The organism is Roseburia sp. AF42-8, from assembly GCF_003435965.1.
GTDB classification, from domain to species: domain Bacteria; phylum Bacillota; class Clostridia; order Lachnospirales; family Lachnospiraceae; genus Roseburia_C; species Roseburia_C amylophila.
The window spans coordinates 1-57,671 of the sequence record NZ_QTVB01000010.1 but is presented as its reverse complement, the minus strand read 5'-3'; the positions used below and the strand labels follow the sequence as shown (position 1 = coordinate 57,671).

At 41.8% G+C, this 57,671-nt stretch carries 56 protein-coding genes and 2 pseudogenes (1 of these 58 running past the window's edge); 56 read left to right on the top strand and 2 right to left on the bottom strand.

Annotation, left to right across the window (positions count from 1 at the left end):
* The 43 genes from DW059_RS06290 to DW059_RS06080 all read left to right on the top strand — a co-directional run.
* Window positions 1–401: the 3' portion of a hypothetical protein gene (locus DW059_RS06290; protein ID WP_117698204.1), read on the top strand. 124 nt of this gene lie to the left of the window's left edge; 401 of the gene's 525 nt are visible here — the last part of the coding sequence; its start codon lies off the left edge, out of view; the stop codon is at window positions 399–401.
* Window positions 398–1,177 (top strand): hypothetical protein, encoded by a 780-nt coding sequence (locus DW059_RS06285; protein WP_117698203.1) that lies wholly within the window; start codon window positions 398–400, stop codon window positions 1,175–1,177. The genes DW059_RS06290 and DW059_RS06285 overlap by 4 nt, the downstream gene beginning before the upstream one ends.
* A gap of 13 nt (window positions 1,178–1,190) precedes the next feature.
* A complete protein-coding gene (locus DW059_RS06280; protein WP_117698202.1) occupies window positions 1,191–1,949 on the top strand; it encodes a hypothetical protein in 759 nt (252 codons plus the stop codon).
* 3 nt (window positions 1,950–1,952) lie between these two features.
* Window positions 1,953–3,050, top strand: coding sequence for a MucBP domain-containing protein (locus tag DW059_RS06275; RefSeq protein WP_199534315.1), 1,098 nt, complete (start codon window positions 1,953–1,955; stop codon window positions 3,048–3,050).
* A 1-nt stretch (window position 3,051) separates the two neighbouring features.
* The gene (locus DW059_RS06270) at window positions 3,052–3,528 is read left to right on the top strand and encodes a signal peptidase I (protein ID WP_242986144.1); all 477 of its coding nucleotides are present in this window, start codon (window positions 3,052–3,054) and stop codon (window positions 3,526–3,528) included.
* A 10-nt stretch (window positions 3,529–3,538) separates the two neighbouring features.
* Window positions 3,539–4,510 (top strand): transglutaminase-like domain-containing protein, encoded by a 972-nt coding sequence (locus DW059_RS06265; protein WP_242986142.1) that lies wholly within the window; start codon window positions 3,539–3,541, stop codon window positions 4,508–4,510.
* Between the two features lie 15 nt (window positions 4,511–4,525).
* On the top strand, window positions 4,526–5,578 hold the full coding sequence (locus tag DW059_RS06260; RefSeq protein WP_117698200.1) for a type II secretion system F family protein: 1,053 nt from the start codon (window positions 4,526–4,528) through the stop codon (window positions 5,576–5,578).
* Window positions 5,579–5,718: 140 nt separating this feature from the next.
* On the top strand, window positions 5,719–5,937 hold the full coding sequence (locus tag DW059_RS06255; protein ID WP_117698199.1) for a hypothetical protein: 219 nt from the start codon (window positions 5,719–5,721) through the stop codon (window positions 5,935–5,937).
* Between the two features lie 17 nt (window positions 5,938–5,954).
* The gene (locus tag DW059_RS06250; RefSeq protein WP_158552059.1) at window positions 5,955–6,443 is read left to right on the top strand and encodes a DUF4860 domain-containing protein; all 489 of its coding nucleotides are present in this window, start codon (window positions 5,955–5,957) and stop codon (window positions 6,441–6,443) included.
* A gap of 10 nt (window positions 6,444–6,453) precedes the next feature.
* The gene (locus tag DW059_RS06245; RefSeq protein WP_117698197.1) at window positions 6,454–6,909 is read left to right on the top strand and encodes a hypothetical protein; all 456 of its coding nucleotides are present in this window, start codon (window positions 6,454–6,456) and stop codon (window positions 6,907–6,909) included.
* On the top strand, window positions 6,902–7,393 hold the full coding sequence (locus tag DW059_RS06240; RefSeq protein ID WP_117698196.1) for a hypothetical protein: 492 nt from the start codon (window positions 6,902–6,904) through the stop codon (window positions 7,391–7,393). The genes DW059_RS06245 and DW059_RS06240 overlap by 8 nt, the downstream gene beginning before the upstream one ends.
* 19 nt (window positions 7,394–7,412) lie before the next feature.
* Entirely contained in the window at window positions 7,413–8,468 is a 1,056-nt protein-coding gene (locus DW059_RS06235; protein ID WP_022242452.1) for a type IV pilus twitching motility protein PilT, read from the top strand.
* 115 nt (window positions 8,469–8,583) lie between these two features.
* Window positions 8,584–8,937 (top strand): 50S ribosomal protein L19, encoded by a 354-nt coding sequence (gene rplS / locus DW059_RS06230; protein ID WP_022242453.1) that lies wholly within the window; start codon window positions 8,584–8,586, stop codon window positions 8,935–8,937.
* Window positions 8,938–9,162: 225 nt separating this feature from the next.
* A complete protein-coding gene (lepB, locus tag DW059_RS06225; protein WP_197420859.1) occupies window positions 9,163–9,750 on the top strand; it encodes a signal peptidase I in 588 nt (195 codons plus the stop codon).
* Window positions 9,751–9,780: 30 nt separating this feature from the next.
* Window positions 9,781–10,632 (top strand): ribosome biogenesis GTPase YlqF, encoded by an 852-nt coding sequence (gene ylqF, locus DW059_RS06220; RefSeq protein WP_022242455.1) that lies wholly within the window; start codon window positions 9,781–9,783, stop codon window positions 10,630–10,632.
* 47 nt (window positions 10,633–10,679) lie between these two features.
* A complete protein-coding gene (gene lepB / locus DW059_RS06215) occupies window positions 10,680–11,243 on the top strand; it encodes a signal peptidase I (RefSeq protein WP_022242456.1) in 564 nt (187 codons plus the stop codon).
* A gap of 35 nt (window positions 11,244–11,278) precedes the next feature.
* Window positions 11,279–12,049 carry a ribonuclease HII gene (locus DW059_RS06210; protein ID WP_117698194.1) on the top strand — a complete coding sequence of 257 codons (771 nt, stop codon included), beginning with the start codon at window positions 11,279–11,281 and terminating at the stop codon, window positions 12,047–12,049.
* A 145-nt stretch (window positions 12,050–12,194) separates the two neighbouring features.
* Entirely contained in the window at window positions 12,195–13,799 is a 1,605-nt protein-coding gene (gene fliK, locus DW059_RS06205) for a flagellar hook-length control protein FliK (RefSeq protein WP_117698193.1), read from the top strand.
* 3 nt (window positions 13,800–13,802) lie between these two features.
* Window positions 13,803–14,147 (top strand): EscU/YscU/HrcU family type III secretion system export apparatus switch protein, encoded by a 345-nt coding sequence (locus DW059_RS06200; RefSeq protein WP_117698192.1) that lies wholly within the window; start codon window positions 13,803–13,805, stop codon window positions 14,145–14,147.
* Between the two features lie 68 nt (window positions 14,148–14,215).
* Window positions 14,216–14,575: a YraN family protein gene (locus tag DW059_RS06195; protein WP_022242460.1), complete on the top strand. Its 360-nt coding sequence runs from the start codon at window positions 14,216–14,218 to the stop codon at window positions 14,573–14,575.
* 114 nt (window positions 14,576–14,689) lie between these two features.
* A complete protein-coding gene (gene pgeF, locus DW059_RS06190; protein ID WP_117698191.1) occupies window positions 14,690–15,550 on the top strand; it encodes a peptidoglycan editing factor PgeF in 861 nt (286 codons plus the stop codon).
* Window positions 15,551–15,635: 85 nt separating this feature from the next.
* Entirely contained in the window at window positions 15,636–16,217 is a 582-nt protein-coding gene (locus tag DW059_RS16730; protein ID WP_117698190.1) for a methyl-accepting chemotaxis protein, read from the top strand.
* 251 nt (window positions 16,218–16,468) lie between these two features.
* Window positions 16,469–16,855: a GntR family transcriptional regulator gene (locus tag DW059_RS06180; RefSeq protein ID WP_117698189.1), complete on the top strand. Its 387-nt coding sequence runs from the start codon at window positions 16,469–16,471 to the stop codon at window positions 16,853–16,855.
* Window positions 16,839–17,738 (top strand): ABC transporter ATP-binding protein, encoded by a 900-nt coding sequence (locus DW059_RS06175; protein ID WP_117698188.1) that lies wholly within the window; start codon window positions 16,839–16,841, stop codon window positions 17,736–17,738. The genes DW059_RS06180 and DW059_RS06175 overlap by 17 nt, the downstream gene beginning before the upstream one ends.
* On the top strand, window positions 17,713–19,626 hold the full coding sequence (locus DW059_RS06170; protein WP_117698187.1) for an ABC transporter permease: 1,914 nt from the start codon (window positions 17,713–17,715) through the stop codon (window positions 19,624–19,626). The genes DW059_RS06175 and DW059_RS06170 overlap by 26 nt, the downstream gene beginning before the upstream one ends.
* Window positions 19,627–19,715: 89 nt before the next feature.
* Window positions 19,716–21,044 (top strand): DUF512 domain-containing protein, encoded by a 1,329-nt coding sequence (locus DW059_RS06165; RefSeq protein ID WP_022242466.1) that lies wholly within the window; start codon window positions 19,716–19,718, stop codon window positions 21,042–21,044.
* Window positions 21,037–22,359: a ribosome biogenesis GTPase Der gene (gene der, locus DW059_RS06160; protein WP_117698186.1), complete on the top strand. Its 1,323-nt coding sequence runs from the start codon at window positions 21,037–21,039 to the stop codon at window positions 22,357–22,359. Before DW059_RS06165 ends, der begins: the two co-directional genes overlap by 8 nt.
* Before the next feature lie 4 nt (window positions 22,360–22,363).
* Window positions 22,364–23,020 (top strand): glycerol-3-phosphate 1-O-acyltransferase PlsY, encoded by a 657-nt coding sequence (gene plsY, locus DW059_RS06155; protein WP_022242468.1) that lies wholly within the window; start codon window positions 22,364–22,366, stop codon window positions 23,018–23,020.
* A 15-nt stretch (window positions 23,021–23,035) separates the two neighbouring features.
* Window positions 23,036–24,046, top strand: a complete 1,011-nt coding sequence (locus DW059_RS06150; RefSeq protein ID WP_022242469.1) for an NAD(P)H-dependent glycerol-3-phosphate dehydrogenase — start codon at window positions 23,036–23,038, stop codon at window positions 24,044–24,046.
* Window positions 24,047–24,068: 22 nt separating this feature from the next.
* On the top strand, window positions 24,069–24,503 hold the full coding sequence (locus tag DW059_RS06145; RefSeq protein WP_117698185.1) for a dUTP diphosphatase: 435 nt from the start codon (window positions 24,069–24,071) through the stop codon (window positions 24,501–24,503).
* Between the two features lie 24 nt (window positions 24,504–24,527).
* The gene (locus DW059_RS06140; protein WP_022242471.1) at window positions 24,528–25,169 is read left to right on the top strand and encodes a phosphoribosyltransferase; all 642 of its coding nucleotides are present in this window, start codon (window positions 24,528–24,530) and stop codon (window positions 25,167–25,169) included.
* Between the two features lie 229 nt (window positions 25,170–25,398).
* Window positions 25,399–26,511 carry an ABC transporter ATP-binding protein gene (locus DW059_RS06135; RefSeq protein ID WP_117698184.1) on the top strand — a complete coding sequence of 371 codons (1,113 nt, stop codon included), beginning with the start codon at window positions 25,399–25,401 and terminating at the stop codon, window positions 26,509–26,511.
* 238 nt (window positions 26,512–26,749) lie between these two features.
* Window positions 26,750–27,820 (top strand): PucR family transcriptional regulator, encoded by a 1,071-nt coding sequence (locus DW059_RS06130; protein WP_117698183.1) that lies wholly within the window; start codon window positions 26,750–26,752, stop codon window positions 27,818–27,820.
* 306 nt (window positions 27,821–28,126) lie between these two features.
* Entirely contained in the window at window positions 28,127–32,701 is a 4,575-nt protein-coding gene (locus DW059_RS06125; protein WP_242986141.1) for an alpha-amylase family glycosyl hydrolase, read from the top strand.
* 254 nt (window positions 32,702–32,955) lie between these two features.
* On the top strand, window positions 32,956–34,134 hold the full coding sequence (gene nifS, locus DW059_RS06120) for a cysteine desulfurase NifS (protein WP_117698182.1): 1,179 nt from the start codon (window positions 32,956–32,958) through the stop codon (window positions 34,132–34,134).
* A 24-nt stretch (window positions 34,135–34,158) separates the two neighbouring features.
* On the top strand, window positions 34,159–34,596 hold the full coding sequence (nifU, locus tag DW059_RS06115; protein ID WP_022242477.1) for a Fe-S cluster assembly scaffold protein NifU: 438 nt from the start codon (window positions 34,159–34,161) through the stop codon (window positions 34,594–34,596).
* Window positions 34,597–34,674: 78 nt separating this feature from the next.
* Window positions 34,675–35,109: an RrF2 family transcriptional regulator gene (locus tag DW059_RS06110; protein ID WP_117698181.1), complete on the top strand. Its 435-nt coding sequence runs from the start codon at window positions 34,675–34,677 to the stop codon at window positions 35,107–35,109.
* A 154-nt stretch (window positions 35,110–35,263) separates the two neighbouring features.
* Entirely contained in the window at window positions 35,264–36,196 is a 933-nt protein-coding gene (gene cysK, locus DW059_RS06105; RefSeq protein ID WP_117698180.1) for a cysteine synthase A, read from the top strand.
* Window positions 36,197–36,270: 74 nt separating this feature from the next.
* Window positions 36,271–37,578, top strand: a complete 1,308-nt coding sequence (locus DW059_RS06100) for an O-acetylhomoserine aminocarboxypropyltransferase/cysteine synthase family protein (RefSeq protein WP_022242480.1) — start codon at window positions 36,271–36,273, stop codon at window positions 37,576–37,578.
* Window positions 37,579–37,658: 80 nt separating this feature from the next.
* On the top strand, window positions 37,659–38,489 hold the full coding sequence (gene pdaA, locus DW059_RS06095) for a delta-lactam-biosynthetic de-N-acetylase (RefSeq protein WP_117698179.1): 831 nt from the start codon (window positions 37,659–37,661) through the stop codon (window positions 38,487–38,489).
* 83 nt (window positions 38,490–38,572) lie between these two features.
* A complete protein-coding gene (locus tag DW059_RS06090) occupies window positions 38,573–38,938 on the top strand; it encodes a CidA/LrgA family protein (RefSeq protein WP_117698178.1) in 366 nt (121 codons plus the stop codon).
* On the top strand, window positions 38,931–39,623 hold the full coding sequence (locus tag DW059_RS06085) for an LrgB family protein (RefSeq protein WP_117698177.1): 693 nt from the start codon (window positions 38,931–38,933) through the stop codon (window positions 39,621–39,623). Before DW059_RS06090 ends, DW059_RS06085 begins: the two co-directional genes overlap by 8 nt.
* 46 nt (window positions 39,624–39,669) lie before the next feature.
* Window positions 39,670–40,326: a FadR/GntR family transcriptional regulator gene (locus DW059_RS06080; protein ID WP_117698176.1), complete on the top strand. Its 657-nt coding sequence runs from the start codon at window positions 39,670–39,672 to the stop codon at window positions 40,324–40,326.
* A gap of 175 nt (window positions 40,327–40,501) precedes the next feature.
* Here DW059_RS06080 and DW059_RS06075 read toward each other — a convergent pair whose 3' ends face one another.
* Both DW059_RS06075 and DW059_RS06070 read right to left on the bottom strand, forming a co-directional pair.
* Window positions 40,502–41,008 (bottom strand): flavin reductase, encoded by a 507-nt coding sequence (locus DW059_RS06075; protein ID WP_117698175.1) that lies wholly within the window; start codon window positions 41,006–41,008, stop codon window positions 40,502–40,504.
* A 111-nt stretch (window positions 41,009–41,119) separates the two neighbouring features.
* The gene (locus DW059_RS06070) at window positions 41,120–42,382 is read right to left on the bottom strand and encodes a peptidoglycan-binding protein (protein WP_117698174.1); all 1,263 of its coding nucleotides are present in this window, start codon (window positions 42,380–42,382) and stop codon (window positions 41,120–41,122) included.
* 89 nt (window positions 42,383–42,471) lie between these two features.
* Between DW059_RS06070 and truA the strand changes: the two genes are divergently transcribed.
* From truA to DW059_RS06005, 13 genes and pseudogenes are all read left to right on the top strand, one after another.
* Window positions 42,472–43,212, top strand: coding sequence for a tRNA pseudouridine(38-40) synthase TruA (truA, locus tag DW059_RS06065; protein ID WP_117698173.1), 741 nt, complete (start codon window positions 42,472–42,474; stop codon window positions 43,210–43,212).
* 19 nt (window positions 43,213–43,231) lie between these two features.
* Window positions 43,232–44,992, top strand: coding sequence for a single-stranded-DNA-specific exonuclease RecJ (recJ, locus tag DW059_RS06060; RefSeq protein WP_117698172.1), 1,761 nt, complete (start codon window positions 43,232–43,234; stop codon window positions 44,990–44,992).
* Between the two features lie 165 nt (window positions 44,993–45,157).
* Window positions 45,158–46,096, top strand: a complete 939-nt coding sequence (locus DW059_RS06055; RefSeq protein ID WP_117698171.1) for an alpha/beta fold hydrolase — start codon at window positions 45,158–45,160, stop codon at window positions 46,094–46,096.
* Between the two features lie 14 nt (window positions 46,097–46,110).
* A complete protein-coding gene (locus DW059_RS06050; protein ID WP_117698170.1) occupies window positions 46,111–47,193 on the top strand; it encodes a DUF1002 domain-containing protein in 1,083 nt (360 codons plus the stop codon).
* A 478-nt stretch (window positions 47,194–47,671) separates the two neighbouring features.
* A complete protein-coding gene (locus DW059_RS06045) occupies window positions 47,672–49,594 on the top strand; it encodes a DNA gyrase/topoisomerase IV subunit B (RefSeq protein WP_117698169.1) in 1,923 nt (640 codons plus the stop codon).
* Between the two features lie 95 nt (window positions 49,595–49,689).
* On the top strand, window positions 49,690–51,927 hold the full coding sequence (locus tag DW059_RS06040; protein WP_117698168.1) for a DNA gyrase/topoisomerase IV subunit A: 2,238 nt from the start codon (window positions 49,690–49,692) through the stop codon (window positions 51,925–51,927).
* Window position 51,928: 1 nt separating this feature from the next.
* Complete coding sequence (locus DW059_RS06035) at window positions 51,929–53,251, top strand: bifunctional folylpolyglutamate synthase/dihydrofolate synthase (protein ID WP_117698167.1); 1,323 nt, start codon at window positions 51,929–51,931, stop codon at window positions 53,249–53,251.
* Window positions 53,241–53,794 (top strand): annotated as a pseudogene (gene folE / locus DW059_RS06030) (GTP cyclohydrolase I FolE). Before DW059_RS06035 ends, folE begins: the two are co-directional and overlap by 11 nt.
* Window positions 53,795–53,807: 13 nt before the next feature.
* Complete coding sequence (locus tag DW059_RS06025) at window positions 53,808–54,314, top strand: HD domain-containing protein (protein ID WP_117698166.1); 507 nt, start codon at window positions 53,808–53,810, stop codon at window positions 54,312–54,314.
* 66 nt (window positions 54,315–54,380) lie between these two features.
* Window positions 54,381–55,199: a dihydropteroate synthase gene (gene folP, locus DW059_RS06020; protein ID WP_117698165.1), complete on the top strand. Its 819-nt coding sequence runs from the start codon at window positions 54,381–54,383 to the stop codon at window positions 55,197–55,199.
* Window positions 55,192–56,655, top strand: a complete 1,464-nt coding sequence (gene folK / locus DW059_RS17100) for a 2-amino-4-hydroxy-6-hydroxymethyldihydropteridine diphosphokinase (RefSeq protein WP_330408301.1) — start codon at window positions 55,192–55,194, stop codon at window positions 56,653–56,655. Before folP ends, folK begins: the two co-directional genes overlap by 8 nt.
* Entirely contained in the window at window positions 56,642–57,385 is a 744-nt protein-coding gene (locus tag DW059_RS06010; protein ID WP_158552057.1) for a CPBP family intramembrane glutamic endopeptidase, read from the top strand. Before folK ends, DW059_RS06010 begins: the two co-directional genes overlap by 14 nt.
* Window positions 57,313–57,671, top strand: a pseudogene (locus tag DW059_RS06005) (hypothetical protein); the annotation flags it as partial. The gene DW059_RS06010 and the pseudogene DW059_RS06005, both read left to right, overlap by 73 nt.

Sequence of the window (57,671 nt, the reverse complement as noted above, 5' to 3'; positions counted from 1 at the left end):
CGATTACACTTGGTAATGAAACTACAATAGAAGAAAAAGTTGAAAATATGGAGAAGCATATCGTACTTACAAATACAGGAGAAAGTGATTGCTTTGTCAGAGTAAAGGTATTCGCAGGAAGTCAGATTACATTAACTATGTCCGGCTTGTCATGGAATCAGGGCGAAGATGGCTATTGGTATTATAGTGATATTGTTCCGGTAAGTGGCAATACAGAAGAACTTTTAGCCAAAATAGCAATACCGGAGGAATATAAAGAGAGTTTTAATGTAGTGGTCGTTCAGGAGTGTACACCGGTTCTCTATGAAGAGGATGGAACACCATATGCAGACTGGAACCGGATTGCAGATACCAGGACAGATATAGGAACTGCAGATGCAAGGGAGGCTGGTGAAGAATGAGCCGATTGAAAAAAGTAATGAAGGGAAGAAAAGGAACCTTTTTATTATTGGGTGCAGCAGTACTTCTTCTGGCAGGAAGTGCGGTTGGAAGTGCGAGAGCAGCACTTACTTACTATAGTGAGAATTATACTGCACAGATGGAAATGTATGATATCGGAGTGACTCTGGTGGAAGAATCTGTCAAGGGTTCTAAGAATATCAGCAGCCGTGATTATGCAGGAAGTGATGATGCCTGGAAGCAAAATCAGGGAGCACTTCTTACAGATATGCTGGATGAGACCGATGGAAAGCTGGTAGCCGGAAGAAATTATAAGGAAGCACTTTCCGTAAAAAACAGTGGCAATATTGACGAATATGTCCGTGTGAGAATTTATAAGAGCTGGAAGAATGAGGATGGAAGCAAGGAAACAACACTTGCTCCGAGTTTGATTGAATTAAACCTGACCCAGAATGGCTGGATTGTGGATGAAAATGCATCTACGGAGGAGAGAACTGTTCTTTACTGGCCATCGGTATTGAAGGTGGGTGAGAGTACACCGGCATTTTCTGATACTTTAAAGATTGATAATTCCATTACGTCAAAGGTAACGGAGCATACAACGGAGGAAAATGGACTTAAGACCACTACTACAACATTTAATTATAATGGGGTTTCCTTTCATGTAGAGGCAGAAGTGGATGCCGTACAGACACACAATGCGCAGGATGCGATTAAGAGTGCCTGGGGAGTTGATGTTTCTGTTGATTCCAATGGAAATCTGACATTACTGCAGTAAGGAGGAGACTGAGATGAAGAGAAAATGGATTGGTATCATGGCAGCTCTGGCTCTGGTTGCAGCAGCCTCTGTTCAGGTACAGGCAGAAGAGTTTTCCGGCGGTGATGACTGGAACGTAACGTTTGATGGAGAAAAATTAAACAGCACATTTAAAAATGCAGATATTGATGATGCGATATATCAGCTTCAGCCGGGAGATACGGTAAATATCAGACTGGAGTTAAAGAATACCTATGATGGGGATACGCAGTGGTATATGACAAATCAGGTATTACAGAGCCTTGAGGATTCACAGAGTGTGGCTTCCGGAGGAGCGTATTCGTACATACTTTCTTTTACGGCTCCGGATGGAAGTAACCGTATTTTATACAGCAGTGAAAATGTAGGTGGAGATACGGTAGGAGAAAGTGGTGAAGGTCTTCACCAGGCAACCAATGCAATGAAAGATTATTTCTATCTGGATGAGCTTGCGAAAGGTGAAAAAGCAGAGATTGCACTAACCGTAAAGCTGGAAGGTGAGACACAGGGAAATACCTATCAGGATACCCTGGCAAAATTGCAGATGAATTTTGCGGTAGAATTATTATCCAGTGGTTCAACACCATTGTCGAATCATGTCGTTATTAAAACGGGTGACAATAATCAGGTGCTTCTTTTTTCGGCACTTGCTCTGGCGGCAGGACTTGTTTTAGTCGTCCTTTTTGTTGTGAGAGTGAAGAGGACACGAAAAGAAGATGAGGCAGCTGAAAATCGGTTGGAAAAGGAGGAGTAAGGGATGAAGAATAAAATAAAAGAAAGAATGGAACGTATTCTTCGCGGAAGTATTTTATTTACAACATTACTTACACTGGCATTTCCGGTACAGGCATGGGCAAAAGTTGGTGGAAATGAAACAGAATATACCTATATAGTAACGTTATGCTCTGGAAATCAGGGATATTTTTCAGATACGAATGGAATTACAGTAGACAATCATATAACAGGTTCTTCTTATCAGATTGAAAAGGAAAGCCAGGGAGAAAAAATAAAAATCAGTGGACTGAAATATGGTGACCGGGTTATGGTTCGGGCACAGTCCTGTATTCAGCTAAAGGAAGATGGAAAATATTATATTGGTGGAATCCGGGAGAGCGGAAGGGATAATAATACTGTTGGAAAATCTGCCTTTGTGGTAGAATCTGATCAGGAGTATGTAGCAGCATATGCAATTGCGGGAAATATGGTAGCATATACTGTGAATTATCAGGATGCCAATGGAAATGCACTTTCAGACAGTGAGACCTTCTATGGTGCAGTGGGTGACCAGCCGGTGGTGGCGTTTAAATATTTTGAAAATTATCGTCCGCAGGCATATAATCTGACGAAAACCTTAAACAGCAATGAAGCGGAAAACATTTTTACGTTTGTATACACGGCGGATACACAGAGTGCGGCAAACAGTGCAAATGCCGGAAATGATGCAAATGCGGCAAACAATGCAAATGCAGCAAATAATGCGAATGCAGCAAACAATGCGAATGCAGCAAACAATGCAAATGCAGCAAACAATGCGAATGCAGCAGATGATGCCAATGCGGATAATAATCAAGGGGCAGATAGAAATGTAAATATTCCGGATGAAGAGACTCCGCAGGAACTGGTAAATCTTGATGATGAGGAAACTCCGTTAGCAGATATGCAGCAAAAGGATGAGAAGACCAAAAGACCGGCAGGAAATATGCCATTGCTGATTGGTGTAGCATCAGCGGCAGTTGCAGGACTTGTGGCTCTTACTGCTTTTGCATTACGAAGAAAGAAAATGAATGTCAGAGCAGAGGCATTAACGAATGGGAAAAACAAAAAGAAAAAAGAGGACAATAGCCAGAATCTGTAGTATGATAGGAGTATCTCTTCTGATATTGGTGATTCTGATTTGCATACCATTGACATTACCAAGGCTTACAGGGTTTGATATTTATACAGTTGTAACCGGAAGCATGGAACCGGCGATTCCGGTAGGAAGTCTTATTTATGTCAGGGAAGAAGCACCGGCAGAACTTATGGAAGGTGAAGTTGTGGCATATCGGAGCGATACAGATGCGGGAATTATCATTACCCATCGTGTGGTGAAGAATCAGGTGGTGTCCGGTCAGCTGATTACCAAAGGAGATGCAAATGAAGCGGAGGATATTTCCCCGGTTTCCTATGCACAGGTAATTGGAAAAGTAACCCTGACCATTCCGGTATTAGGAGGGATATTTGCAGCTATGGTAACCTTTTACGGTAAAATTGTAATCGTCTCAGTTGTATTACTGGCGGCAATTTTATTATATATAGGTACAGATAGCAGGAATATACAGGAAAAGGAATAGGTGTGTTGTCATGCAGAGGCAGAAGAGCCGGCACAGTAAGAAATATTACCTGATAGTATGGATGGCCGCAGGGCTATTGCTGATGAGCTGTGCATTGGGAGGCTGCGGCGGAGAGAAGAATTCTCCGGAACAAAGCAGCAATGATACCGCAAAGGGAAATCGTGATGCGACAGCAGAAGTATTACATCCGGAGGCTTCCGGGGAAGTGGCTTATGGGACAGATCAGATTGCCATTGATGCATCGCATGCATCCGATGGTTATGTGATGCTTAATTATACCGGAACCAATGAAAAAGTGAAATTCCAGATAGAGACACCGGAAGGGGAAGCATATACCTATCTGGTGACAAAGAATGGAACGTATATTGTATATCCACTGACACAGGGAAGCGGTACTTACCAGTTGACCTTATATGAAGCTGCATCAGTAGAAGAAAATTTGTATGCAACAGCATTTACCCAGAGTATTGATGTTACCATTACGGATGAATTTGTCCCATTTCTGGCACCTAACTGCTATGTGGATTTTGATGAGAATTCCAAGGCGGTAAAGAAAGGGGAAGAACTGGCAGCAGGCTGCGGCAGTGACCTTGATGTAGTAACCAACATTTATCATTATGTAATTGAAAATATTACATATGATGAAGAAAAAGCAGAGAATGTTGCATATGGATATGTGCCGGATGTAGATGAAACACTTTCGTCCGGAAAAGGAATCTGTTTTGATTATGCAGCATTGATGGCAGCGATGCTTCGTTCGCAGAGAATTCCAACCAAACTTCAGGTAGGATATGCGGGTGAGGCTTATCATGCGTGGATCAGCTGTTATGTGGATGAGATAGGCTGGGTAGATAATATAATATCTTTTGATGGAAAGGACTGGTCTCTTATGGATCCGACCCTGGCAGCCAATAATGATGATGATACCGTAAAAGATTATATTGGCGACGGAAGCCGTTATATTATAAAGTACACATATTAAGAGAGGAAGAAAAGTATGGGAAAAAGTAAAAAACAGCAAAAGCTGTCAAATCTTGAATGTGCATCTTTTTGCAGCCAGATGACAATGGTTCTGCATGCAGGCTTTCCGGCAGTTGAGGGGGTGTCATTATTACTGGAAGATGCAAAGGATGTGCAGGAAAAGGCAATACTTCAGGTAATGTATGATGAAATGATAAATACAGGACTGTTATATCCGGCACTGGAAAAGACCGGTGTATTTCCGGATTATCTTCTTCAGATGGTTAAGATAGGAGAAGAAACAGGTACACTGGATGATGTTATGGATGGGCTGACTCACCATTATGAGCGTGAGGATGAGATAGAGAAGAGTATTAAAAGTGCACTTACATATCCTTTGATTATGGTTGCTATGATGATAGCTGTAATTGTGATACTTTTGACAAAAGTAATGCCGGTATTTGAACAGGTATTTCACCAGTTAGGCAGACAGATGACCGGATTTTCCGGTGGTATGCTGGCATTGGGAAAAACAATTTCGAATTATGCAATTGTATTCATTGCAATAGCGACGGTAATCGTTGGAGTATTTGTTTATTTTGTAAAGAGCAGCAGAGGACGAAGAGCGTTTGCCGGTTTTAGCAGAAAAATGCACTTGTTTCATGGTTTATACGATAAAATCGCAGCATGCCGTTTCGCAGACAGCCTGTATCTGACTTTAAAGAGTGGACAAAATCCGCAAAAGGGACTGGAATTTGCAGACGAATTGATTGCAGATAAGAATTTTTCAAAGAAGATTAAGAAATGCAGCCAGAAAATGGAAGAGGGCGAGGATTTTGCAGCAGCAGTAGGCGGTGCCGGAATATTTGAGGGCTTGTATGAGAGGATGCTGGTGATTTCCGGGAAAACTGGAGAGACCGATGAAACATTAGAGACGATAGCAAGACAGTATGAAAGAGAAATTGATCAGAGAATGTCTTCTTATATTGCAATATTAGAACCGACACTTGTAATTATTTTGTCTGTTATTGTCGGAATGATACTGTTATCCGTGATTCTTCCGTTGATGGGAATTATGGCAGGACTGTAAGAAGGAGATGCATATGGAAGGATTTCGTCGAAAGAGGCTTTTTTTCATGAAAAAGGCATTCTGTCTGGGCAAAGATATTATTTACGGTGGCCATTTCCTGTTGTATTATTTTATTGACCTGCCATGGATTGAACCGATTGATGGCGGATAGTAAAGAGGAGGAAAAACGTTCTTTAGAAGAGGCTCTGCAGAGAGAAATCGTGCAGTGTTATGTGCTGGAAGGACATTACCCGGACAGTCTTTCGTATCTGGAAGAACAGTATGGTTTTTCCTATGATAAGGAGCAGTTTTTTGTGGACTACCAGCTGCTTGGAGCAAACATTATGCCGGATGTGACAGTAATTGAGCGCAAGAATTAGAGTGAAGAGGGATGAATATGGCAGAGAGTACCGCCAGAAAACATACAATTGATATATTATTTCCATGGGCATTGTTTGGGCTGCTGGCAATCTGCGGACTTCTGGTGCTTATCCTGGCAGCAGATATTTATCAGGATACGACGACTATGGCAGATGAAAATTATGAAAGCAGAACAGTATTGTCTTATCTTACGGAGAAGATTCATCAGAATGATAATGGGACAGTTACTATTGGTTCGGTAGATGGAACAGACAGTCTTATAATCCGTCAGGATTATGATGGAGAAGAATATTGCACCTATATTTTTGAAGAGGATGGCATGTTGAAAGAGCTTTTTGTCCGGTCCGGAACTGCTGTAAGTACAGCGGATGGAAAGGCAGTCATTCCGGTTGAAGATTTTAAAATGGAAGCTTTGGAAAATGGATTATTGCATTTTTCCTGTACGTCGGAAGATGGGAGAAAAATGGATACTGTGGTGGCTGTTGTCGGCAGAAGACAGGAATAGAGGAAGGCATATGATAGAAGGGCAGGCAAGACGTTCCGGGGTATTTTTACTGGAACTTATGATATCGATTTTATTTTTCTGTATTGCTGCAGCGGTGGGATTGCAGCTATTTGTAAAATCCCATTGCATCAGTGAAGATGCAGGAAATATGAATATGGCAGTACATAAGGCTGCAGCGGCAGCAGAAGTATTCCGCTCCGGAACAGATATGGAAGATTATCTGAAGGAAGAGTATTCTTATTATGAGAAAGAGGATAATACATTTTTGGTATCCTTTGCTGCTGACTGGGAGAACTGTAAGACGAAAGATGCGGAATATACCCTGTGGATTACACTGGGTGAAGCGAAGCAGCGGATGGTCGGTCATTTTGCAGTAAAGCAGAAGGACGGGGAGAAAGATAAGATTATTTATGAAGTGGAACTAAAGAGAGTAATCAGTCAGAGAGAGGCAGCAGAAGATGAGTAAGAGTGCATTATATGAAGAAAAACACAGACCGCGTATAGCCAGTCCTTTTGGATACTCTTTTTTGTTAGTGGTAGTATTGATTCTGACTTTTTTATTATTCGCAGTGTTGTCATTATCTTCGTCCCTGCGGGATTATAAATACAGTAAACGGGCGGCAGATAAGATGAGTGCCTATTATGAAGCATGTAACAAGGCAAATGATGTCTTAGCAGAGATAGATGCTATTCTGGAAGAATCCGAAAATAAAGAAATGGCGCTGCAGGAAATTTCCGGATTGCCGGAGGTGAAGGATGCAGCTGATACCATAAGCTTTTGTGTGCCGGAGACGGACACCCAGGAGTTACGTGTAAAGCTTTCAATTACGGAAGAGACGGATAGAGAGACAGGAAAAATGCTGGAATGGAGCATATTAGAATGGAAAGAAACTGCTACTGATGTAAGACAGGAGGAAACCAGACTTCCGTTGATGGAGCAGCAGAAATAAAGAGATTGGTGGGAAAATTATGGATGTAAAAGAAGTATTACGAAAAGCAGTAGAGGAACACGCATCAGATATATTTATTATAGCCGGACTTCCGATATCATATCGTTCGAATAATGTAATTATAAAAGAAGAGGGGGAGCGGTTGATGCCTCCTGAGACAGAAAATTATTTAGAGCAGATATATGAACTTGCGGACCATCGTGATATTGACCGGTTGTTAAAGCATGGGGATGATGATTTCTCTTTTGCGGTGCAGGGACTGTCAAGATTCCGTGTCAGTGCTTATAAGCAAAGAGGTGCTTTATCAGCAGTGGTTCGTGTGATTACCTTTGATTTGCCGAAGCCGGAGGACATTGGAATTCCACAGAATATCATTGACCTTGGTCTGCAGCCAAAGGGAATGGTATTAGTAACAGGACCGGCAGGAAGTGGTAAGTCTACCACGTTAGCCTGCATGGTAGATGCACTGAACCGCCGGTGTGCCAAGCATATTATTACGTTAGAGGATCCGATTGAATATCTGCACAGCCATCAGCATGGAATTATCAGCCAGCGTGAAATAAATGTAGATACTGAAAATTATGTAACGGCATTGCGTGCATCCCTGCGGCAGAGTCCGGATGTGATCCTTCTTGGAGAAATGCGTGATTACGAGACGATTGGTGTTGCTATGACGGCAGCAGAGACAGGTCATCTTATTATATCCACCTTACATACCATAGGAGCGGCTAATACCATTGACCGTATCATTGATGTGTTCCCGGCAAATCAGCAGCGGCAGATTGCAGTACAGCTTTCCATGGTGCTGCAGGCGATTGTTTCCCAGCAGCTTGTGCCGGATGTGAATGGCAATGTGATCCCGGCATTTGAAATTATGACTGTGACACCGGCAATCCGCAATATGATTCGTGAGAATAAAGTGCCACAGATTGACGGCGTTGTATATTCCTCGAACCGGGAAGATATGATATCCATGGACAGCAGTCTTTTGAAATTGTATCAGGAAGGAAAGATTACAAAAGAGACAGCACTGGTTTATGCATCCAATCCGGAAATGTTACAGAAACGCTTATAAAAATAGCTTGACGAGGCATAGAGAACATGATACAATACAACAGTTGTGAATAGGCGATGGTCCTCTGTTGCAAATGAATGCATTAAGAACATCAAAATATACAGGAGGTCACAAAATGAACGCAAGTGAAATTATTAAGAACATTGAAGCAGAGCAGTTAAAGGCAGATGCACCAGAGTTTCGTGTAGGAGATACCGTTAAGGTTTATGCGAAAATCAAAGAGGGAAACCGTGAAAGAATTCAGGTTTTCGAAGGTGTTGTATTAAAGAAACAGGGCGGAAGCAACCGTGAGACATTTACCGTTCGTAAATTCTCTAATGGTGTTGGCGTAGAGAAGACCTGGCCATTACATTCTCCTAACGTAGAGAAGGTTGAAGTAGTAAGAGCTGGTAAAGTAAGAAGAGCTAAGCTGAATTACTTAAGAGGTCGTATCGGTAAGAAAGCAAAAGTAAAAGAGTTAGTAAAATAAGAATCTGTCAGAGGGACGTGCCAATGTGTATCGTCCCTCTTGTTGTATTTACGCGAGTAGCGAGAGAAATCGCATGCTTGCATGCAGATTTGGCGAGCACCGCGATAACTCGAGAAACTCGCAAAGCGTGTTTCTCGTAGTTACCACGTATTCATAAGAAGCTGCCGGTGGCAGTTTCTGCAGATATATCGAATGATATTTAGGTAAGAAGGAGAACATAAGATTATGCGTAGAGGCAGCGTTCGTGGTCTGAATTTTGGCAGACGTAGAAAGAAAATAAATGTACCACTGCTGAAGGAAATCGGCACCTGGGTCATTGAGATTGCAATTGTCCTGGTGATTTCATTTGTATTTGTATATTTTATCGGACTTCGGACCACTGTGGTAGGACAGTCCATGAACCCTACGATAGAGAACGGAGAAGAGATTCTGGTTAATCGTTTTGTTTATAAACTGAAGAAACCAAAAGCAAATGATGTTATTGTATTTCTTCCAAATGGAAATGAAAAGTCGCATTATTATGTAAAGCGTGTCATTGGGGTGCCGGGAGATAAGATACAGATAAAGAATGGAGCAGTCTATGTAAATGGAGAGCTGTTTGATGAAAAAGTAGATACAGCTGCCATTGAAGATGCAGGACTGGCATCCGAAGAGATTACGGTAGGGGAAGATGAGTATTTTGTATTGGGAGATAACCGCAACAGCAGTGAGGACAGCCGTTATGCCAATATTGGAAATGTAAAACGGGAATATATTATAGGAAAAGCATGGTTCCGGATTTCTCCGCTCCGGAAAATCGGTTTTATCAAATAGAAGGACAGTAAGGGAAGAGAGGAAAATAAGATGCAGTTTCAATGGTATCCGGGACATATGACGAAAGCAAAACGTCAGATGCAGGAAGATATAAAACTGGTAGATTTAGTAATAGAGCTGGTGGATGCAAGAATTCCGGTGAGCAGCAGAAATCCGGATATAGATACCCTGGGAAAAGGAAAAGCCCGTCTGATTTTGTTGAACAAATCTGACCTTGCAGATGAAAGAAAAAATGAAGGCTGGACAGAGTTTTTTAAGAAAAAGGGCTATTATGTAGTGCGCATGGATGCCAGAAATAAAGGAAGCATGAAGCAGGTGTCTGCAATTATAGCAGAAGCCTGCAAGGAAAAGGCGGAGCGTGATTTACGAAGAGGAATCAAGAACCGTCCGGTGCGGGCTATGGTAGTGGGAATCCCAAATGTGGGAAAATCCACCTTTATCAATACTTTTGCGGGAAAAGCCTGCGCCAAGACCGGAAATAAGCCAGGTGTAACCAAGGGCAAGCAGTGGATTCGCCTGAATAAGAATGTAGAACTTTTGGATACACCGGGTATTTTATGGCCAAAGTTTGAAGACCAGAGCGTTGGGTTAAGACTGGCACTGATAGGTTCTATCAAAGATGATATTTTAAATATTGATGAACTTTCACTGGAACTGATTCAGATTCTGCGGGAAGAGTATCCGGGTGTATTAAAGGAAAGATATGGAATGGAAGAAGAGGGAACACCGGCAGAGATGTTGGAGAAAATTGCCTTAAACCGTGGCTGTATCAAAAAAGGAAATGAAGTAGATTATGCCAAAGCCGCTGCACTGGTGCTGGATGAATTCCGTACCGGAAAGCTTGGTAAAATTTCACTTGAAAAACCGGAAGTGGAAGCATAAGATAAAATAAGAATAGGAATCAAAAAGAGTTGGAGCAAGACGGAGATATGAAGGAAGAAGAACGCGGCAAAAGAGGAAAGGCGGTAAGGGAAAGTGTCAGTTTCATACTATATCTCATTGTGATTGTGGTACTGACATTTTTGATGATACGTTATGTTGGACAGCGGACCAGAGTGGATGGTTCGTCCATGGAAAATACCCTTACCAATGGAGATAATCTGATTGTAGATAAGATATCCTATCGGTTTCATGAACCGGAACGTTTTGATATTATTGTATTTCCGTATCAGTATAAGGAAGACACTTATTTTATCAAACGGATTATCGGAATGCCGGGAGAAACGGTACAGATTACCGATAAGGGAGAGATATTGATTAACGGAGAAGAACTGGTAGAATCTTATGGAAGAGAGGTTATTAAAGACCCGGGACTTGCATCAGACCCGATTACATTAGGTGAGGATGAATATTTTGTGATGGGAGATAACCGCAATTACAGCAAGGACAGCAGGTTCCCGGATGTTGGAAATATCAAGCGGGCGGATATCATAGGAAAAGCATGGCTTAGAATCTATCCATTTGATAAAATTGGATTTATCCGGCATCAGTAATAAAAACGAAAGAGTAGTCAGAGGATAAAGTGATTATGGCAGAAGAGAAGAAAATCGGAGCAATCAAAGAAGAGTTACAGGCAGCAGAAGACAGTATGCTGCCTGATTTTATAGCAAGATATGAAAAAGATGAACGAAGCGGCGTAAAGACCCTTGTGGAAAAAGCACGAAAGCGGATACAGAAGCTTGAGACAGAGTATGCCCGGATTGAAAATCTGAAAAAGTATGAAAAAGAATATGCGGATGCCGGTTATATCTGCGGTATAGATGAAGTGGGAAGAGGTCCGCTGGCGGGGCCGGTTGTGGCAGGAGCTGTGATTCTGCCAAAGGATTGTGACATTTTATATATCAATGATTCCAAGAAACTCAGTGCATCCATGCGTGAAAAACTCTATGATGAAATTATGGAGAAGGCAGTGGCAACAGGAATTGGAATGGCAGGTCCGGGGCGGATTGATGAAACTAATATTTTGCAGGCTACTTATGAAGCTATGCGGCAGGCTATAACGAATTTGAAAGTAAAACCCGATATATTATTAAATGATGCGGTGACAATACCGGGAGTAGATATCCGTCAGGTTCCGATTATCAAAGGAGATGCAAAGAGCATTTCCATTGGAGCAGCCAGTATCATTGCAAAGGTAACAAGGGATCGCATGATGGAAGAATATGCGAAAATTATGCCGGAATATGGATTTGCGGATAACAAGGGTTATGGCTCCGCAGCCCATATTGCAGCAATCAAAGAATATGGACCAACACCAATTCACCGGAGAACCTTTATTAAGAATTTTTACAGTGAATAATTCCAAAGAAATTGGCGATGCAGAGTGGAGTGATTGATATGCAGATTTCAGACATGTTAGCACAATACAACAGAAGTTCGGCTACCGGAGCTACAGCAACAGCCCCGCAGCAAGGGTTCAGCAGCTGGTATCAGCCGTACGGGAAATGACGGTAGGAAATGTATTTGAAGGAACCGTAAATGATATCAAAAACGGAACGGTTACGCTTGGACTGGCAAATGGCCAGACTGTTCAGGCGAGAATAGCAGCAGGCGTACAGTTAGCCGTTGGTCAGGCGATGTTTTTCCAGGTGAAATCCAATGATGGAACTACCGTTGAAATTCGACCTTATACCAATGGAAATCTCAATAATCCGACGTTGTTAAAGGCACTGGATGCAGCAGGCATTCCGGCAGAACCAAGAATGATAGATATGGTCAATTCCATGATGGAAGAGCAGATGTCCATTGGCAGGGAAAGCCTGATGGATATGGCACGCAGTATTTCTGCATATCCGGATGCGGATATTAAGTCACTGGTATTGATGCATAAGCTTGACATTCCGATGTCAGAAGAATTTATCCGGCAGTTTGAAAATTATAAATCTGATCAGGTGGCAATCACTTCACAGTTTGATGATGTCTTGGAAAGCATCGGAAAATTATATCAGAACGAAAACCTTTCCGAGACAGAGGCATTGGAACTGGGAAGCCGAATCTATCAGGTGTTGAAGCAGGATGGTTCTTTGGATATGTCTGTAATTGTAAAAGAGGGAGTACAGAAAGGAAGCTGGAGTCCGGTGGGACTTCAGGAAGGAGCCATACTGGAAGGAGCGTCAGAATTTGCTGCCACAGAAATCACAGGAACGGAATTATCAGAAGCTGAAACGATAGCAGGATCCATAGAAGAAACATTAGATGGCGTGCAGTATTATGCCAGGGGCAGTGTCGGTGCATTGTTTACAGAGGGGCAGATGAAGGATTTTTCAAATCTTCTGAAAGAATTTCCACAGCTTGCAGGCAGTAAATTATTTACCGCAGAGGGGGCTTTAAATGGAAATCTTTCTACGGGTGCATTTCTAAAAGAACTGCATCAGGCACTGGATGAGATAATGGGTTTAACCGGAGGTTCTGCAAAGAAACTGTTTTCCAGTAAAGAGTATCAGAAAGTGCTGGAATATGAGGTAAAACAGCAGTGGACACTAAAACCGGAAGAAATCAAAGGGGATGCTGTCAGGCATCTTTATGAGAAGATGGAAAATCAGATGCAGAAGATGCAGGAGCTGGTGCAGGAATCCGGTCAGAGCAATACTTCCCTTGCGAAAGCAGTAAGTAATCTGCAGGGGAATATTGAATTTATGAATCAGATTAATAATGCCTATCATTATGTGCAGATTCCCCTTCGGATGTCAAATCAGAATGCTCACGGAGATTTATTTGTCTATACTAATAAGAGTGGTGTGGACAGACCGGATGGCGAACTGAGTGCTTTTTTACATCTTGATATGGATAACCTTGGTGCAACGGATGTGTCTGTGCGGATGAAGGATAGAAAGGTGCATACGAATTTTTATCTGGAGGATGAGAAATCCTATGATTTAATCGAAGAACATATGGCTGAGCTGATGCAGCGGCTGCAGGAGAAAGGATATTCCTGTACGGTACAGGTGGAGAACCAGTCCGGAAAGAAAAATCTGGTTGAAGATTTTATGCAGCAGGAGCATCCGTCAGCCGGAATCCTGCATCGGTATTCCTTTGATATGAGGGCGTAATTTATGAAAAATGGAATCTGGCATCCGGCAGACTTTGATGGGAAAAATGCCGGAGAAGCTAAAACAAAAGAAAAAGAGAAAACAAAAGAAAAAACAGCAGTTGCCATCGCATATGAGCCGGGAGAGAGGGCACCAAAGATACTGGCAACCGGTAAGGGGTATCTTGCGGATAAAATTATTGAGAAAGCCAAAGAGGAAGACGTTCCGCTGTATCAGGATAATCAGCTGGCAAATACCTTATCCAGGCTTGAAATTGGAGATATGATTCCGCCAGAATTATATGAAGTAGTGGCAGAGATACTTGTCTTTGTCGATGATATGGATAAGCTGCGCAGTAAATTGGAATAAAAATAGCTGTAACGGCAAACGGGATAGTGGAAATCCAAATAGCAGGAATAACAGAAAGGGGAGCAGGGATGGAAAATAAACGCAGCATGGGCAGTGAGTATGAAAAAAAGGCGGCAGAGTATTTAAAGGCATCCGGCTGCAGCATCTGTGAGATGAATTACCGCTGCAGGTTTGGAGAAATTGATATGATTGCAAGAGATGGAAAATATCTTGTTTTTGCAGAAGTAAAATACCGCAGTGATACCGGAAAGGGACTTCCACAGGAAGCGGTAGATTACCGCAAACAAAGGAAAATATCAAGAGTGGCAGATTATTACCTGATGTGTAAACATATGATGGGACTGCCCTGCAGGTTTGATGTGATTGCAATATTAGGAGAGGACATACAGTGGCTGAAGGATGCTTTCCCCTATATAGAGCCTTATTAGTGACAGATGAGACTTGATACAGGAAAAAGAATGCTGGAGAATTGAACCAGTTACAGCATGGAATTCGTTACAGCATGGAGTTGGAACTGGAAAAATAAGAACAGGAAAAGAAAAATGACAGAATTTCAGATAAAAGAGGATGGACGAACCATGATACCGTCCGTATTTTCCCATGCGGGGAAAAAAGAATTAGTGTTACTGCAGTATCCACAGTTGCAGGCACTTGATATGGTAAAACACTGCTTTACCACAAGAATGGGTGGAGTAAGTAAGAATGAATTTTCTTCGCTGGATTTAAGCTTTAACCGTGGAGATGACATAGAGGCAGTAAAGGAAAATTTCCGCAGGGTAGCTGAGGCAATGGAAGTTCCGGCAGGGCAGATTGTCTGCTCTGACCAGACCCATACCACCAATGTAAGAAAAGTAACAGCAGAGGATGCAGGAAGCGGACTGACAAAGGAACGGCCGTATCATGATGTGGATGGATTGATTACCGATGTGCCGGGGCTGATGCTTGCAACCTTTTATGCAGACTGTGTGCCGCTTTACTTTGTGGATACAAAGCATAAGGCAATCGGACTGAGCCATTCCGGCTGGAGGGGCACGGTTAACAGAATGGGAAGAGCCACGCTGAAAGCAATGGCAGAAGCATATGGAACAGTACCGGAGGATGTATGGTGTGCGATAGGCCCATCTATCTGCCAGGACTGTTATGAAGTAAGTGAAGATGTGGCACTGGAATTTGAGCAGGAGTTTTCCGGTCATGGCAGTGAAATTATGTACCGGAAAGAAAATGGAAAGTATCAGTTAAATCTCTGGAAAGCCAATGAAAGAGTGCTTTTAGATGCGGGAATCCTGCCGGAAAAACTAATCTTGCCGAATGTGTGTACCTGTTGTAACAGTGAACTGTTGTTTTCGCACAGAGCAAGCCATGGAAGAAGAGGAAATCTTGGGGCATTTTTGTGCATTAAATAGAAAAATGTCAAAAAATGAAAAATTTTTTTGTTCACAAAGCAAACATGTGATATAATTAGGATAAATAATTTAGGAGGGCAGAAATATGCAGTTGAATGAGATATTTAATGCAGAAGATATAGAGGTACTTTTTGCACAATGGGAAAACGTAACAGGAGTAAAACCATTACTTCTGGATTCTGATGGAAGTGTAGCAATCGGGGAAGGTGAAGCATCTGAATACAGAGATGTGATCAAAGCCGGAATTGAAATTGTTGGATATCTTTCTTATGCAAAGAAGGAAGACGCAGAGGATGAAAACGAAGCTAAATCTAAGATAGCAGCTCTGACTATCGTTCTGACACAGCTTGCAGCATCTGAAGAGAAGAGAATGGATGAAGAGAAGAAGAATTCTGATATTCATGAGAATGTACAGAAGACCTCAGAATACATCCAGAAGATTAATGATATTACCAAACAGCTGGACAAGATTGAAAAGAACCAGAAGATTCTTGCGTTAAACGCTTCTATTGAGGCTGCTCGTGCAGGAGAGGCTGGAAAAGGATTCGCAATTGTTGCAACCAATGTATCTGCACTGGCAACAGACTTTGGTAATAACAACCGCGAAATTAAAGATGAATTACAGAAGTTAAATGAAGTAATTGCAGCAATTGAAAAATGTGAATAATATTTCCTGATGAAAGGAAGATAGAGTAGTGTAAAGAGACGGAATCAGTGTAAACTGGTTTCGTTTTTTTTGCTTTACAGGAAATTGCTTTCCTGTAAAGTAAAAAACGCTCCGAGAACAGCATTAAGGAATTATTAATAAAATCATACAGATATTTTTCTTGTGTCTCATCTGCTGGGATGTTATAGTGTGCGTATCAATTGAAGTAATACGGATAATACACCTACGATATTCCAAAAGGAGGAAGCGAAGTGATACAGCTTAATTACAGGGATGCAAAGCCTATTTACGAACAGATTAAAGATGGAATGCGTCATCTTGTGATTTCCAATGCATTGACAGCGGATGAAAAACTGCCATCTGTGCGTGAACTGGCAGCAACACTGGCAATTAATCCGAATACCATCCAGCGGGCATACCGGGATCTGGAGAAAGAAGGATATGTCTATACCATTTCCGGGAAAGGCACATTTGTGGCTTCCCAGAAGCATGTAAAGGATGCAAGAACTGTGGAATTAAAAGGACATTTTGATGAAATCGTATCAGAATTACTGTATCTGGCAGTAGAGCCGGAGCAGTTAAAACATCGGATAACGGAACTGGAAGGAGGAGAATATATTCATGATACGGGTAAATAATGTAGTGAAGACATTTGGAGATTTCCGGGCGTTAGACGGTGTAAACCTGCATGTAAAGGATGGAGCAATTTATGGACTGGTAGGACCAAACGGAGCCGGGAAATCTACGATAATAAGACATATTACCGGAATCTATAAGCCGGATGCCGGCGAAATAGAAATAGCCGGGATGCCGGTGTATGAGAATCCTCAGGCAAAGGCCAGATTTGCATATATTCCGGATGATCTTTTCTATTTCCAGCAGGCAGATGTCATGGAAATGAAACGCTTTTATAAGGGAATCTATAAGACTTTTGATGAAGATTTGTTTTTCCGGATCCGGGATGCGTTTTCGAATATTGATCCGAAGATGACCATTCGGAGAATGTCGAAAGGCATGCAGAAGCAGGCGGCTTTCTGGCTGGCAATCAGCTGCAGACCGGAGCTTATGATTTTAGATGAGCCGGTAGATGGACTAGACCCGGTAATGAGAAGGCAGATCTGGAGCATTATCATGTCTGATGTGGCAGAACATGGAACTACGGTGTTAGTATCTTCCCATAACTTAAGAGAGCTGGAGGATGTCTGTGACCATGTGGGCATTATGCATCATGGAAAAGTAATGTTAGAACGTTCCTTAAGCGAACTACAGGGAAGTGTCTGTAAGATTCAGGTGGCATATCAGGAAAGAATGCCGAAGCTTCCGGCTGATTTTGAAGTGTTACATATGTCCAGTACAGGAAGGGTATATACCATGATTGTAAAAGGCAATCCCAAAGAGGCAAAGCTGCGGTTAGAACAGACTTCGCCGATGCTGATTGATGTGCTGCCTCTGACATTGGAAGAAATTTTTATTTACGAATTAGGAGGTGCGGATTATGCGGTCAAAGACATCTTACTTTAATAAGACGGTATTTTGGAAAAATATTACGCATTTCTGGCCTGTCTGGTTGATTTATACGATATTGCTGCTATGTATGGTTCCTCTGCGGCTGTTAGTGAATTCCGGGATTTCTTATGAAGGTTATTCAGCACAGGAAATTAAAGAAATAAAAATGAATAATTTTATGCAGATTCTGTTTTCGGATGGAAGCGGTGCGCTTATTGCACTCCTTAGTCTGGCAATTGGAATTATTGCAGCAATGGCAGTATTTTATTATCTTTATAATAACAGAAGCTCACATCTGTTTCATTCACTGCCATTGAAAAGAACAGAACTTTTTATCAGTAATTTCCTGTCAGGATTCTGCATGATTGTGGTTCCTGTACTATTGGCGTTTATTATTGGAACAGTATGCTGCATTATGCAGGGAATTACAAGTCTGCAGTATCTGCTGGCGCGGGCACTGATGCTGACGGGAGAGGGCTTTTTCTTCTACAGTATGGCAATTTTCGTTGGCATGTTTACCGGTCAGTTATTGGCAATGCCGGTATTCACGATTATTCTGAACGTATTATATATAGGATGCCGCTATGTGATTACATGTATGATTAGTACAATTGGCTATGGTATGGCGAATTCTTATGCTGACCGTATGAATAGTATTTTATCACCGGTGATATATCTTTCAAATAAGGTGGGAGTAGAGTATGACTATTTAGAGGACAGGATAGAATACCATATGTTTGGCCTTTCGGTTGTAGGGATCTATGTGCTGGTGGGTGTGGTGCTGATAGTGATATCCTGTCTGCTTTATCAGAAACGTAAACTGGAAACCACGGGAGATGTGCTTACAATTCCGGCAACCCGCCCGGTGTTCCGCTGGGGAATGGCTTTTTGTGTGGCTTTTCTTACTGCAATTCTGCTGAGCGGACTGTTTGGCGTGCTGGTACATACATCACTGGGCAATTTCCTGATGGTTTTATTTACAACATTGATTGCAGGTTTTCTGGCATTTTTCATTGCGGAAATGATTTTGACGAAGAAGCTGCGTGTAGTGACCAAAAAGAGATTATTAGAATGCGGCGTCATGTTAGGAATTTCAGTCGTATTTCTTTTTTGCATCAAATGGAATGCTTTCGGACTGGAAAATAAAATCCCGGATAAGAAGGAAATTGTCGCAGCAAATATTAACTGCTATTTTGATATAGAAGAAAATTCAGAAAGCGGAATTGATGAAATTATGAGTATTCATCAGCAGATTATTGATTCAAAGAAGGAATTTCAGGCATATCAGGGCTCGTCTGATTTAGATAAGGCATTGCAGTGGGTGGAGATTGATTATCAGCTTGCGGACGGAAGCGTTATGGTAAGAAGCTATGATGTACCGGCTGCTAAAAATTATTATGAAAATGCAGATTCGGTTGTTTCAAGAATTTATGCTATGTCTATGGATCCAGAGAATTATCTCAAGGGGAATCTGATGGTGAATTATGATGATCCGAATAATCATATTATTTCAATGGAGTTTGATGCCTATGACCAGAATTTGGAATATGACAGCATTAATATAAATGATGAGCGGGCACAGGAAATATATGATGCTTATCTTAAGGACATCCGGGCAGGACATATTTATCTGAATACAGTAAATGATAACTACTATAAACATACGTATATCAATGGACTGTATCTGCATGTCTATAACAGTCAGGGAATCCAGCTTACCAGGAGAGAACAACGGATGTGGGGAATGGAAAACAGTAAAGATTATTATTTCAATTTGAATTTGAATGATCGTTGTGTATACACGATTAACAAACTGCTGGAGTTACATATCATTGAGTCAGAGGATGAACTGATGACATTACAGGAAATGGAAGACAGAAGCATGAGCATGGAGCAGGAATAAGTGGAAGGGTGGAATAACTGTTGTTATTCTGCCCTTTTTATTGTAAACTAGAGAGGTATTATAATATAGAAAGATTGAGAAAATAATTTATGCATACAAAGAAACATGTCATCAGTGGAGTAAAACCGGACAGTATTGCCATGGAGCTTGAGCTTGAGCCGGGAGACGAACTGATTTCCATTAATGGCAAAGAAATAGAAGATGTATTTGACTACCAGTTCCTGACAGAGGACGAGTATCTTCTGGTGGTAGTAAGAAAGAATAATGGCGAAGAGTGGGAACTGGAAATTGAAAAAGATTATGATGAAGACCTTGGAATCGAATTTGAAAATGGGCTGATGGACGATTACAAATCCTGTTCCAATAAGTGTATGTTCTGTTTTATTGACCAGATGCCGCCGGGCATGCGTGAGACACTTTATTTTAAAGATGATGATTCCAGACTTTCCTTCTTACAGGGGAATTATGTAACGCTGACCAATATGAAGGATAAGGATATTGAACGTATCATATACTACAATCTTGGACCGATTAATGTGTCGGTGCATACCACGAATCCGAAGCTTCGCTGTACCATGTTGCACAACCGTTTCGCTGGAGAAGCCTTAAAGAAAATCAAACGCTTATCAGATGCCGGAATTGAAATGAATGGACAGGTTGTACTCTGCAAGGGCGTCAATGATGGCGAAGAGTTAGAGCGGACCATCCGTGATCTGACAGAATACATTCCAAATATGCAGAGCCTTTCTATTGTACCGGTCGGCCTGACAAAATACCGGGAGGGCTTATATCCTTTGGAAGCTTTTGAAAAAGAGGATGCAGGAAAAGTCTTAGAGCAGATTCACCGCTGGCAGGATTATTGCATGGAGCATTTCGGTACACACTTTGTGCATGGAGGAGACGAGTGGTATCTTCTGGCAGAGCAGCCTCTTCCGTCTGCAGAAAACTATGATGGGTATATCCAGCTGGAAAATGGCGTGGGAATGATTACACTGCTGCGGGATGAATTCCGGGAGGCACTTGCAGCAGAAAAAGGTGATGCCAATCTGAAAAGGACAGTTACGCTGGTAACCGGAAAGCTGGCAGGACCGATTTTGGAGGAACTGACAGGAGAAATGAAGGAGAAGTTTCCGAATGTAAAGATACGGGTCCGTGTGATCCGAAACGATTTCTTCGGAGAACGGATTACCGTTGCAGGACTTCTGACCGGACAGGATATTATCGCACAGCTTAAGGACGAAGATTTGGGAGATGAGATACTGCTGCCATGCAATGTATTGCGTATGGGAGAGGATGTTTTCTTAGATGACATCACATTGACGGAGCTGAAAAGAACTTTACAAGTACAGGCAGATATTGTAAAATCAAGCGGGCAGGATTTGCTGAATGCAGTCCTTGGAAGGAGACAGAATGAGTAAACCAGTAGTAGCTATTGTAGGCAGACCAAACGTAGGAAAATCAACACTTTTTAACGTGTTGGCAGGTGAAAGAATTTCTATCGTACAGGATACACCGGGGGTAACCCGTGACCGTATATATGCCGAAGTATCCTGGCTTGACTATAACTTTACCTTAATTGATACCGGCGGTATTGAGCCGGACAGCGGAGATATTATTTTATCCCAGATGCGGGAGCAGGCACAGATAGCCATTGATACCGCAGATGTCATTATTTTTATTACGGATGTAAGACAGGGGCTTGTAGATGCAGACCAGAAAGTAGCTGACATGCTGCGCCGTTCCAAGAAGCCGGTTATTCTTGCAGTAAATAAAGTAGATGATTTTAAAAAATATATGCCGGATGTTTATGAATTTTATAATCTTGGAATTGGTGACCCGGTTCCGGTATCTGCAGCATCCAGACTTGGAATCGGTGATTTGTTAGATGAAGTGGCAAAGCATTTTACCCAGGAAATGTTAGAAGAAGCAGAAGATGACAGACCGCGCATTGCCATTGTAGGTAAGCCGAACGTAGGTAAGTCATCACTGATTAACAAGCTGACGGGTGAAAACCGTGTGATTGTTTCTGATATTGCCGGAACTACAAGAGATGCCATTGATACCGATATAAAATATAATGGCAGAGAATATGTATTTATTGATACGGCAGGACTCCGGAGAAAGAATAAGATTAAAGAAGAATTAGAGCGTTACAGTATCATCCGGGCAGTAACAGCAGTGGAACGTGCAGATGTGGTCATTATTGTAATTGATGCTACAGAAGGCGTAACGGAGCAGGATGCCAAGATTGCTGGAATTGCCCATGAAAGAGGCAAAGGAATTATCATTGCAGTGAATAAATGGGATGCCATTGAAAAGGATGATAAGACCATTTACAAGCATACAGAGAAAATTCGTCAGATTTTAAGCTTCATGCCATATGCAGAGATTTTATTTATTTCAGCCAAGACCGGACAGCGTACCGGCAGGATTTTTGAGACCATTGATGTAGTGCTTGAAAATAACAGCATGCGTGTGGCGACCGGTGTATTAAATGAGATTATGGCAGAGGCAGTTGCCATGCAGCAGCCGCCGACCGATAAGGGAAAACGCTTAAAATTATATTATATTACACAGGCAGCGGTAAAACCGCCAACTTTTGTTATCTTTGTAAATGACAAGAACCTGATGCATTTTTCCTATACAAGATATCTGGAAAATAAGATTCGGGAAGCATTTGGCTTTAAGGGTACTTCCCTGAAATTCATTATAAGGGAAAGAAAGGAAGATTAATAAAATGTTATTCGGACGTGTAATATCAGTAGGAATCGGATATTTATGCGGTATGTTTTTATCCGGTTTCTTATATGGAAAGAAAGAAAATGTGGATTTACGTAAGGTGGGCAGTGGAAATGTAGGAACTACCAACACCATGCGTAACCTCGGCGTGAAGGCAGGCATTCTTACCTTGATCGGTGATGTGTGCAAGGTATTTATGGCAATGGTCATTGTATGGCTCATTTTCCGGAACCGTTATCCGGACAGTGTAAAGGTTTTAGAACTTTATGCTGGTGTGGGCTGCATCTTAGGCCACGATTTCCCGGCTTATATGAAATTTAAAGGTGGAAAGGGAATTGCCTGTACCGGCGGTCTTCTGATTGGCTTTTGTCCGCTGGCAGTGCCAATAAGCCTTGGAATTTTTATTCTTGTGGTAGCAATCACACGGTATGTTTCTTTAGGTTCCATACTTGGTGTAATCAGTCTTGAAATACAGATTATCGTATTCGGCCAGATGGGACTGCTTTCCGTACCGGAGCAGTATCTGACAGAGGTATATATTGTATTTGGTTTTGTGGCGGGACTGGCAATCATTTTACATCATGCCAACATCGGAAGACTTCTTAAGGGAACCGAGAACAAATTCAGCTTCCATTCAAAGAAACAGGAAGCATAGGAAAGGGAAAAACAAATGTCTGATATTAGTATCATTGGAGCCGGAAGCTGGGGAACTGCTTTATCGGTGGTATTACATAAAAACGGTCATAAGATTACAATCTGGTCTGCACTTGCACCGGAAATTGAAATGTTAAAGGAAAAGCATGAGCAGGCAGAAAAACTTCCGGGCGTTATTTTACCGGATGATATTATGTTCACAACAGATTTAAAAGAAGCAATCGAGGGAAAAGACATGCTCGTCTTAGCAGTGCCTTCTCCATTTACCAGAAGCACAGCAAAAGCAATGAGCCCGTTCGTAGCAGAGGGACAGCTTATTGTCAGCGTGGCAAAGGGAATTGAAGAGAATACGTTAATGACTTTATCTGAAATCATTATGGAAGAGATTCCACAATGTGAGGTGGCGGTTTTATGTGGACCAAGCCATGCGGAAGAAGTAGGAAAAGAAATCCCGACCAGTCTGGTAGCAGGAGCAAAGAAGCGTGCCACAGCAGAATTGGTTCAGAACACCTTTATGAGTGAAGTATTACGTGTTTATACCAGCCCGGATGTACTGGGGATGGAAATCGGAGCATCTTTAAAGAATGTCATTGCACTGGCAGCAGGTATGGCAGACGGACTTGGTTATGGAGATAATACCAAGGCAGCACTGATTACCCGTGGAATTTCAGAGATGGGAAGACTTGCCCTTGCCATGGGAGCGAAATATGAGACCTTAAGCGGACTGACCGGAATGGGCGATTTAATCGTAACCTGTGCCAGCAAGCACAGCAGAAACCGTCGTGCCGGATATCTGATGGGGCAGGGATATACCATGCAGCAGGCAATGGATGAAGTAAAGATGGTAGTTGAGGGTGTCTATTCTGCCAAAGCAGCAATTGCTTTAGCGAAGAAATATCATGTAGATATGCCGATTATTGAACAGGTCAATGAAGTATTGTTTGAAAATAAACCTGCGAAAGATGCAGTAAAAGAACTGATGCTCAGAGATAAAAAGGTAGAGCATGACGACCTGGAATGGCAGTAGGAGAAAAGGAGTTTTTAGCAGAATGGAAAAGATTCGTATCAAATATTTTACAGATAAAATCGAAAAGCTTACATATATCGATGGCAAATCCGACTGGATTGATCTTCGTGCATCCGAAGAAGTCGAAATGAAAGCAGGAGAATTTAAACTGATTCCTCTTGGTGTGGCAATGGAGCTGCCAAAGGGATATGAAGCACACATTATGCCAAGAAGTTCTACTTATAAGAATTTCGGAATTATTCAGGCAAACAGCTGCGGAATCGTAGACGGTTCCTACTGTGGAGACAATGATATGTGGAGACTGCCTGCAATTGCAATGCGTGATACCGTGATTCATGTTAATGACCGTATCGCACAGTTCCGTATTGTAGAGAATCAGCCGCAGATTCATTTTGAAGAAGTAGAAAGCCTGGGCAACCAGGACAGAGGTGGTTTCGGAAGTACCGGAATCCAGTAAATTATCAAACAGGGGGTAAATCAAATGGAAGAACGTATGGTCAAATTTTATTCAAAGGAAAACAACAATCTTGCATTACATGCAATACCGGGGCATTTTGCCACCAGTCATTCGCACATCAATTACTATATTGATGTAACCAGTATGAAAGCCCGCGTGAAAGAGGCAAAAGAAGCTGCAAAAGTGCTTTACCAGAAGACCGGTAATCCATCCTATGTAGATACCGTTGTATGTATGGACAGAACAGAAATGATTGGCGGATTTTTAGCAGAGCGTTTTGAACAGGGAGATTTTATGTCAACCAATCTGCATGAGACTATTTATGTTATTTCTCCGGAGATGAACAGCAGCGGTCAGATGATTTTCCGTGATAATACCAAAAATATGATTACCGGAAAACATATCGTGCTTTTGCTGGATACAACAACAACCGGTGAGACAATCAGAAGATGCTTAGAGTGCATCCGGTATTACGGTGGAATTATTGAAGATGTAGTAGCAATTTTCTCCACTGTTAAGGAAGTAGACGGTCACAGAGTAGAAAGTCTCTTTACCGAGAAAGATGTACCGGGCTATCAGGCGTATGAGCAGCATGACTGTCCGTATTGTGCAAAAGGCATGAAGTTAGAGGCCATGGTAAATGGTTACGGATACTCTAAATTATAAAGAAAAGATAAACATTTTCTAAAGTGAAAACCCATTTCTTTCGTCGGATTGTACAAGAAAGAGATGGGTTTTCGTCACTCTGACGAAGAGATAAAAAAATGCACAGAATATCAGTCAGAACATACAAAAAAAAGAAAAATCTTTGTGGAATCCTCGCATAGCCAAAGTGCGCAATATCCTGTATGATAAGGACAGTTAAAAACGAACAAAACATTAGGAGGTTAAACCAATGGCAAGTTTATCATTAAAAAACATTTGTAAAGTTTATCCAAACGGCTTTGAAGCTGTTAAGGATTTCAACCTTGAAGTAGAAGATAAGGAATTCATCATCTTCGTAGGACCATCTGGATGTGGTAAATCTACTACACTTCGTATGATTGCAGGTCTTGAGGAGATTTCTTCCGGAGAATTATACATCGACGGAAAACTCGTTAACGACGTAGAACCAAAAGACAGAGATATCGCAATGGTATTCCAGAACTACGCTCTGTATCCACATATGACCGTATTTGACAATATGGCATTCGGATTAAAATTAAGAAAAGTTCCGAAGGATGAAATCAAGAAGAAAGTTGAAGAAGCAGCTAAGATCCTTGACCTTGAGAAATTATTAGACCGTAAACCAAAGGCTCTTTCCGGTGGACAGAGACAGCGTGTTGCTATGGGTCGTGCAATCGTTCGTAATCCTAAGGTATTCCTTATGGACGAGCCGTTATCCAACCTGGATGCAAAATTAAGAGTACAGATGCGTTCTGAGATTTCTGCTCTGCATCATAGATTAGGTGCTACAATCATCTATGTAACACATGACCAGACAGAGGCTATGACATTAGGAACCAGAATCGTTGTATTAAAAGATGGTGTTATCATGCAGGTTGATTCTCCACAGAAATTATACAATGAGCCAGATAACTTATTTGTAGCTGGATTCATCGGATCCCCACAGATGAACTTCGTAGATGCTAAATGTAATATTGAAGGAGAGAAAGTTTCCCTTACATTTGACAATACAACTGTTGTATTACCACCAGCAAAAGCTAAGAAATTAATCGAAGGCAACTACAACGGAAAAACAGTTGTTATGGGTGTCAGACCAGAAGATATCGATGATTCCCAGATTACAATTGAAACCTTCAAAGACAGCATCATTGAGACAGATGTAACCGGATATGAGTTACTTGGTTCTGAAGTATTATTATACTTCGAAGCTGCAGGAACTCAGATGACAGCTAAGGTTGATTCCAGAACACCGGCTCGTTTAGGTGATCATATCAAACTTGCTATCGATCCTGAGAAGGTTCATGTATTCGACAAAGAGACTGAATTGACAATTACTAACTAATTCGGTACAATCGAACTGAATATAGTGCAATAACCCGGGTGCTATATGCATCCGGGTGTTTTACTTTACAGGAAAGTAATTTCCTGTAAAGTAAAACACCCTCCGCGAGGATGCGCACTGCGGCGTATAAGGTAGATGTCGCAAGCGACCGCCGCAGGCGCGAGAATGTGCCAAGGCACATTCTTTGTTCTCAGTAAAAGTCTTTTCTCACATTATATATAAGTAAGGAGTGCGCAGAATGCTTTCAAATCATAAGCTACAGACAACATTAGAAGAAATCAGTGATATATCCAAAATCGGACTTGCCCTTTATGACGAAAACGGGAAGCAGGTTGCAGCAACATTTCAGATTGAGACAGATATGCGTGCAGAGGTTGTGAATTTTGCAGCATCCATGGCAGAAAGCCAGATGTTGTCGGGCTTTCATTTCTTTAAAGTAATTGCTGAACAGGAAGTGGAATATATTCTTCTGGCACGCTCCACTAATGATGAAGCATATATGGTGGGAAGACTTGCAGTATGCCAGATTCGGAATCTGATTGCCTTCAACCGGGAACAGTCGGATAAGAACAACTTTATGCAGAATATCCTTCTTGGCAATATGCTGGTTGTAGATATGTATAATAAGGCAAAAAAGTTGCATATTGAGCAGGCAAAGCGTCTGGTTTATGTCATAGAAGTAGATGGCAGAAAAGATTCTGTTATTGTAGAAATGGTGAAGAATCTTTTTGCAGACCGCAACCGGGATTTTGTGACAGAGTTAGACGAGCAGAACATTATCCTGATTAAGGATGCAACAGATTTGAAAACAGAAGAGGAAGCACTGAATCTGGCGAAAACAATTGTAGACAATCTGCATGCAGAAGCGATGGTGCGTGTCCGCGTGGGTTATGGCAATACGGTAAATACCCTGCAGGATATTGCCAAATCTTATCAGGAAGCCAAGATGGCACTGGAAGTAGGAAGAATCTTTAATGTAGAAGAGGAAACCATTTCCTACGGAAAGCTTGGCATCGGCAGACTGATTTACCAGCTTCCGATGAGCCTTTGCGAAATGTTTATCAAAGAGATTTTTGGTGAGCGGAATATTGATTTAGATGATGAAACGATGGTGACAATCCAGAAATTTTTTGAGAACAGCCTGAATATTTCAGAAACAGCAAGGCAGCTATACATCCACCGGAATACGCTGGTATACCGTTTAGAACGTCTGGAAAAGATGATTGGACTTGATATCCGCAAATTCGAGGATGCCATGACTTTTAAGATTGCCATGATGGTCATTGCACATATGGATTACCAGAATTAGCGGCCTTGTTTTGCAGAACTATGAAAATTCAATTATGTAAATTATATGGGACAGTACCAATCGGTGCTGTCCTTTTTTCGAAAAATTATCATGCGGAAATTGTGTAAAATGAATTGTAAAAATGAGCTTCAAGACAGAAATTAGTTAAAATGCACAAAAAAGAATTTCTTTTTTAGTTTATTTGCGGATAGCGAAAGTAAAAAAATTAGAATATAATTAATTATCGAAAAACTGCGAAAACGTATTCAGAGGGAAAACGTAATCGCAGGAAAGTATAAAATGAAACGATGAAAAGGAGAGGGAAAGATGAGAAAGTTAAAAGAACGCTTTCACAAGAAACATGGTATTGTAAGCAGAATCTTCAGTATGATACTTGCACTTGCCATGATTGTGACCATGGTTCCGGCAATCGGTGGTGCAACCACTGCATATGCTGCGAGCCCGACAATCCGGTTGTACCTGGACAAACCAAGTACATGGAATACACCGGTTGTCAATGTCTGGGCTGCCGGTGCTACGGTAGATAACGCTGGCGCAGGAAATGCCGCCATTTCACAATGGGGGGATCAGGAAAAACCAAAGCTTGCATATGAGGAAAGTTCTGGACTCTATTATGTAGATGTACAGAGCAGTGAGTGGACAGGTTTTCAGTTTGTTGATGCAGGTTCTACTGAGAAGGCTGCACCGGAGATAAAGACAGAAGGAGCTGCAATTGAGCAGATTAAGACTTTTACTTCTGATACAAGCATTTATTGTTTATTGGATGATAAGGGAAAATATCAGTGGTATAAGGATTCTTCAAAGAATGAAACATTGATTCCAGAGTCTGTACCAACAGAATGTGATCTGACAATTAATTATAAGAGCACATTAGGCAATGATGTTGCTGCATATATATATCATGAGACCAATAAGCCGGCAGGTGAATGGCCGGGAAAAACCATGACTGCAGCAGAAGGTCATGAAGGCTGGTATACAATGCATCTGACATTAGATAACAGCACAGATTATGATCTCATTTTAAATGATGATGGACATGGAAACCAGTTAGACGGAGTAACACTTTCTACAAAAGGAAAGGCAGAAGCAGAGTACTGGTTTGATGGTTCTTTGTCAGAGACAAAACCTGCTGATTGGAAATATGTAACAACCATTCATTATCTTGCATCAGGAATGGGAAGTACTATTTACAATCATATGTGGGGAGCAGATGCCTCTGCAACAGGAGCAGGTGTTGGAAAAGAATGGCCGGGCGGACAGATTTCAGAAAATGCTGACCATTCCGGATGGTATGATGTAGTATATACACAGGATGTAAAACAGAATTTCAGCTGCATTTTTAATAATAACAGTGGGGCACAGACGGATAATATTGATGTCTCTGTAACATCAACAAGTACTGAACTCTGGGTTACCGGAACCAAAGCTGGTGGTGATACAACCGTATATAAAACAGCACCGGACAGCTGGGAGGCACCGGTTCCAGACCACACATTTACAATGTATTATTACAATGAGGATTTATCAACAGACACAGACATGGGAAAAGTTGATATGTGGATGTGGAATGCCGGATTAAATGGATCATATGTTTTTGATGAAAAAGAATATGATGCTGCAAATAATGTGACATGGTTTAAAAAGACCATTACAGTTGCCGGCAGTAATGTGGGAAAAACAGTAGGATTAAAGGCACGTTATGACATAACACAGGGATGGGATGGCGGCTCTGATACCGCAGACCGTTCTTTTACAATAAGCGGTGATGAGAATGAGGTATTATATTATGTGGATGGTTCAGATCCGGTTCATGAGAAGCCTGTAATCGTACCAATGGAAAAGAGATACCTTGTATTGGATTATGAGAATCCAGGATTAAAAGAAAAAGGAATTACACCACAGTTCTATACATGGTCATCAGGATATGCTTCAGCATTAACCGATTTTACATACGTAGGTGGAGATAAATGGACAATAACAATTCCAGCAAAACCATCCTGTACAAAGGTTGATTTTTGTATCGCATTAGATTCAACAGTTGATCCGTGGATTAAAGATGGTGGAGACCATTCAGTTACATTCCCTTCTGACCAGAAGGTTATATATGCCAGCATGAAAGCCGGCGGTGAGCCGGAAATTGCTATGCCATATAATGTTGGCTATGAAGTAGATGCAGAAAAACAACAGGTATCATACTACTATCGTGATGATGCAGCATTTGTAGATGGCACCTTAAAGGATATGACTGTAGCTGTTGACGTAAACGGAACAGAGTATCCAATGACATACAATGATACAACAAAGCGTTTTGAGTATGTAAAGAGTGGTTTAACAGATGGCAAAACACATTATCGTTACAAAGCAAATGGAACTTATGCTGTAGATGCATTCAATTCAAACAGCGAAAAGTACAATAATGCAGATTACTCATATTTTGAATACTATAAATTAAATGCAACAGTTACAGCAGAAGTTATGAATAAATCCTTTAACTACAACGAAAATGATGTTGTTAAGTTTAAGGTTGAACAGGATAGTTCAGATACGAAAACATTAGAAGTAGCTAGTGCTAGTATCGATGTTTCTTCCCTTGGCGGAAGCAATGCAATGCCGATTGAACCGGAATTGCAGGCAGTTACCATTTCTGCTACAACAGATACAACATTAGGAATTAAGACATTACCAATTACTGTAACAGACCAGTACGGTAATAAATTCAGTACTACAGTGGATGTTGAAATTACAGACCGTGTGAAGGAAAACAAAAATGATTTCGACTGGGATGAATCTGTTGTCTACTTTATGGTGACAGACCGTTTCTTTGATGGTAATGAATCTAATAATACAGCAAGTGGTGCAGATACATATGGAGACAATCCGGGACTGTATCATGGTGGAGATTTTGCAGGTGTAACAGCTAAGTTAGATTACTTACAGGATTTAGGTGTAAATACAATCTGGATTACACCAATAGTAGAGAATGTGAAAGGTGTAGCTGTAACAGATGAAGGTTCAGAAGATGTTCCTTATAATGCAGCATACCATGGATACTGGGCAAGTGATTTTACAAAATTGAATCCGACACTTGGTACAACAGAAGAATTTGAAACTATGATTAGCGAAGCACATAAACGTGGCATGCGTATTATGGTTGATATTGTTGTAAACCATGCTGGATATGGTACAGAATCAACATTTGCTGATATGCTTAGGGATAAGAGCGTCAGTGAAGGCGATATTAAATCATGGCAGTCTGGCTTGCCGGATTTTGCAACAGAAAAAGCAGATGTCAGGGCAAAATTAGTAGAATGGCAGACATCATGGATGAAGGATTATGGTGTTGACTATTTCCGTGTAGATACAGTAAAGCATGTTGACAGTACAACATGGGCAGCACTTAAAAATTCTACAACAGAAGTAAATCCATCCTTCAAGATGATTGGAGAATATTATGGCGCAGGATATGCGTCAAATGGTAGTACCTTAGGTACAGGTCAGATGGATGCAGACCTTGATTTTGATTTTAATGACCAGGCAACAAGCTTTGTCAGTGGTAATATTTCTTCTGTAGAAAGCTTCCTTTCTTCCAGAAATACAGCACTTAATAACGCATACATGACCGGTCAGTTTTTAAGCAGTCATGATGAAGATGGATTTAAGGCTGCCTTAATGAAAGGAAAAGGATATACCGAGGATGAGGCAACATCAGCAGCGTTAGTTGCAGCTACCTTACAGCTTACTGCAAAGGGTATTCCGGTTATCTATTATGGTGAAGAAGTTGGTTTAAGCGGATTAAATAATTATCCATACCAGACTAATAGATATGACATGGATTTCTCTCTGGCAACAGAGGACAATGTAACTTATCAGCATTATAAGAATCTGCTGAGCATCCGTAATGCATACACAGATGTATTTGCAAGAGGAAGCAGAAAGGTTGTGGCAAGTTCTGATGAGGAAGGCTATGATGTAGTTTCAAGATCTTATGGAGGAACAACCTTATATGTTGGTATGAATATCAAGGATACCGCAAAAGAAGTAAAAGTTCCGGTTAATGCAAATGTAGGAAATGCAGTTGTAAATCTTTATGATGGTAAAACATATACTGTTTCTTCTGATAAGACAGTAACAGTTACCATTCCGGCAGCAAAGGATGGCGGTACTGTAGTGCTGAGAGCAGATAAAAAGATTAATCTTGACATTACTGTTCCGGGTAAAGATTTCCAGGAAGTAATTGATACCATTGATGCTGTGGGAGATACAGCAAAGATTAATGTTACAATGCCAGATACCACAAAAGTTCCGGCAGAAGTATTCAATGGCATGATTGGAAAAGATATTACCATTACCTTCAAGCTGAACGACAACGTAAGCTGGATTGTAAACGGAAAGAACATTGTAAGTAAATTAAAAGATGCAATAGACCTCGGTGTAACCGTAGGTAAGAGCAGCATTCCGGCTGATAAGATTAAAGCATTAGCTGGAGACAACAAGACCATTGAACTTTCACTGGCACATGACGGAGCATTTGGATTTGATGCTACACTTCGTGTCAACGTTGGTGCAGAGAACAGTGGAAAATATGCAAACCTTTACTATTATAATGAAAAGACCGGAGCATTAGAATATGTTCAGGCTGTAAAGGTAAATGCAGACGGAACCGTTGATTTCAAATTCTCACATGCATCTGAGTATGTTATTGTACTTAGCAATACAGATATGAAACCAGCAGCATCTACAACTCCGAATGCAACACCTGTTGTAACAGCAGAGAAGCAGGTTAAGACAGGAGATAATACTCCGATTGCCTGCATGGTAGTATTGTTATTCGTTGCAGGAGCAGCGGTAGTTGTACTTTACAGAAGACGTAAAAGAGTCTAAGCAGAGAAAAACTGCAAACAGGAGAGTTTAGTTTTTATAATGTATATCGTCTGAAATAAGAGGATAGATGGAAAGGGCAGCGAAAGCTGCCCTTTCCCCTTTTAACCCTCTTGGATAAATAAAAGTACAAAAGGAATAAATCAGGACAGAAGATTGACATACTATTCCTAAGGTGTTATTCTTAGTTCCGACTGAATTACTTGGAAATAGGACGAAAATAGCTGATAAAGCAAATTGATAAAGGAGGAAAACCGATGGAATTAATCTATCTGGACAATGCGGCAACAACAAGAACGGACGAGCGGGTAGTGGAGGCAATGCTTCCTTATTTTACCCGGTATTATGGAAATGCATCTACCATTTATGCATTAGGTGAGGAAAGCCGTAAGGCAGTAACAAGGGCCAGAGATATTATTGCAGCAGGAATCGGTGCGAAACCGGAAGAAATATATTTTACGGCAGGTGGAAGTGAATCTGATAACTGGGCACTGAAAGCAACAGCAGAAGCTTATAAAGAAAAAGGAAAACATATCATCACCAGTAAGATTGAGCATCATGCAATTCTTCATACCTGTGAATGGTTGGAAAGACAGGGCTTTGAGGTAACTTATCTTGATGTGGATGAGAATGGACGTATCAATCCGGCAGATGTAGAAGCTGCAATCCGTCCGGATACCATTCTGATTTCTATTATGTTTGCCAACAATGAAATCGGTACCATCGAGCCGATTGCAGAGATTGGTTCAATTGCCAAGGCACATGGAGTTTTATTCCATACTGATGCAGTACAGGCATTTGGTCAGGAGCCAATCCAGGTAGATGAAATGAATATTGATATGTTAAGCAGCAGTGGCCATAAATTAAACGGACCAAAGGGAATCGGTTTCCTCTATATCAGAAAAGGTGTAAAAATCCGCTCCTTTGTACATGGTGGTGCACAAGAGAGAAAGAGAAGAGCCGGAACGGAAAATGTACCGGGAATCGTAGGCTTCGGTAAAGCTGCAGAGTTGGCATTTGCTTCCATGGAAGAGCGTACTGCAAGAGAAAGAGAATTGAGAGATTATATGATTTCCCGTTTTGAAAAGGAAATCCCATATGTGAAAATCAATGGAGACAGAGAGCATCGTCTTGCCAATAATGTCAATGCATGCTTCCGTTTTGTGGAGGGAGAATCCATGCTGATTATGTTAGATATGAAGGGGATTTGTGCATCCTCCGGTTCAGCATGTACTTCCGGTTCCTTAGACCCGTCTCATGTATTGCTGGCAATTGGACTGCCACATGAGATTGCACATGGCTCACTCCGCCTGACTTTAGGCGCAGATACCACCAAAGAGCAGATTGACACCACGGTAGACGCAATCAAAGAGATTGTTGCACATTTACGCAGCATGTCACCGTTATACGAAGATTTTGTAAAGAACCAGCAGTAATAGAGAAGAAAAGGAGTAACGATTATGTATAGTGAAAAAGTTATGGATCATTTTCAGAATCCGAGAAATGTAGGGGAGATTGAAAATGCCAGCGGAGTAGGAACAGTAGGAAATGCAAAATGCGGTGATATCATGCGAATCTATCTTGATATTGATGATAATGGTGTGATTCAGGACTGTAAGTTTAAGACCTTTGGCTGTGGTGCTGCAGTTGCAACCAGCAGTATGGCAACAGAACTGGTAAAGGGAAAGACCGTACAGGAAGCATTACTTGTAACCAATAAAGCAGTAATGGAAGCATTAGACGGACTTCCACCGGTTAAAGTGCATTGTTCCCTTCTGGCAGAAGAAGGTATTCATGCTGCACTTTGGGATTATGCTGAGAAGAATGGCATTGTCATTGAAGGCTTAAAGAAGCCGAAGAACGACATCTCTGAGGGTGAAGAAGAGGAAGAATATTAAAAACAACATATCCATATTGACATAGTAGGAAAAAAGGAATATACTGTACCCATAGACAAATAGAAATGGAGGTACAGTATGAAGATTTCAACAAAGGGACGTTATGCTGTCCGACTTCTTCTTGATATAGCAATGAATGATGAAGTTGAACCGGTACGTCTTAAAGATGTTGCGGAACGTCAGGATATTTCCATGAAATACTTGGAACAGATTATTTCTACACTGGTACGGGCAGGGTTTGTTAAGAGCATCAGAGGCCCACAGGGAGGATATCGTTTATCAAAGACACCGAAGGAATATACAATAGGGATGATATTGCGTCAGGTAGAAGGAAGCCTTGCACCGGTATCGTGTCTTGAGGATGATGTGAACACCTGTGAGCGTCAGTCAGAATGTGTAACACTTCGTATCTGGAAAGAATTAAACGATGCGATTAAGAGTGTAGTAGACAAGTATACGTTAGAGGATTTGATGGAATGGCAGCAGGATATCAGCAGCGATTATGTCATTTAAATGGACGAGGTCGGTGTGTACCAATGAAACAAAATATTTTAAATAATTTATTTGAAAAAAGTCTTGACAATTGGTACACATCGTTTTATATTATATTTAATCCATATCAAACAGATAGGAAATATATGAATTTAGGGAAAAGGAGATTATCATCATGGCAAACATTTATAAAGGAACATTAGGACTGATTGGAAATACACCATTAATCGAGGCAGTTAATTTAGAAAAGGCATATAACTTAGAAGCAAAATTACTTTTCAAACTCGAATATTTCAATCCGGCAGGAAGCGTAAAGGACCGTATTGCAAAAGCAATGATTGAAGATGCAGAAGCAAAAGGACAGTTAAAAGAAGGTTCTGTTATTATCGAGCCGACATCCGGAAATACAGGAATTGGTCTTGCAGCACTCGCAGCAGCCAAGGGATACCGTATCATTCTTACTATGCCGGAATCCATGAGTGTTGAACGTAGAAACATCTTAAAGGCTTACGGCGCAGAAATTGTTCTGACAGAAGCAAGCAAAGGAATGAAAGGTGCAATTGCAAAAGCGGATGAACTTGCAAAAGAGATTCCAAACAGCTTTATCCCGGGACAGTTTGTAAACCCTGCAAATCCAAAAGTACACAAAGAGACAACAGGACCGGAAATCTGGAAAGATACGGACGGAGCAGTAGACATCTTCGTAGCAGGAGTTGGTACAGGTGGAACCGTAACAGGAACTGGTGAATACTTAAAAGAGCAGAAAGCAGATGTTAAAGTTGTAGCAGTAGAGCCGGCATCTTCACCGGTATTATCCGAAGGTAAGAGTGGAGCACATAAGATTCAGGGTATCGGTGCAGGATTCGTACCGGATGTATTAAACACCAAAGTATATGATGAGGTATTTCCGGTAGAGAACGAAGATGCTTTCCGTGTGGCAAAAGAAATTGCACACAAAGAGGGCGTATTAGTAGGAATTTCTTCCGGAGCAGCAGCTTATGCAGCAATTGAACTGGCAAAGAGACCTGAAAATAAAGGAAAAACAATTGTAGCTTTATTACCGGACAATGGAGACAGATATTATTCAACAGCTTTATTTATAGAGTAATTTGCAGTAGAATAGAAAAAATCTGATGTAACATCAGAGTGACAGAAATAAATAACAGAACGGAGAAAAAGAAGATGAGCACAAAGAAAAGCAGAGCAGAACGTAATTTAAAATTTGAAACTTTACAGTTACATGTAGGACAGGAAAATCCGGATCCGGTGACAGATGCAAGAGCAGTCCCTATTTATCAGACATCATCCTATGTATTCCGCAACAGCGACCATGCGGAAGCAAGATTTGGTCTTGCAGATGCAGGAAATATTTATGGAAGACTTACGAATCCGACAGAAGATGTATTTGAGAAGAGAATTGCAGCATTAGAGGGTGGAGTTGCAGCGTTGGCAGTAGCATCTGGAGCAGCAGCAATTACTTATACGATTGAAAATCTTGCACAGAATGGTGACCATATTGTAGCTGCAAAGAATATCTATGGTGGTTCTTATAACCTGTTGGAGCATACACTTCCACAGTACGGCATTACAACAACCTTCGTTGAGCCGGAGCCGGAAGCATTTGAAGCAGCAATCAAAGACAATACAAAAGCTTTATATATTGAGACATTAGGAAATCCTAACTCAGACGTAGCTGATATTGAAGCCATCGCAAAAGTAGCACATGCACACAAGATTCCATTAGTCGTAGATAACACTTTTGCAACACCTTATCTGGTTCGTCCGATTGAGTATGGCGCAGACATCGTGGTACATTCTGCAACAAAATTCATTGGTGGACACGGAACAACAATTGGTGGAGTTATTGTAGACAGCGGAAAATTTGACTGGGAGGCAAGTGGAAAATTTGCATCCTTAACTGAGCCAAACCCAAGTTATCATGGCATCAGTTTTACCAAGGCAGTAGGACCGGCAGCATTTGTAACCAAGATTCGTGCAATTTTACTTCGTGATACAGGAGCAACTTTATCTCCGTTCCATGCATTTATCTTCTTACAGGGATTAGAGACGTTATCCTTAAGAGTAGAACGTCATGTACAGAATGCATTGAAGGTAGTAGAGTTCTTAAATAACCATCCACAGGTGGAGCGTGTAAATCATCCTGCAGTAAGTACAGATCCAAAGCAGCAGGAATTATATAAGAAATACTTCCCGAACGGTGGAGGTTCTATTTTTACCTTTGAAATCAAAGGTGATGACAGAAAGGCAAAAGATTTCATCGACAATCTGGAAATCTTCTCCTTACTGGCAAATGTTGCAGATGTAAAATCTCTGGTGATTCATCCAGCATCAACCACGCATTCCCAGCTTAGTGCAGAAGAATTAGAAGAGCAGGGAATCAAACCGAATACCATCCGCCTTTCTATCGGAACAGAAAATATTGACGATATTATTGAAGACTTAGAGGAAGCATTCAAGGCAGTAGAGTAAATGCCAGAAAGAATTAAAAAGAAAAGCATGAGATAAAAGAAGTCTCATATACTTTAGAAAGAGTATATGAGGCTTTTTTTATGAAAAAATGGAAAAGGATACTGGCAGTGGCGGTAATGCTGGCATTGGTATTTTGTGCAGGCCGTGGGAGCGCAGTGCTGGTAAAAAGCTGGCAGAATGGCGGCTTACTGGGAGTAAATGCAGTGGCATCTACAACAGAGAACTGGGGACTTGGATTTGGTGAATCGGGGACACAGCCAACCGGAAATGCCACACCGGAAGAATTGCGGAAATATAATACATATTTTATTGGTAATGGCGATGATAAGGTGATTTACCTGACCTTTGACTGCGGCTATGAGAATGGAAATACGGAGAAGATACTGGAAGCATTGAAAAAGCATGATGTAAAGGCAACCTTCTTTGTAGTAGGGCATTTCTTAGAGACCAGTCCGGATCTGGTAAGGAAAATGGTGGAAGAAGGTCATACCGTAGGAAACCATACTTATCATCATCCGGATATGTCAGAAATTGCAGATGTATCGTCATTTCAAAAGGAAGTTGAAGATGTCAAGTTACTTTATGAAGAGATTACAGACAAGGAGATGGTAAAATTTTACCGGCCGCCGCAGGGAAAATACAGTGAGTCAAATCTGAAAATGGCAAAAGAATTAGGTTATTATACTTTTTTCTGGAGTCTTGCCTATGTGGACTGGGATCCGGATAATCAGCCGGCAAAAGAGGAGGCCTTTGAAAAACTCACCGGACGTATTCATCCGGGAGCTATAGTGCTGCTACACAATACTTCAAAGACCAATGGTGAAATCCTGGATGAACTCATTACAAAGTGGGAAGAGATGGGCTACCATTTTGGTACTCTGGATGAGTTAATCGCTGGTTCTAATTCTTAGAAAAAATTCTTAAATAAAACTTGTCTTTTTACTTCTTTTGTATTATACTCTTTGATTGGTAATACCAATCGGAGGATTTAGAAATGAAGTATTTTAGACAGTTTTTTTTAATTTTGGCAATTTCTTTTGCTGGAGAAATTCTGCATATGGTGCTGCCATTACCGGTTCCTGCAAGCATTTACGGACTGGTGTTAATGCTGCTTGCTCTGGTAACGGGTATCGTTAAGATAGAACAGGTGAAGGACACTGCGATATTCTTAATTGAAATTATGCCGGTGATGTTTATTCCGGCAGCAGTAGGACTTCTGGACTCCTGGAGCGTTCTGCGTCCGACTATTGTGCCGGTGATTGTCATTACAGTACTTACGACGATTATTGTTATGGTCGTGACCGGAAGAGTGACACAGAATGTGATACGAAAGGGAAGGGAGAAAGAAGAAAATGAATAATTTTGCAGGAGATACCCTTTTCTTTGGTGTAGTAATCAGTCTCATTGGATATGAAATCGGAGCACTGTTAAAGCGTAAATTAAAGCTGGCGCTGTTTAATCCACTTTTGATTTCTATTATTTTTGTTATGGTTGTATTAAGTGTAGGCAAGATTGACTATGACAGTTATTATGAAGGAGCAAAGTATTTAAGCTATCTTTTAACCCCGGCAACGGTATGTCTTGCTGTTCCGTTGTATGAGCAGCTGGAATTGTTAAAAAAACATAAAAGTGCCATTGTAGCAGGAATTATATCCGGTGTCATTGCAAGTGTGGGAAGTGTGCTTCTTTTTGCGGTGATATTTCATCTGAATCATGAGGAATATGTAACCCTTCTGCCAAAATCCATTACCACAGCAATTGGAATGGGAGTATCTGAAGAACTTGGAGGAATCGTAACGATTACGGTGGCAGTAATTATCATTACCGGAGTCTTGGGAAATATGATTGCAGAAGTGGTATGCCGTGTATTTCATATAGAAGAGCCGGTGGCAAAAGGACTGGCACTCGGTACTTCCGCCCATGCAATCGGAACCGCCCGGGCCATGGAAATGGGAGAAGTAGAAGGAGCAATGAGCAGCCTTGCCATTGCAGTAGCAGGACTTCTGACAGTAGCAGCAGCAACTGTATTTGCTAATTTTTATTGATGTATTTATGATACAATAATTTTGCAAGGGATGAAAGGAGATTCAGATGAAGGACAGAGAGTATAAGAGAGTAATGGCATTCGTAAAAGATGGAATACGGAGCGGGGAGTTTCAGGTAGGAAGCAAGCTGCCAACAGAACGTGAAATGGCAGAAACACTTGGTATGTCACGTCCATCTATCCGGGAAGCATTAAAGAGTATGGAGAATATCGGATTGATTGAAAGCCAGCAGGGCTCCGGCAATTATATTTGCTGCAACATGGAAAAAAGCCTTTCAGAAGTAATTAATATGATGCTGCTATTGCAGCAGGTAGATAAGGATGAGCTTGCAGAGGCACGCTGCCTTTTAGAATACACAATAGGTCTTCTCGCGGCTAAAAACATGGGTAAACAGGATATTGCGGAGTTAAAAGCACTGGCAGAATCTATGCAGAATGCTGACCAGCAGAGAAGTTATGAGATTGACCGGGAGTTTCATCAGAAATTAATATTAGGTTCCGGCAACCGCTTCATGATTACGATTATGCAGGTATTTTCTGAAATTTATAAGGAAAGTATCAAAAAAGGCTGGGAAAATGCAGATGCCGAGAAATTTGAAAAAATGTGGAAGCTTCATGTAGAAATTGCAGAAGCAATCGAAACGGGAGACCAGAGAAAAATCGATGCTGCCGTACAGGCACATTATGATATTATTCATAAGTAAAATGATGGTAAAAAAATGCCCGGTAGTGTTCCTTTTAGATAAGTCTGAAAAGAACCACTGCCGGGCTTTTTACGCGAGTAGCGAGAAAAATCGCATGCTTGCATGCAGATTTGGCGAGCACCGCGATAACTGCTGGAAACCTGCAAAGCGTGTTTCCCATGGTTACGCGGGTAGCTTAGCGGGCAAGTATTTCTAAGATTTCACCCACATACATGGTGTGAAGGTTGCCATCGGCATACCAGCTGCTTTCGATAGAAGAATCAATAAACTGGTCCGGAGTCATCTTTGTGGCAGATAATTTGCGGCAGATAAATACCAGATTTCCTTCGTCAATATAGGGTGTGTCCTTGCAGTAATCAAGATGCATTCGTGCATTCTCAATTTTATTTTCATCACGTCCGGAAACCGCTCCAAGATATTTTAAAGCTCCTTTATTGGACTCATCTAAAAAGGTCAGTGAAAATGTCTCACCATTATCAATAAATTCTTTGGTATAGCGTGTATCTCTTACAAAGATGTAGACAACATTTTTGCCCCAAAGGACACCAACACCGCCCCAGCTTGCAGTCATTGTATTTGCTTTTTTCTCATCACCTGCGGTGATTAACATCCATTCTTTGCCGATTTTAGTAAACGGATTCATTTCCATAAGGTCAATTGGATATGGTTGAAAAGTATGCATTATTTTTCCCTCCAGTAAATTCGTAATATGCATTTAGTATAGCATTGTATTTTTATAATTACTATGGGTTTGCGGTAAAAAGAATTCCGGAAAAGGTTTAAGTTATGAAATTTATTGATACAATTCTGCAATTCTGGAAACTGCCACATAAATTTCGGAAATACGGTACCAGGTACGGAAATCCACAATTCCGGTAACTGGAAGCCCAAAGATGGACTGGAATTTTTCTACGGCAGCTTTGGTGGCAGGACCATAAATGCCATCCACGGTAATAGTCGGAAGCGCAGGATAGTTACGTGCAATCCGGTTCAGCTGCTCCTGTAGCATCCGCACCTTATCCCCGGTAGAACCAATCTCAAGGTTGCTGCCCGGCCAGGAAGCAGGTACACCACTGATTTCATCCGCCGTGTTGATATACATACTGCTGCCGTAATAGTAGCGCAGAATCTCAATGGTGGAATATCCCTGGTCGGCTAAGTATTTCGACCCCCACTGAGTCATCCAGTTCGGGCAGCTTACCCGCTGCCCGTCACAGTACTGTGTCAGAATCGGCTGGCGGACGTTCGGACGGGAAAGGTAGCTGTTAAACATCTCATCGACGATATTGGAAATGTTGGAAAAGATGTTTCTGCCGTAGACAAATTTGTGGTCAAAGGCGGTGGAAGAAGTAATGGTAAAATCATAGCCTTTGTTCCGGTACCACTCCGTATACACCCGGTTCAGGGTAAAGGACATAATCGCTAAAATATTTGCACGGAGAGCTGCATCCGGCCAGGTAGCATAGATTTCGCTGGAGGCAACATTTTTGATGTAATCCCGGTAGCGGACATAGTAGTCGTTGGCGGAAGAATCGCTTGGCGGTCCGTCATGGACAATAACATATTCCGGGATGACAACACGGCTTAAGACAATTTCGCCGCTTTCATTCATCGGCTTGATTTCATCCTCTGGGATTTTCGGCGGAAAATTCCCATAGAGAGTGTTGGCAGTAATAACAATATTTCGTTCCGGGGGATTTTCCACGGTGGCAGTTTCCATCCGGACATTTTGGATGGAAGTTTTATCCGGCAGAACGGAGATTCCGGAAATGTTGATGGGACGGTAGCCGGACGCATTTACCTGAATGGTATATTCCGAGTAAGGCTGGAATTCAGAAGGTTCCATGCTATATTCTAAGGGGGGAGCCGGCAGTTCAACTGCTGCAGTCTGACCGGAAATGTCAGTTGATAGTTCTTCAATGATTTCAGTAGGATTTCCCGTATAGGAAAGACGGATGGAGGCATCTTTAATAGGGAAAAAGCCACGCTCTGTGGTGACATGAATCCGCAGTTGCCCCATGTCCGTGGTTTTTTGCATATAAGAAAGGTTTGACATATGGAAACCTCATGATATTTATTCCATAAAGTATATGCCGGAATGGAGAAAAACGTGTTATACTGTTGCATAATGAATGGAGAAATAACATGACAAATTATAAAATGATAGTGCAATACGATGGCAGCAGATACAGCGGATGGCAGGTGCAGGGAAATACGGAGCAGACCATTCAGGGAAAGCTGCAGTCGGTATTGGAGAAAATGACAGGAGAAGAAATAGAGATACATGGCTCCGGAAGAACGGATGCGGGCGTGCATGCCATGGGACAGGTGGCAAATTTTAAACTTCAGAGTGCATATGAACCGGAAGAGATAAAGAGGTACTGCAACCAGTATCTGCCGGAGGATATTGTGGTATTGGAGGTATCCGAAGTACCACTCCGGTTTCACAGCAGATTAAACGCAGTAAAAAAGACTTATTGCTATCGCATTTTTTTAGGAGAGAAGCCGGATGTATTCCGGAGAAAATATGTAACACCGGTGGCAGAAAACCTGAATATTAACAAAATGAAGGCAGCGGCGGAAGTGCTGATTGGAACCCACGATTTTACTTCTTTTTGCGGCAACCGTCATTTCAAAAAATCGGCAGTACGGACGATTTATGAGATTCGCTTGGAAGAGAAAAAGGATGAACTTGACATTTCTTTTACCGGAAATGGATTTTTACAGAACATGGTGCGAATCCTTACCGGAACACTGTTAGAAGTTGGAACGGGAAAGCGGGAAGTTCGTGAGATGAAAGAAATATTAGAGGGCAGAAACCGCAGTCTGGCAGGACCAATGGCAGCAGCAAAGGGACTGGTGCTCATAAATGTGGAATATGAATAGATAAGGCAGAGAAAGCTTCATGGAGAAATGGATTGAAATCAGAAAAGGCGGCAATTTCATGGAAATGGCAAAGAAATATGGAATTGACCCGCTGATTGCCCGGATTATAAGAAACCGGGATATAATAGATGAAAAAGAAATTACAGAATATTTGTATGGTGGAAAAGAGGCATTACATAATCCTCATTTATTAAAGGATGTGGATAAAGCTGCAGAAATTATTGCAGAGGGCATTGCAGGGAAAAAGGCCATGCGTATCATTGGTGATTATGATATTGATGGTGTCAATGCAACCTATATTTTGTTAGAGGGAATCCGCCGGTGCGGCGGCAATGTGGATGCTGCAATCCCGGACCGGATGAAAGATGGTTATGGAATCAATGAGCATTTAATCGAGCAGGCATTGTCCGATGGAAAAGAACTTTTGATTACCTGTGACAATGGAATTGCTGCAATCAACGAGATTAATTTTGCAAAGGAAAAAGGAATGACGGTTGTAGTAACGGACCATCATGAGATTCCTTATTGCAATACAGAACAGGGAAAGGAATTTCTATGGAGCAATGCGGATGCCATTGTAAATCCCAAGCAGGCGGATTGTCCGTATCCATGCAAAGGAATCTGCGGAGCAGTAGTGGCATGGAAGCTGGTGCAGGTGCTTTATGAGAGAATGGATATTCCGGTGGAAGAAGCGGATATTTTTATTGAAAATGCAGGCTTTGCAACGGTGGGGGATGTCATGGATTTAACCGGAGAGAACCGCATTTTGGTAAAGCTTGGGTTAAAAGCGTTAGAGCATACGAAGAATTCCGGAATGAAAGCGTTGATTGCGAAAAATAAGCTTTCCGACAAGACATTAAGTGCGTATCATATCGGTTTTGTATTGGGACCATGCATCAATGCCAGCGGCAGGCTGGATACAGCAAAACGTTCCCTGGAGCTGCTGCTTGAGCGGGATGAAGTAAAGGCTTCTGCACTGGCAGGCGAGCTGGTGGAGCTTAACGAAAGCCGGAAATATATGACACAGCAGGAGACGCAGAAGGCGTTGGAACAGATTGAAAAGGAAGGACGGGAAAAAGATAAAGTATTAGTGGTTTACCTGCCGGAATGCCATGAGAGCCTTGCCGGAATCATTGCCGGACGAATCCGGGAAGCCTATCAGAGACCGGTATTTGTACTGACCAAAGGGGAAGAAGGAGTCAAAGGCTCCGGCCGTTCCATCGAAGCCTATTCCATGTTTGATAAAATGACGGAAGTGGCGGAGCTGTTTACAAAATACGGCGGACATCCTATGGCAGCAGGACTTTCCATGCGGGAAGAAGATATTGATAAATTGCGGGAACAGCTTAACCAGAAGGCAGAACTTTCCGAAGAAGATATGGTAGAGGTGGTAAGGCTGGATGCGGTGCTTCCGATGTCCTATTTTACGGTAGATACCATCCGGCAGTTAAGGGTGCTGGAGCCTTGCGGAAAGTCCAATACCAGACCGGTGTTTGCAGACCGTAATATTAAGATTACAAGAGCCGGTATAGTGGGCGTAAACCGGAATGTGTTAAAACTTCATTTGTTGGATTCAAGGGGGAATCCGGTGGCAGGCGTCTATTTTGGAGAAGTGGAAAAATTACTTACATTTCTCAGTGAAAAGTTTGGCAGTGAAGAAGTGGATGCAGCTATGCATGGAAGAGAAAACAGCATACAGTTTGCAGCTGTTTATGAGCCGGCAGTGGACACTTACAGTGGAAGAGAAAGTGTGCAGGCAATAATACGGCGTTTTCGGTAGTCCGGCATACACAAGAAACTTTCAGAGGCGTGTTCTGTAGGTAAAACTTTAGGGACTTAAGAAAAATTTAATAGAGTATTATGTTTTTGCAGGGCACTTCGGTTGTAAAAAACGCAGAATCATTGTAAAATATAAGGGATTTATAACATACAGGGGGTATATTATATGACGAAAGAGGAAGTATTTTCTTTCCCTTCCGCAGATGGACGAACCACAGTTCATGCAGTACGATGGACTCCGGAAGATGGAAAGTATCGTGCAGTTTTACAGATAACACATGGTATGGTGGAATATATTGAGCGCTACCGGGCTTTTGCAGAATTTTTAAATGACAATGGTTTTCTGGTGGTAGGACATGACCATATCGGACACGGTGAATCCGTTGTATCTAAGGATGAATGGGGATATTTTGCAGAGCATCCCAGCGATACGGTGGTTGCCGATATGCATACACTCAGGGAGATAACACGGAAAGAGCATCCGGGTGTGCCTTATTTTATGTTAGGACACAGCATGGGTTCTTATATGCTTCGGAAATATCTGGCGATACATGGAGAGGGGCTTACCGGTGCTATAATTATGGGAACCGGCTGTATTCCGGACAATACCACAAAGCTTGCCATGTTTATTGCAAAGCTGCAGGCAGCTTTTCTGGGCTGGCACCACAGAAGTAAATTATTGCAGAAATTATCTTATGATAAATACTATCATCAGTTTGACCTGACAGGAAAAGATGCTTCCAATAGCTGGCTGACCAAGGATGAAGAAATAGTAAAAACCTATTATGCAGACCCGAAATGCACGTTTGTATTTACGGTAAATGCTTATATGGGACTGTTTGAGGCAGTTCTTTTTGACAACCAGCAGGAAAATATTGAAGCAGTTCCAAAGAGTCTTCCGTTATTCTTTGTATCGGGAGCAATGGATCCGGTGGGCGGCTGCGGCAGCGGCGTAAAGAAGGTATATAATAAATTTGATGCAGCCGGCAAAGAGGATATTACCTGGAAATTATATGACAACGACCGTCACGAAATCTTAAATGAGACAGACCGTGATGTTGTATATCATGATATTCTGGCATGGATGAATGTTCACCTTGCCTGAAAAAGGAGGAAAAAATGAAAAAACATATCAAAAAAATAATGGGAATGGGATTGGCATGTATGCTGTTTCTTGGAGTGCCATTTCAGGCATCCGCAGCAGAAGTGACAGGAACACTGTCTACAGAGACATCATCGGAAAATGGTACTGCAGCAGGCGGAGAGAACAACGGTTCCGATGCAGCAGCCAATACAGATAATGGAGCAGCAGCCGGCACTCCGGAAAGTGGAGCAGCTGCAGATAATCCGGCAGCGGCAGAAGATAAGGCAGATGACAATGTCGTGATCAAAGAAAGCGATAAACCATATCTGGCACTGGGTGCTGATCTGTCTGAGGAGCAGAAGAATACAGTATTAAGTCTGATGGGCATTGATCCTGCACAGCTTGATAATTATGATGTAGTTACAGTAAACAATTCCGAAGAACACCAGTATCTGGATGCATATATTCCATCTTCACAGATTGGAAGTAAATCCTGGTCTTCTGTAGTAATCGTAAAGAAAGATAAAGGAAATGGAATCAATATTTCCACCAAGAATATTTCATACTGTACAGTTGGTATGTATAAGAATGCACTGGTAACAGCCGGAATTGAAGATGCGGACATAATTGTTGCAGGACCACAGAATATTTCCGGAACAGCAGCTCTGGTAGGTGTGTTTAAGGCATACCAGGAGATTACCGGAAAAGAACTTCCACAGGAAAATGTAGATACTGCATTAAATGAGCTGGTTTTAACCGGACAGTTAGAGAGCAGCACTGGTGCAGATGCAGAATCCGTAGAAGGACTGGTTGCATACTTAAAACAGCAGATGGCAGAAAACAATCTTACGGATGATGCAAGTATCCGTGATGCCATTGATGAAGCAGCAGATAAATTTGATGTTGCACTGACAGAAGAGCAGAAAGAGCAGTTATTAGACCTGTTAAAGAAGATTGGCAATCTGGATCTTGATGTAGACAGCCTTGTAAATCAGGCGAAATCCATTTATGACAAGATTGAAAACCTTGGTGCAGACGGCATCTTTGATAAGATAGGAAGCTTTTTCTCCAACCTGTTTTCCTCTATTGCAGATTTCTTTAAGAATCTGTTCAATTAAATAAGACAGGACAATTTTATAAAAGAGATTTCAGACAACTACCGGTTCGCCCGGTAGTTGTTTTTTTGAAAGATCAGGTGCCAAATGGAGAAATCAAATTTTGGATATGGCAAAATTGTACAAAAACATATCTATTTGTGACTTTGGAAGCAAATTAGAAGTTCTTAATGTACCTGCCATGATACAGCAACATTCTGACATGGATGTCAGAATGAGTCCTAAAGAGCCCGGATGGCTCGTTTAGGACGGTTGCGTGATATTTCTATATTTAATCAGGTACATTTAGAACATCTTATTTGCATACAGTGGAACAAATAGATATGCTTTTGACCAATTTGCCAAATAAAATATATGAGAAGCCCATTTCCTTCCTGATCAAACAAAATAGAAAACACATGTTTGCCAAAAAAATCTCCATGTGTTATACTAGCCGCAGGGCTTCTTTTGAAGCAGTCTTTAGAAAGAAAGGATTGGAACAATGGCGAAACAGGAAACATATGATGCGAGCAGTATTTCCGTACTGGAAGGACTGGAAGCTGTCCGAAAGAGACCGGGAATGTATATTGGAAGTGTCTCAAGAAAAGGATTGAACCATTTAATATATGAAATCGTGGATAACTCGGTAGATGAGCATCTTGCCGGTGTATGTGATACCATCCGTGTTACATTAGAGGCAGATGGCTCCTGTACCGTAGAAGATAACGGACGGGGAATTCCGGTGGGAATGCATAAGAAGGGCGTATCGGCAGCCCGTGTGGTATTTTCTACTCTGCATGCCGGCGGAAAATTTGATAATGCAGCATATAAGACCAGCGGTGGTCTTCATGGAGTAGGTTCCTCTGTTGTAAATGCACTTTCTACTTATATGGATGTAGAGATAAGCAGAGATGGTTATGTGCATCATGACCGCTATGAGCGTGGCGTGCCAACGGTAGAGCTGGTAAACGGACTGCTGCCGACAATTGGAAAGACGAAAAAGACCGGAACAAAGATTAATTTCCTGCCGGATCCGGAAATCTTTGAAAAGACAAGATTTAAAGAGGATGAAGTAAAGAGCCGTCTCCATGAGACTGCATATTTAAATCCTGCTTTAACTATTATTTATGAAGATAGACGTGGGGAAGAAGTAGAACATATTGAATATCATGAGCCGGATGGAATCATTGGATTTGTAAAAGAGATGAATCAGAATAATGAATGTCTCCATGATGTCATTTATTATAAAGGAGAATCTGAGGGCATTTCTGTTGAAGTGGCATTCCAGTATACAACAGAATTCCATGAGAATGTGCTGGGCTTCTGTAATAATATTTACAATGCAGAGGGCGGAACCCATCTGACCGGTTTTAAGACAACCTTTACCCAGGTGATTAATTCCTATGCAAGAGAGCTTGGCATCTTAAAAGAAAAGGATGCAAACTTTACCGGAACAGATGTAAGAAATGGAATGACTGCCGTTATTTCTGTGAAACATCCGGACCCAAGATTTGAGGGGCAGACGAAAACCAAGCTTGATAACCAGGATGCGGCAAGAGCCACCGGAAAAGTAACCAATGATGAAATTCAGATGTACTTTGACCGTAACCTGGATACTTTAAAGGCAATTATCAGCTGTGCCGAGAAGGCTGCCAAGATTCGTAAGACAGAAGAGAAAGCCAAAACGAATCTTCTGACCAAGCAGAAATTTTCTTTTGATTCCAATGGCAAACTGGCAAACTGTGAGAGCCGTGATGCATCCAAATGCGAGATTTTCATCGTAGAGGGAGATTCTGCGGGTGGTTCTGCAAAGACTGCAAGAAACCGAATGTTCCAGGCAATTCTTCCGATTCGTGGAAAGATATTAAATGTAGAGAAAGCAAGTATTGATAAAGTATTGGCTAATGCAGAGATAAAAACTATGATTTATGCATTTGGCTGCGGATTTTCCGAAGGATATGGAAATGACTTTGATATCAGCAAGCTTCGTTATGATAAGATAATTATCATGGCAGATGCAGATGTGGATGGAGCACATATTTCAACGCTGCTTCTGACTTTGTTTTACCGGTTTATGCCGGAACTGATTTACGAAGGACATGTCTATATTGCGATGCCGCCATTATATAAGGCGATGCCAAGCAAAGGGGAAGAAGAATATCTTTATGATGATGCAGCACTGGCACGTTATCGTAAAACACATAAAGGTTCTTTTACCCTGCAGCGTTACAAAGGTCTTGGAGAGATGGATGCAAACCAGCTATGGGAGACAACCTTAAATCCGGAAACAAGAATGTTAAAACAGGTAGAAATCGAAGATGCCAGAATGGCATCGGATGTAACAGAGATGCTGATGGGAACGGATGTACCGCCGCGTCGTAAATTCATCTATGATAATGCAAAGGATGCAGAACTTGACATATAAATTTCTATGAATCCGTAAGGAATTGCTGACAGCATATTTTTATGGATGTATGGGAAATGATAGAAGCAGAAAATCAGGAAGGAATTGGATAGATTATGGAAACGAAAGAACAGATTATCCGCACCGAGTATTCGGAAGTAATGCAGAAATCTTATATCGATTATGCCATGAGCGTTATTATCGCAAGAGCATTGCCGGATGTCAGAGATGGTCTGAAGCCGGTACAGCGAAGAACACTTTATGATATGCACGAACTTGGCATCCGTTATGATAAACCTTACCGTAAATGTGCCCGTATCGTGGGAGATACCATGGGTAAATATCATCCGCACGGTGACAGCTCCATTTATGATGCACTGGTGGTAATGGCTCAGGAATTTAAGAAAGGCCTGCCACTGGTAGATGGCCATGGTAACTTTGGTTCCATCGAGGGAGATGGAGCGGCGGCGATGCGATATACCGAGGCTCGCCTGCAGAAGATTACCCAGGAAGCATACCTTGCGGATCTGGATAAAGATGTAGTAGATTTTGTGCCAAACTTTGACGAGACAGAAAAAGAACCGGAAGTACTTCCGGTAAAGGTGCCGAACCTTTTGGTAAACGGAGCAGAGGGTATTGCCGTTGGTATGGCAACCAGCATTCCACCGCATAATTTTGGCGAAGTCATTGATGGTGTCAAAGCATATATGAAGAATCCGGATATTACAACAGAAGAAATGATGAAATACATCAAGGGACCGGATTTCCCGACCGGTGGAATTGTGACCAACCAGGATGAACTGCTTTCCATTTATGAGACTGGAATCGGTAAGATTAAGGTTCGTGGAAAAGTAGAAATTGAAGCAGTAAAAGGCGGAAAAGAGCGCCTGATTATTACGGAAATTCCATACACCATGATTGGAGCCAATATTGGAAAATTCTTAAATGATGTCTACAGTCTGGTTGAGACCAAGAAGACAAATGATATTGTGGATATTTCCAATCAGTCATCCAAGGAGGGAATCCGCATTGTTATCGAACTTCGAAAAGGAGCAGATGCACAGAATCTTTGCAATCTCCTTTATAAGAAGACAAAATTAGAAGATACTTTTGGTGTCAATATGCTGGCAGTAGCAGACGGAAGACCGGAGACTCTGGGACTGGTTCCGATTATCCGCCACCATGTAAAGTTCCAGTATGAGCTTGCTACCAGAAAATATAAGACATTACTGGCAAAAGAACTGGATAAGAAAGAGATTCAGGAAGGCTTAATCCGTGCCTGCGATGTCATTGATTTAATTATTGAAATCTTAAGAGGAAGCCGTAATATCAAGGATGCGAAAAACTGTCTGATGAACGGTGTGACCGAAAATATTAAATTCAAAACGAAAGAATCCGAAAAGAAAGCTTCGAAGTTAAACTTTACAGAACGTCAGGCAACAGCAATTTTAGAGATGCGCCTCTATAAGCTGATTGGTCTGGAAGTGGAAGCATTGATGGATGAGCATAATACCACATTAAAGAATATCGCAGAATACGAAGATATTCTTACCAACCGCAGTACAATGGCGAAGGTAATTATGAAGGAATTGGATGGTCTTAAGAAAAACTATTCCAGAAAACGCCGTACCCATATCGACAATGTGGAAGCTGCCGTTTATGAAGAAAAGAAGATGGAAGAGATGGAAGTAGTCTTCTTGATGGATCGTTTTGGCTATGCGAAAACCATTGATGTGGCGGCTTATGAGCGTAATAAAGAAGCAGCAGACAGCGAGAACCGTTATGTACTTCATTGTATGAATACCGGAAAAATCTGCATCTTTACCAATACCGGACAGATGCATCTGCTGAAGGTAGTCGATTTGCCGTTTGGAAAATTCCGTGACAAGGGACAGCCGATTGATAATGTAAGTAATTATGACAGCTCTAAAGAGCAGTTGATTTATATCACAGATCTGGCAGCACTGTGTACGCAGAAGCTTTTATTTGGAACGAAGACAGCCATGTTAAAACAGGTGGATGGAAAAGAATTTGACGTAGCAAAACGTACCACAGCTGCCACGAAGCTTGCAGATGATGATGCAGTTATATTCGTAGCACCGGTAGAAGAAAATATGACTATTGTTATGCAGTCGGCAAAGGACATGTTCCTTAGGATCGCAGCAGATACGATTCCTGAGAAGAAGAAGGGGGCAATCGGAGTCTGCGGAATGAAGCTTGCAGCAGGGGATGAACTGACCAACATCTATGCACTGGGTGAGGAAGAACCGCCGGTGGTCATGGTAAAAGATAAAGAAATTGCATTGAACCGGCTTCATATTGGAAACCGTGCAACCAAAGGAGTAAAGAAATAAATTGACATATCAGCAGGCACTTGCATTTGTAGAAGAAACAAAAAAATATGGCAGTATATTAGGACTGGACAGTATCCGTGCACTGATGAAAGAACTGGGGGATGTGCAGGAAGAACTTACCATCATTCATATTGCAGGAACTAATGGAAAAGGTTCTGTGGGTGCAATGCTTCAGGCGGTGCTTTCAGAAGCAGGATTAAAAGTGGGAAGATACAGCTCGCCGGCAGTCTTTTCCTATCGGGAAATCTGGCAGATAAACGGAAAAGCAGTTTCCGAAGAAGCATACGCTGCCTTGATGGAAAAAGTAAAGACAGCCTGTCTTACACTGACAGAAAAAGGACTTCCGCATCCGACGTCCTTTGAGGTAGAGACTGCAGCAGCGTTTTTATATTTTAAAGAAGAAGCCTGTGATGTGGTGTTATTGGAAACCGGCATGGGGGGAAGAGAGGATGCAACCAATCTGATTACCCATCCCATTTGCAGTGTCATTACTTCTATCAGCATGGATCATATGCAGTTCCTGGGAAATACGTTATCAGAGATTGCATCTGCAAAGGCTGGAATCATAAAAGAGAACTGCCCGGTGGTATCTGCCTGGCAGGAAGATGCTGTGACAGAGGTTCTTGTCAAGGAGGCAGAGCGGCTTAAAGCACAGCTGTACCAGCCGAGGAAGGATGCCATAAGAAATCTTTTGTATGATATGAATGGAATGCAGTTTGATTATGTAAGAGAAGATAATTCACAGTGGAAGATAAAGCTTCCGCTGACCGGAGCCTATCAGGCAGCCAATGCAGCCTGTGCGCTTAAAGTAATAGAAGTATTGAAAGAGAAAACATTTCCGCAGCTTACCTTATCGGTGATACAAAATGGCTTTCAGAAGGTCTGCTGGAATGGGCGTTTTGAACGTGTTTTAGAGGAACCATTATGCATTCTGGATGGTGCCCATAATGAGGGCGCAGCACTGCAACTTGCAAAAACGCTGGAAAACTGTTTTACAAATCGTAAGATAACCTATATAATAGGGGTGCTTGCTGATAAGGCACATGAGAAGATTTTAAAGATAATGCGTCCTTATTCGGAAACTGTATATGCGGTAACGCCGCATAATGGCAGGGCACTTCCGGCAGAGAAGCTGGCGGAGGAAGCGAAGGCAGCAGGCTATCAAACAGTAATAACAGAACCTTTGATTGAAGATGCGGTAAGACATGCAATTGCTGAGAGCTCGAGAGAAGATGTGGTGCTGATATTTGGCTCCTTGTCATATCTTGCAGAGGCAAAGCAGGCTGTCATACAGTATCGGGAAGGACAGAAGAATGATAGATAAAGAGAAAGTGGAAGCAGGAGTACGGCTGATATTAGAAGGCATTGGCGAAGATGTGAACCGGGAGGGCTTACTTGAGACTCCGGATCGTATTGCACGGATGTATGAAGAAATCTTTGGCGGAATGGACATGGATGCCGCAGAGCCTTTAAAGAAAAGATTTCATGCCAGCAACAATGAGATGGTAGTAGAAAAGGATATTACTTTTTATTCTACCTGTGAGCATCATATGCTTCCATTTTATGGAAAAGCCCACGTTGCTTATATTCCAAATGGAGAAGTAGTCGGCATCAGCAAGCTGGCAAGAACCGTGGAAATCTATGCAAGACGGCTTCAGATTCAGGAGCAGCTTACGGCACAGGTGCAGATGCACTGATGGAGCAGTTAAAGCCGAAGGGTGTCATGGTTATGATGGAAGCAGAGCATATGTGTATGACGATGCGTGGTATTAAGAAGCCGGGCAGCAGGACGGTTACTTATGTGACCCGTGGAATCTTTAATGAGGATGAGCGTCTGGTAAATAAATTTTTCCAGATGGTGCGTTAGATATGGTGATGAAATGGAATATGTAGTAAGACTTTTGCATCAGGAGCAATACCGGGAAAACGTAAAGAAAATTGCCCGTCTGGAAGCGGACAGAATCTATTGCAGACATAATATGGAACATTTTATGGATGTGGCACGGCTGGCACAGATTCGCAATTTAAAGGAGCAGCTTGGTTTGGATGAAGAGATGATATATCTTTATGCCCTGCTTCATGATATCGGTCGTATGAAAGAATATGAACAGGGAATCTCTCATGCAGCGGCATCTGCCGAATTTGCAGGAGAGATTTTTGCGACTATAGGCTATCCGAAGGAAAAAGGAGCTATCATCTGCCAGGCAATTCTGGCTCACCGCAGGGAGACCTGCAGTGAGCTGCACGGGGAGAAATTATGGCAGACAGCATTTACACAGCTTATGAAATGGGCGGATAAGGCATCCCGTATGTGCTTTGCCTGTGAAGCAGCAGACAGCTGCAAGTGGAGTGAAGAAGAGAAAAATAAACCGGAGACCTGGTTTTAAGCTGCCAGGCATCCGCAAGAAGCTGTTGGTAGCAGGTTCTACAGACAGCATAAAAGGAGAAGAAAAATGAGAATAGGCAATCGGACATTTGACACAGCAAATCATACTTATGTAATGGGAATCTTAAATGTAACACCGGATTCTTTTTCGGATGGGGGAAGTTATAACCAGTTAGACCTTGCATTAAAGCATGTAGAAGAAATGATGGCACAGGGGGCAGATATCATCGATGTGGGTGGAGAATCCACAAGACCGGGTTATACAAAGATTTCTGATGAAGAAGAAATTGGGCGTACTGTTCCGGTGGTAGAAGCAATTGTAAGCCGTTTTGATGTGCCGGTTTCCGTAGATACCTATAAAAGTAAGGTGGCAGAGGCTAACCTTGCGGCAGGAGCACATCTTTTAAATGACATCTGGGGACTGAAAGCAGATGATAAAATGGCTGGCGTGATTGCAAAATATGATGCCGCATGCTGTCTGATGCACAACCGCAAGGAAGCAGATTATAAGAACTTTATGGAAGATATGAAAAATGATTTACGGGAAACATTACGTCTTGCAAAGGAAGCGGGGATTCGTGAAGATGGCATCATGACAGACCCGGGTGTAGGATTTGGCAAGACTTATGAGAATAATTTAGAAGCTATCCGATGCGTGGGAGAACTGAATGAACTGGGCTATCCGGTGCTGCTTGGCACATCCCGGAAGTCGGTAATCGGTCTGACGCTGGATGTTCCGGCAAAGGAACGTGATACAGCCACAGCAGTAACCAGTGCTTATGCCGTATGGGCACATTGCGGATTTGTCCGCGTACACAATGTGCGTGCCAATGCAGAGGCAATTAAGATGGCAGAAGCAATCAGGGATGGAGGATTACATGGATAAGATTATCATAGAAAATCTTGAACTATTTGCAAATCATGGAGTGTTTCCGGAGGAGACAAAGCTTGGACAGAAGTTTCTAATCAATATGGAACTTTATTTACCAACCAGAAAAGCAGGATATTCGGATGATTTGACAGAATCGGTAAATTATGGAGAAGTCAGCCATTTTGTAACAGAATTTCTGACGACACATACCTATAAGCTGATTGAAGCTGCAGCAGAGCAGACAGCACGGGCAGTGTTATTGCATTTTCCGTTGATTCAGAAATTAAAATTTTCCATACATAAACCATGGGCACCGGTGGGACTGCCTTTATCAGATGTGGCAGTGGAAATAGAACGGGGCTGGCATAAGGTATATCTTGCCTTTGGTTCCAATATGGGCGACCGGAGAAAATATATTGAAGATGCCGTTGAAGAACTGCGGAACTTAGAAGACTGTAAGGTAGGTCGTATATCCGATATTCTTGAGACAGAACCATACGGCGGCGTGGCGGAGGGCGCATTTTTCAATGGATGTCTGGAACTTCGAACCCTGTATACACCGGAAGAATTATTGGAGAAGCTTCATGCCATAGAAGCTCATGGCAACCGGGAGCGTAAGATGCGCTGGGGCTCAAGAACGATAGACCTTGATATTTTATTTTATGATGATGAAGTGATATCTACCCCGGAACTTACGATTCCGCATATTGATATGGCAAACCGCCTGTTTGTGTTAGAACCGCTGTGTGAAATCGCACCATATCTCTGGCATCCGGTGTTAAAAAAGACGGTGCTTCAGATGAAACAGGAACTGAAGGGCAGAAAAGACATTGTTTTATTTGATTTGGATGGAACCATTACCAATTCCAAGGAAGGAATAACAAAGTGTGCCCAGTATGCCCTAAAGGCATATGGTATTGACGAACCGGATGCAGATAAGCTTGAATTCTTTATCGGACCGCCACTTAAAAATACTTTTATGGAACATTATGGCATGGATGAAGAGACCGCAGTAGCGGCAGTAGCCAAGTACCGGGAACGCTATCATCCAACCGGTATCTTTGAATGCAGCCTTTTTGATGGTGTTGAGGATGCTTTGAAATCTCTCAAGCGAAAAGGCTATCGTATCGGACTGGCATCCAGCAAGCCGGAAGAATCCTGCCGGCGTATTTTGGAGCATTTCCACATCCTCTCCTATTTTGATGAAGTGGTGGGAGCCACAATGGATGGCAGAATAGACAGCAAATATGAGGTGCTGCAGGAAACGATAAAGCGTATGCATATTTATGATACCACCGAAGCAGTATTGATTGGAGATACCAGATTTGATGTGTCAGGAGCCAAAGAAGCACATATGGACTGCATCGGTATCACTTATGGATTCGGAACGAAAGAAGAGTTGCAGGAGGCTGGAGCAAACGCAATCTGTGACAGTATTGAGGAGGCGGCAGAATATATTGAAAGATTATAAGCTACTTCGCATCTGGGAAGTGATTTATCCCATCGGTATTTATTTTGTAGTAACAAATGTTGTGATGTTTGTGTTAAATCTCATGCATACAATGACCAATGAAAATTATATGATTTATCAGATTATTGCAACGGTGATAGCATTTCCCTTTATCTATGCTTTCTATCGGAAAGAAGATGGCGGGAAAATGGCAAATCTGCCACGAACCATTTTATTTGCAGCAGCCGCAGGCTTATTTGGCGTAGTGTTAAATAATCTTATCGGATATACCGGCTTAAAAGAAACATCACAGAGCTATCAGGAAGTAAGTGCTGCTTTTTACGGCAGTACTCTGGCATTAGAAATCCTTGGAACCTGTATCATAATTCCGTTCTTAGAGGAACTTCTTTACCGTGGCATCGTTTACCAGCGTTTGAAAGCGTTTTTGGGAGTGAAGGCGGCAGTTGTATTATCGGCAGTAATATTTGGAGCCATGCATTTTAATCTGGTGCAGTTCCTATATGCCACAGCGGTAGGACTCTTGCTGGCAGTCATCATGGAACAGGAAGGGCTTGGCGCAGCCATGGCAGCCCATATGGTAACGAATCTGGTATCGGTACTTCGAAGCGAGACAAAGCTGTTTCATTTCATGGATGCATCCATGACGGGAAGCGTCATATGCACCGTGGTGGAGAGCGTGCTGATTGTGGTGTTATTGGTGCTGGCTTTCCATGGCGGAAAAGAGAAGTAAAGGTAAAAATTATGTATGTGTTTAATAATATGGTAGGATCCACAGGTACTGGATATTCGTTAAAAGGAAAACGATTAGAGTTTGGCATGGGTGGTAAATGGTATAAAGCAGATTCCTTAGGGTATGAGGGTGCAGTGGAATATGCAGTATCAAAAATATTGAAACATTCAAATATTAAGGATTATGTGTCATATCAGTTAGAAATTATTAATTATAATGGAGATACTTTTAATGGTTGTGTATCCATTGATTTTTTGCAATTAGGACAGCAATTGGTTACTACAGA

Excerpts from the sequence above, each read along its gene's own strand:
- DW059_RS06285 (WP_117698203.1), top strand. The coding sequence starts at position 398 with ATGAGCCGATTGAAAAAAGTAATGAAGGGAAGAAAAGGAACCTTTTTA.
- DW059_RS06280 (WP_117698202.1), top strand. The coding sequence starts at position 1,191 with ATGAAGAGAAAATGGATTGGTATCATGGCAGCTCTGGCTCTGGTTGCA.
- DW059_RS06275 (WP_199534315.1), top strand. The coding sequence starts at position 1,953 with ATGAAGAATAAAATAAAAGAAAGAATGGAACGTATTCTTCGCGGAAGT.
- DW059_RS06270 (WP_242986144.1), top strand. The coding sequence starts at position 3,052 with ATGATAGGAGTATCTCTTCTGATATTGGTGATTCTGATTTGCATACCA.
- DW059_RS06265 (WP_242986142.1), top strand. The coding sequence starts at position 3,539 with ATGCAGAGGCAGAAGAGCCGGCACAGTAAGAAATATTACCTGATAGTA.
- DW059_RS06260 (WP_117698200.1), top strand. The coding sequence starts at position 4,526 with ATGGGAAAAAGTAAAAAACAGCAAAAGCTGTCAAATCTTGAATGTGCA.
- DW059_RS06255 (WP_117698199.1), top strand. The coding sequence starts at position 5,719 with ATGGCGGATAGTAAAGAGGAGGAAAAACGTTCTTTAGAAGAGGCTCTG.
- DW059_RS06250 (WP_158552059.1), top strand. The coding sequence starts at position 5,955 with ATGGCAGAGAGTACCGCCAGAAAACATACAATTGATATATTATTTCCA.
- DW059_RS06245 (WP_117698197.1), top strand. The coding sequence starts at position 6,454 with ATGATAGAAGGGCAGGCAAGACGTTCCGGGGTATTTTTACTGGAACTT.
- DW059_RS06240 (WP_117698196.1), top strand. The coding sequence starts at position 6,902 with ATGAGTAAGAGTGCATTATATGAAGAAAAACACAGACCGCGTATAGCC.
- DW059_RS06235 (WP_022242452.1), top strand. The coding sequence starts at position 7,413 with ATGGATGTAAAAGAAGTATTACGAAAAGCAGTAGAGGAACACGCATCA.
- rplS (WP_022242453.1), top strand. The coding sequence starts at position 8,584 with ATGAACGCAAGTGAAATTATTAAGAACATTGAAGCAGAGCAGTTAAAG.
- lepB (WP_197420859.1), top strand. The coding sequence starts at position 9,163 with ATGCGTAGAGGCAGCGTTCGTGGTCTGAATTTTGGCAGACGTAGAAAG.
- ylqF (WP_022242455.1), top strand. The coding sequence starts at position 9,781 with ATGCAGTTTCAATGGTATCCGGGACATATGACGAAAGCAAAACGTCAG.
- lepB (WP_022242456.1), top strand. The coding sequence starts at position 10,680 with ATGAAGGAAGAAGAACGCGGCAAAAGAGGAAAGGCGGTAAGGGAAAGT.
- DW059_RS06210 (WP_117698194.1), top strand. The coding sequence starts at position 11,279 with ATGGCAGAAGAGAAGAAAATCGGAGCAATCAAAGAAGAGTTACAGGCA.
- fliK (WP_117698193.1), top strand. The coding sequence starts at position 12,195 with ATGACGGTAGGAAATGTATTTGAAGGAACCGTAAATGATATCAAAAAC.
- DW059_RS06200 (WP_117698192.1), top strand. The coding sequence starts at position 13,803 with ATGAAAAATGGAATCTGGCATCCGGCAGACTTTGATGGGAAAAATGCC.
- DW059_RS06195 (WP_022242460.1), top strand. The coding sequence starts at position 14,216 with ATGGAAAATAAACGCAGCATGGGCAGTGAGTATGAAAAAAAGGCGGCA.
- pgeF (WP_117698191.1), top strand. The coding sequence starts at position 14,690 with ATGACAGAATTTCAGATAAAAGAGGATGGACGAACCATGATACCGTCC.
- DW059_RS16730 (WP_117698190.1), top strand. The coding sequence starts at position 15,636 with ATGCAGTTGAATGAGATATTTAATGCAGAAGATATAGAGGTACTTTTT.
- DW059_RS06175 (WP_117698188.1), top strand. The coding sequence starts at position 16,839 with ATGATACGGGTAAATAATGTAGTGAAGACATTTGGAGATTTCCGGGCG.
- DW059_RS06170 (WP_117698187.1), top strand. The coding sequence starts at position 17,713 with ATGCGGTCAAAGACATCTTACTTTAATAAGACGGTATTTTGGAAAAAT.
- DW059_RS06165 (WP_022242466.1), top strand. The coding sequence starts at position 19,716 with ATGCATACAAAGAAACATGTCATCAGTGGAGTAAAACCGGACAGTATT.
- der (WP_117698186.1), top strand. The coding sequence starts at position 21,037 with ATGAGTAAACCAGTAGTAGCTATTGTAGGCAGACCAAACGTAGGAAAA.
- plsY (WP_022242468.1), top strand. The coding sequence starts at position 22,364 with ATGTTATTCGGACGTGTAATATCAGTAGGAATCGGATATTTATGCGGT.
- DW059_RS06150 (WP_022242469.1), top strand. The coding sequence starts at position 23,036 with ATGTCTGATATTAGTATCATTGGAGCCGGAAGCTGGGGAACTGCTTTA.
- DW059_RS06145 (WP_117698185.1), top strand. The coding sequence starts at position 24,069 with ATGGAAAAGATTCGTATCAAATATTTTACAGATAAAATCGAAAAGCTT.
- DW059_RS06140 (WP_022242471.1), top strand. The coding sequence starts at position 24,528 with ATGGAAGAACGTATGGTCAAATTTTATTCAAAGGAAAACAACAATCTT.
- DW059_RS06135 (WP_117698184.1), top strand. The coding sequence starts at position 25,399 with ATGGCAAGTTTATCATTAAAAAACATTTGTAAAGTTTATCCAAACGGC.
- DW059_RS06130 (WP_117698183.1), top strand. The coding sequence starts at position 26,750 with ATGCTTTCAAATCATAAGCTACAGACAACATTAGAAGAAATCAGTGAT.
- DW059_RS06125 (WP_242986141.1), top strand. The coding sequence starts at position 28,127 with ATGAGAAAGTTAAAAGAACGCTTTCACAAGAAACATGGTATTGTAAGC.
- nifS (WP_117698182.1), top strand. The coding sequence starts at position 32,956 with ATGGAATTAATCTATCTGGACAATGCGGCAACAACAAGAACGGACGAG.
- nifU (WP_022242477.1), top strand. The coding sequence starts at position 34,159 with ATGTATAGTGAAAAAGTTATGGATCATTTTCAGAATCCGAGAAATGTA.
- DW059_RS06110 (WP_117698181.1), top strand. The coding sequence starts at position 34,675 with ATGAAGATTTCAACAAAGGGACGTTATGCTGTCCGACTTCTTCTTGAT.
- cysK (WP_117698180.1), top strand. The coding sequence starts at position 35,264 with ATGGCAAACATTTATAAAGGAACATTAGGACTGATTGGAAATACACCA.
- DW059_RS06100 (WP_022242480.1), top strand. The coding sequence starts at position 36,271 with ATGAGCACAAAGAAAAGCAGAGCAGAACGTAATTTAAAATTTGAAACT.
- pdaA (WP_117698179.1), top strand. The coding sequence starts at position 37,659 with ATGAAAAAATGGAAAAGGATACTGGCAGTGGCGGTAATGCTGGCATTG.
- DW059_RS06090 (WP_117698178.1), top strand. The coding sequence starts at position 38,573 with ATGAAGTATTTTAGACAGTTTTTTTTAATTTTGGCAATTTCTTTTGCT.
- DW059_RS06085 (WP_117698177.1), top strand. The coding sequence starts at position 38,931 with ATGAATAATTTTGCAGGAGATACCCTTTTCTTTGGTGTAGTAATCAGT.
- DW059_RS06080 (WP_117698176.1), top strand. The coding sequence starts at position 39,670 with ATGAAGGACAGAGAGTATAAGAGAGTAATGGCATTCGTAAAAGATGGA.
- DW059_RS06075 (WP_117698175.1), bottom strand. The coding sequence starts at position 41,008 with ATGCATACTTTTCAACCATATCCAATTGACCTTATGGAAATGAATCCG.
- DW059_RS06070 (WP_117698174.1), bottom strand. The coding sequence starts at position 42,382 with ATGTCAAACCTTTCTTATATGCAAAAAACCACGGACATGGGGCAACTG.
- truA (WP_117698173.1), top strand. The coding sequence starts at position 42,472 with ATGACAAATTATAAAATGATAGTGCAATACGATGGCAGCAGATACAGC.
- recJ (WP_117698172.1), top strand. The coding sequence starts at position 43,232 with ATGGAGAAATGGATTGAAATCAGAAAAGGCGGCAATTTCATGGAAATG.
- DW059_RS06055 (WP_117698171.1), top strand. The coding sequence starts at position 45,158 with ATGACGAAAGAGGAAGTATTTTCTTTCCCTTCCGCAGATGGACGAACC.
- DW059_RS06050 (WP_117698170.1), top strand. The coding sequence starts at position 46,111 with ATGAAAAAACATATCAAAAAAATAATGGGAATGGGATTGGCATGTATG.
- DW059_RS06045 (WP_117698169.1), top strand. The coding sequence starts at position 47,672 with ATGGCGAAACAGGAAACATATGATGCGAGCAGTATTTCCGTACTGGAA.
- DW059_RS06040 (WP_117698168.1), top strand. The coding sequence starts at position 49,690 with ATGGAAACGAAAGAACAGATTATCCGCACCGAGTATTCGGAAGTAATG.
- DW059_RS06025 (WP_117698166.1), top strand. The coding sequence starts at position 53,808 with ATGGAATATGTAGTAAGACTTTTGCATCAGGAGCAATACCGGGAAAAC.
- folP (WP_117698165.1), top strand. The coding sequence starts at position 54,381 with ATGAGAATAGGCAATCGGACATTTGACACAGCAAATCATACTTATGTA.
- folK (WP_330408301.1), top strand. The coding sequence starts at position 55,192 with ATGGATAAGATTATCATAGAAAATCTTGAACTATTTGCAAATCATGGA.